Here is a 56,030-nt window from a genome sequence, read left to right as displayed (position 1 = left end):
CGACCGCCTCGCTGGAGCTGGGCATCGACGTCGGCGCCGTGGACCTGGTCTGCCAGATCGGCTCGCCCCGCGCGATCGCCACCTGTCTTCAGCGGGTCGGCCGGTCCGGCCACCGGGTCGGGGCCCTGCCCAAGGGGCGGCTCTTCGCGACGACGCGCGACGAACTGATCGAATGCGCCGCGCTCGTGCGCGCGATCCGCGGCGGGGCGCTGGATCGGATCGCGGTCCCGCCCGCGCCGCTCGACATCCTGGCGCAGCAGGTCGTGGCCGAGGTGGCGGCCCGCGAGTGGGGCGAGGACGAGCTGTTCGCCCTCTGCCGGCGCGCCTGGCCCTACCGGAACTTGTCGCGGCACGACTTCGACGCGGTGGTCCGGATGCAGGCGGAGGGGATCGCCGGCGGCCGGCGGCGGGCCCGGGCCTTTCTCCACCACGACCGAGTCAACCGCCGGCTCCGGGCGCGACGCGGCGCGCGGCTGGCCGCGATCACCTCGGGCGGCGCGATCCCCGACACGGCCGACTACGCGGTCATCGCCGAGCCGGAGGGGACCGTCGTCGGCTCGGTGGACGAGGACTTCGCGGTCGAGAGCCTGGCCGGCGACATCATCCTGCTCGGGAACGCCTCCTGGCGCATCCGCGGCGTGGAGACGGGGAAGATGCGGGTGGAGGACGCCCACGGCGCGCCGCCGACGATCCCCTTCTGGCGCGGGGAGGCGCCCTCGCGCACGGCCGAGCTGTCCGCCGAGGTGGCCGCCCTCCGCGAGCGGGTGGACACCTTGATCCGGGCTTCCTCCGCCCTCCCCACCCCTCACCCCGCACCCCTCACGTGGCTGCAGACCGACTGCGGCCTCGACCGGCGCGGGGCCGAGCAGGCGGTGGCCTACGTGGCGGCCGGCCGCGCGGTCCTGGGGGCGGTGCCGACCGGCCGGACCGTGATCGCGGAGCGGTTCTTCGACGAAGGCGGGGGGATGCAGCTCGTCATCCACGCGCCCTTCGGCGGCCGGATCAACCGGGCCTGGGGGCTCGCGCTCCGCAAGCGCTTCTGCACGACCTTCGACTTCGAGCTCCAGGCCGCGGCGACCGACGAGGGGATCGTGCTCTCGCTCGGCGAGCGGCACAGCTTCCCGCTCGCGACGATCTTCGAGTTTCTCCGGAGCGACGGCCTGGAGGCGGTGCTGGTCCAGGCCGTGCTCGCCGCGCCCATGTTCGCCACGCGCTGGCGCTGGAACGCGACGCGCGCGCTGGCCCTGCTGCGGTTCGCCGACGGCCGTCGGGTGCCGCCGCCGATCCAGCGCATGCGGGCCGAGGACCTGCTGGCTGCGGTGTTTCCCGCCGCGACCGCCTGCCGGGACAATCACCGGGGCGACCACGCCTACCGGGAATTGCCGGACCATCCGCTCGTCGCGGAGACGATCCGGGACTGTCTGACCGAGGCCATGGACATCGAGGGGCTGAAGGCGGTGCTGGCGGGGATCGAGCGGGGGGAGATTCGCTGCCTTGCCGTGGACACGCCGGCCCCCTCGGTCTTCAGCCACGAAATCCTGAACGCCAACCCCTATGCCTTCCTGGACGACGCGCCGCTGGAGGAGCGGCGGGCGCGGGCGGTGGAGATGCGGCGGAGCCTGCCGCCGGAGCTGGCGGGCGGGCTCGGCGCGCTGGACCCGGCCGCCATCGCCGAAGTGGCCGAGGAGGCCTGGCCGGTCGTGCGCGACCCGGACGAGCTGCACGATGCGCTCCTGACGCTCGTCTGGCTGCCGGCCGCGAGCGCGAGCGGCTGGGCCGAGCACCTGCCGCCCCTCATCGAGGCCGGCCGGGCGGCGGCCGTGACCGTTGCGCCGGCCGGCGCCCCACCCTTGACGCCCCAAGGGTTCACGGGCTGGGTGGCGACTGAACGCCTCGCCCTTGTCCGGGCCGTCTTCTCGGAGGCCGCGATCGGTGCGCCGGAGCAGGCCGGCTCCGAGCCCCAGCCCGATCGAGAGGAGGCGGTCACCGCCATTGTCCGCGGTTGGATGGAGAGCACCGGGCCGACGACCGCGACGGAGCTGGCGGACCGGTTGGGTGTGCCGGCCCCGGCCGTCCGGTCGGCCCTGCTGAGGTTGGAGGCCGAAGGCCAGGTCCTCCGCGGCCGGTTCCGCCCGGCGGAGAATGGGCAGGCTGGGCGTGGGGGTGGCGCGCTCCGCGGGGCCCCCTCCCACTCGGATGACGAATGGTGCGATCGGCGGCTGCTGGCGAGAATCCATCGCCTCACGGTCGGCCGGCTGCGGCGCGAGGTGGAGCCGGTCCCGGCGGCGGACTTCATGCGGTTTCTCCTCCAGTGGCAGCACGTCGCGCCGGGAGCCAGGCTGCACGGCGAGGAGGGCCTGCTGGAGATCATCCGGCAGCTCGCCGGGTTCGAGGCGGCCGCCTCGGCCTGGGAGCCAGCCCTGCTGCGGGTGCGGATGGCCAGGTACGACCCGGCGCTCCTGGACCGGCTCTGCCTCGGCGGCGCGGTCGCCTGGGGCCGGCTGTCGCCGCACCAGGGGCTTGCGGCCCGCAGGGCCGCCGGTCCCGGGACGATGGACGAGCCGCCGGCGAAGAGGCCACGCGTCGTGCCGACGCGGCTCGCGCCGCTGAGCCTCTACCCGCGGGAGGACGGGGCCTGGCTGTTGGCCCTGGCGGACGGGGAGAGGCCCGGGGCTCCACGCGGCGGACCAGAGCCGGCGCGCGGGCTGAGCCCGGCCGCGCAGGACCTCCACCGGTGCCTCTCGTCGCGCGGGGCGAGCTTCTTCGCCGACCTCGTCGCCGGCACCGGCCGGCTGCCGGCCGAGGTGGAGGACGGGCTGTGGGAATTGGTCGCGGCGGGGCTGGTGACGGCGGACGGCTTCGACAGCCTGCGCGCGTTGCTCGACCCGCGCCGGCGTCGCGCCGAGGGACGGGAGGGGGCCAGGCGTGCGCGACACGGCGCCGGCCGCTGGTCGCTCCTCCGGACGTCGCTCGCGCCGCCCCCGTCCCCCCTCACGTCGTCGGAGCGGGCCGCCCGGCAGTTGTTGCGGCGGTACGGCGTGGTCTTCCGGGACCTGCTCACGCGCGAGGGGCTCTGCCCGCCCTGGCGGGACCTGCTGGCGGTCTATCGGCGGCTGGAGCTGCGGGGGGAGGTGCGGGGCGGGCGGTTCGTCGACGGGTTCACCGGCGAGCAGTTCGCGCTGCCGGAGGCGGTGGAATCCCTCCGCGCCCTGCGCAAGGCGGCGGCCCGCGGCGCGCGCGGGCCGGCCCACGAGATCAGACTCTCCGGCGCCGATCCCTTGAACTTGGTCGGCATCCTGCTGCCGGGCGCCCGCGTGCCGGGCACGCCGGCCTACGAAATCATATTGAACGACGGGCTTCCGGTGCGGGTGGGGCTCGCCCGTCCGGCCCGCGCGCGCGAAGGCGGACCGGCGAGCCAGGGGGCCGCCGAGGCCGCCGGCTAGCTCACGACGGCTGCGGCCTCGCCAGCTCGGGCCGGCGGGCCAGCTCCCGCGCGAGCGCGGCCAGCATCTCGTCGGGCGTGGTCCCGGCGGTCGCGTAGATCTCGCCGTACTTCTCCCGCGTCAGCCGACCGAACTCGGCCCGGCGCTCGCTCGGGACGCCGAGCAGTGCGCCGAACGACGCGAGGTACTCGCCCCGGCCCTGCGCCATGTCCTGCTTCAGGTTCTCGAAGTTGATCGCGATGAAGGCGGTGATCCGGGCGTCTTCTCGGACCAGACCGTCCTCCGTGAACCAGCTCCGGCCGCTGGTGCTGGAGAGGATGTCGGTCGTCGGGTCGGTGGTTGCCTTGATGGTGCCCTTGGTGGTGCAGGCCGGCAGCAGGGCCAGCGCGAGCAGCGGCGGGAGGAGCGTGCGACGGAAGCGCGATGCGGTCATGGTCATCCCTCCAGATGAACGATGATGCGGCGCTCGGACCGGCAGGCGCACGCTAGCAGCCCGCCGTCCGTCTGTCAAGAACGGCGGGGCGGGTCCGGCCCCGGTTGCGGCACCGGCAGCCCTTCGAGCGCCATGATCCGCAGCGCGTTGGTCGTCGGGCAGGGGCCGGGCCGCAGCCGATAATCGAACGCGAGCGAGCCGTTCTCGACGAACTCCTGGAAGTGCGCGTTGGCGGCGCCGGGCACGTCCCGCTCGATCTCGGTCAATTCGAGGTCGTGGGTCGTGACCAGGCCGAACCCGTTGCGGGCGGCGAGGGCGCGCAGGAACGCGCCGCTGCCGATCAGCCGCTCGCGGTTGTTCGTGCCCTTGAAGATCTCGTCGATGAGGAAGAGGACGGGCGCGGCGTCGCGCGCGCCGGCCTCGTCCAGGATCCGCCGGAGCCGCTTCACCTCGGCGTAGAAGTACGAGAGCCCCGCCTCCAGCGAGTCGTCCACGCGGATGCAGCAGAACGGCCGCGCCCAGGTCCATTCGAAAGCCTCGGCGCAGACCGGCCCGCCCGCCTGCGCCAGACAGACGTTCAGGCCGACCGTGCGGAGGAAGGTGCTCTTGCCGGACATGTTCGAGCCGGTCACGAGCAGCAGGCGGCCGGCGCCCCGCAGCTCCAGGTCGTTGGCGACCCGGCGAGCCTGCGGGATGAGCGGATGGCCGAGGGCGCGGGCCGTCAGCACAGGGGGCCGTCCCTCGCCCGCGTCCGGCAGTCTCGCGGGCCAGCGCGAGTCCGGGTTGAGCCAGGCCAGCGTCCCCAGCGAGGCGGCCGCTTCCAGCTCGGCCAGCCGGTCCAGCCAGCCGGGGGCCTCGCCGGCGATCTGCGCGCGGAGGCGGGCCAGCCGGTGGGCGAACCAGAGGTCCCAGGGCAGGAGGGCGTTGAGGCCCAGGTGGATGAGCGGATGGGCGCGGATGCTGAGCGCGTGGCAGAGGCGGGCGAGCCGCGCCAGCCGGCGAGAGGGGCGGTGCACGCCGCCGATCAGCGGCAGGCAGAGGCGGCCCAGCGCCGGGCTGGCCGTGTACGACCGGCGCTCCAGGCAACGAAAGACCGCGACCAGCCGGCGCAGCTCCAGGTGCAGGGTCTGGGCCCGGTCGAACGCATGCGTCGTGCCGCCGGGGCTGAGCATCGCGATGGTGGCGTACAGTCCGAAGGAGATCATCCAGTAGGCGGGAAGGAGCGCGAGCAGCGAGCCCAGGCCCAGCGCGACGGTGCAGGCGGCCAGCAGGGACTGAAGGACGAGCAGGGGGCGGAGGTCGGGCTCCCGCTCCTCCGGCCGCAGGAGCGCCAGGAGGCGGCCGCCGTTGATGGAGCCGGTCTGCCCGGCCCGGGGCTGCGCGGCCAGCACGAGACGGTCCCGGAGGAGCGGGCGCCCGGCCAGCTCGCGCGCGAGCCCCTGCCGCTCCCGCCAGGTCTCTTGGTCGAGCCGGGTGACGGACTGGTCCAGGAGCCGGGCGGCGAGGCGCTCCCGGCCCAGGGTGGTGAACGTCGTGTCGAGCAGGCGCAGGAGCGAGGCGCGGCCGGTCAGGTCGAGGTCGGCGGCGTAGGGGTGGCCGGGCGGGGAGGGGACCGACTCGGCGGGCAGCGCGTCCCAGTCCAGCCGGAGCCGCGCCAGGTGGGCGCGCTTGAGGTCGCGCCAGCGCCGCATCCGGTGCAGCCGCGCTTCGACCCTGCTATGATACCGCGCCACGGCGAGGAAGATGAGCGCGGCGGCGGCGAGCGTCGCGTCGCCGGCCTGGTACCAGGCGAGCTTGTAGAGCGAGACCGCGGCGAGCGCGCCCGTCAGGACGATCGCCAGCCTCCAGCGGCTGAGGCGGAGGCTGGCCCGGGTGCCCGCGTTGATCAGGCAGTCGGTTCTCGCCAGGAGGCGGACGAGCGCCCGCTCGCGCGGCCGCGCGGGGGCCGCCGCACGGGGAAAGGCGGGTTCCCGGGACATGGGGGGACCTTACCCGGTCGCGTGCAGACTCGTCAATCGGAGGCTCGAGGAGAGGCGCGGTGCGCGAGGGCTGGGTGGAAATCCGGATCGCGGCGTCGGTGGACCCGGCGGAGCTGCTCAGCCTGCTGGGGGACCCGGAGGCGACGGGGGCCTGGCAAGAGAACGGGCTGATCCGGGTCTACTGGCCGGCGGAGCGCTGGCATCCCTCCCGACTCGACGACCTGCGGGCCGCCCTGAGACGGCTCGGTCAGGACCCGACCCGTACCGCGATCCGCGCGGAGCCCCTCGCCGATCGCGACTGGAACGCGGCCTGGGCCGAGTCGGTCGAGCCGATCCGCGTCGGCCGGCGCGTCGTCGTCCGGCCGAGCTGGAAGGCGGCGCCGCTGCAGCCCGGCGACATCGAGCTGGTGCTCGACCCCAAGCAGGCCTTCGGGAGCGGCCACCACGCGACGACCCGGCTCCTGATCGAGCGGTTGGAGGAGACGGTGCGCGGCGGCGAGCGCGTGCTGGACGCCGGGACGGGGAGCGGCATCCTGGCGATGGCCGCGCTCCGGCTGGGCGCGGCGTCGGCGGTCGGCCTGGACCACGATCCCGTGGCCGTCGAGTGCGCGCGCGACTACGCGGCGGCCAACGGCTTCGGCCAGGAGCTGGAGCTGCGCGTCCAGCCGCTCGACGACACGCTGCCGGCCGCCCGGTTCGACCTCATCCTCGCCAACCTCGACCGGCGGACCCTCCTGGAGACGGCCTCCCTGCTGCGCCGCGCCGCCGTCCCCGGCGCCCGGCTGCTGCTCTCCGGCCTGCTCGCCGAGGACGAGGCCGAGGTCGCCGGGGCCCTGGCGCTTACCGGCCTGGCCCTCCGCGACCGCCGCGAGCAGGAGGGGTGGCTCGCCCTGTCGGGGGAGGCGGCGCCGGCCCGGCTCCATCGGATCAACGTCTCCAACGGCGGCGTCCCCAAGCGGCCGGTGCCGGAGGCCCGGATCACGACGTCCGGCGTCGAGGGGGATCGCCAGCGCAGCCGCCGGTTCCATGGCGGGCCGGACCGCGCGGTCTGCCTCTACTCGCTGGAGCTGATCGAGGCGCTCAAGGGCGAGGGCCACGCGATCGAGCCCGGCTCCACGGGGGAGAATCTCACGCTCGCCGGGGTCGGGTGGGGGGGACTGGCTCCGGGCGCCCGGCTGCGCATCGGGGAGCGTGTCCGGCTGGAGATCACGGACTACACGACGCCCTGCCGGCTTAACGGACAATGGTTCTGTAAGGGCGACTTCTTGCGCATCTCGCACGAGCGCTATCCGGGCTGGAGCCGCCTCTACGCGCGGGTGCTGGCCGGCGGGCCCATCCGGCCGGGCGACCCCGTGAGCGTGGAGGAGGCGTGAAACGTGAAAGGTGAACGGTCGGACGTGGAAGGTGGCGCGAAGAGGGTGGCGCGAAGATAGTTGCGCGAAGATAGTTGATTGACCGGCCCGCCTGATTCATGGCGGGTCGTCGCGACATCGCGCCGTCGCCTGCAAGACGGGCGCGCGGGGGCGCGAGGGAGGGTGAGAGGGAGGCGTGCTCCCTGCAGCACCGTGACCGACCGAGCGGCGAGCCAGCCGGCACGCCGCGTGCCGGCTCGGCGCAGCGGCGGGTCCGCCTGTCCCTGCGGACACGCAGACGGGCGACGGCAGCGGGCACGTTCATGAATCAGGTGGGCTCGTGAGGGACGGACGCATGGACCGTGTGCCGGAACCGGAGCTGATGGACGATCCCGAGCAGGCCCTGGCCTACGCGAGGGCCGACTTCGAGGAGGAAAACCAGGGCTTCGTCGACCTCTTCCGGGAGTACTTCCCCGACTTCATCGAGGGGCATGTGCTCGACCTGGGCTGCGGGCCGGCGGACATCCCGATCCGTCTCGTGCGGGTCCTGCCCGGCTGTTCCGTCACCGCCGTGGACGCCTCCCCGGCCATGATCCGACTCGCGGAGGAGGCGGTGCGCGTGGCGGAGCTGGACGGCCGCATCACGCTGCGCTGCGAGCGGGTGCAGCAGGTGGCCCTCGATCGGCCGGCCGGCGCCGTGATCTCCAACAGCCTGCTCCACCACCTGCCGAATCCCCTGCAGTTCTGGCAGGCGATCCGCCGGCTGGCCGAGCCCGGCGCCTGCGTCCTCGTCATGGACCTGCTGCGCCCCGAGTCGCCCGAGGCCGCGCAGGCCATCGTGGACCGCTACGCCGCGGGCGAGCCGGCGATCCTGCGCCGCGACTTCTACAATTCGCTGCTGGCGGCCTTCACCGAGGACGAGGTGGCCGGTCAACTGGCGACGATGAACCTGACGCGCCTCCTGATCGACGTGCCGGATGACCGGCACTGGGTCGTGGGCGGGCGCATCCTGTGAGGGACCGACTGCCGTCCTGCGCGGCGGGGCCCGGTCCGAGCCGCCCCCCGATCCGCTGACCTACGGAGGGTTCACGCGCCCGCCGGCGACGGGGAACAGCGACCTTGGCTTCCGCTGCGCCACGGATTCAGCCGGATGACGAGCATCGCGCTTCTTTCCACTCAACGCCGGACACGCGACCCTTCCCCCGCTACGGCCGCAGCCACACCGCCGCCACAACGAGGACCGTGAGCGCCGCCAGCACGGTGAGGTAGACGGTGACGCTGCGGTCGCTCCGCCAGGCGGTCTGCCACTCCTCCGGGTAGAGGGACTTGCCCAGTACGTAGAGGTCCGGCTCGTAGAGCCCCAGCACCCGCTCGATCTCGATGAGCGCCTGCTTGGCCTGGCGGTGCCGCTCGCGCTGCTGGAGGATGAGATAGGCGAAGACGGAGGAGAACAGCGCGACCCCCGTGATCGCGAAGAGGGCGACGGTGAGGTCGGACTTGACCCGCGCCGGCGAGGTGGGGACGGCCAGCATGGTCACGAGCAGCAGCACGAGGAAGGCGCTCGCGAAGGCCGTGAGCCGCATCATCTGCTCCCGCCGGCGGAAGACCTCCTCTTTGTACCAGGGATAGAGGACCTTCAGGATCTCCAGTTGCGCTTCGCGCAGACCGTCGCTCGGCGACATGGCGCCCTCCCTCACCGCGGCCGGCCCAGATGCCCGGCCAGCCAGTCCACGATCAGGGTCGTCATGGCCGTGAAGTCCTCCCGCCGCGTGAAGCCGTGATCGGCGCCCGGCAGCACCGCCAGCCGCTTCTCGGTCTGGAGCGCGTCCATCAGGCGTCGGGCTTGATCGAGGGAGACGTACTCGTCCCGGTCGCCCTGGACGATCAGGGTCGGGGCCGTGATCGCCTTGGCCGGCCCGTAGGCGACGTGCCGCCGGCAGTCTTCGTAGAAGGCGTAGCGCAGCGGGACGCGGCCGGGGTTGCCGGTGACGTCCGGGATCGTCCCGGTGGCCTTCCACTCCGCCATGCCCGCCGCGCCGAACTCCCGCTCCAACATCTCCGGAAAGTCCGGCACCGGGCACTTGAGCGCCAGCGCATCGAGCCGGCGCCCCTCCTCCGCCCAGCGGGCGGCGGCGTGCGTCGCGACGAGGCCCCCGAAGCTGGAGCCGACCAGCCCGAGCCGCGAGAACCCGCGCGCGGCGATCAGGTCGAGGGCCGCGAGCGCCTGGGCCAGCGCCCGCGCGACCGTGATCTCCGCGAAGGGCCCCTGGCTCTCGCCTTGGCCGAGGAAATCGAACCGAAAGGTCGCGAGGCCGCGCTCGTTCAGCAGCCTGGTCAGGGCCCGGTTGGTCGAGCTGTTCTTGTTGGACAGGAAGCCGTGGCAGAGCAGGACGATCCGGTCGGTGGCGGCCTCCGGCAAGGCCAGGACGCCGGCGACGCGGCGGCCGTCCGGATCGGTGAAGGGAAGGGCCTGTTCCATGGCCGCCATTCTAGCAGAACGTCGGCTACGACGGAGGCCGGCGGCCGACCACGAGGACCACTTTGCCCGCCAGGAGACCCAGGCCGAGCAGGAGCAGGCCGCCGCTCGCCCAGCTCGCCGCCGTGACCTCGGGGGCGGCGAGGGGGAGCTGCCAGACGAGCGCGGCGGTGAGGGCCAGGCCCACCGTGCCGAGGTTCAAGGCCCAGAGCTGGAGGGGGCGCCAGCGCTCGACGATCGCGGTCAGCTCGGCCAGGTAGGCCCCCCGCTTCTTGTTGCTCGCGACGCGCGCGACCGCGAACATGATCGGCAGCAGGTGCGAGAGGGCGCCGGCCACGGTCTGGAACACGAAGCCGACGAGCGCCAGGTGGGTGTAGGCCATCAGGTGCAGGGCCCCGAAGGGCACGGCCGGCGGGTCCCAGAGCGCGTTCACGCTGACCAGGATGCCGGCGGCCACCCCCAGGACGAGCTGGACGGTCGCGAGCAGGAAGTGATCGGACGCGACGCGGCGGGGCCGGCCCGCGCCGATCCAGGTCAGGAGGATGTTGGCCGCGTACAGGACGACGCCGGCGAGCAGCGCCGCGCCCGCTGCGATCTGGACCCAGACCCGGCCGAGGAGGAACCCGGCGATCAGGAGCAGGATGCCGGCCGGCAGGAGAAAGAAGGTGCAGCGGGCCAGGCGCGGGCTGTGGAGCGGCGCGCCGAGGACGGTCGGAAACAGGTTGTGCATCGTGCCGATGATCGTCAGGGTGACGAAGCCCAGCAGGTTGAGGTGGATGTGCGCCAGCCTCGCCTGCCCGTAGGTGGTCGCGGCGAACAGCCGCAGGGCCATGCCCTCGCCGTAGGCCAACCCGCCGAACAGGAGCAGGAGCGCGACGCCGTAGAACCAGAGGTTCAGCGGCGGCGAGTTCACGCTCGCGCGGGCCTGGCGCAGCGCGTCGCCGGCGACCGCGAGGAAGGCGAGGGCGACGAAGCCGCCCGCGAGGGCGACGATCTCCAACCGGCCGAGCGCGAAGCCCGCAACCAGCCCGACCGCGCCGCCGTTGATCGCGGCGTAGAGCAGGGGATGGGAGGCCGGCCGGTCGCGTCCCGTGAGCAGCAGCGGCGGGATGAAGGCCAGCAGCGCGCCGAGGATCATCTGGGCGATGCCGCCGACGAGGGCGGCGTGGACGTGGACGAGGCGCAGGACCGCCGGCAGGGGCGTCCCGACCAGCGGGGCGAGGAAGAGCCCCAGCCCCAGCAGCGCGGAGAGCGCCAGCCAGCCGAAGCCGGTGAGCAGGAAGAGGGGCGGGCGGAACTGCGCGCGCATCGGTCCGGGTCCCTCACTCCGCGAGAAAGTAGAAGTGGTGGGTGGGGCCCGTGCCGTGGCCGATGGCCAGGTGGTGGCGGATCGCCTCGGTGACGTAGGTCTTGGCGGCCTGCACCGCCTCGGGCAGGGCCTTCCCCTTGGCGAGCTGGGCCGCGATGGCCGAGGCGTAGGTGCAGCCCGTGCCGTGGGTATGGGGCGTGTCGATGAACTCGCCCTTGAAGACGGTGAAGAACCGGCCGTCGTAGAGCAGGTCGGTCGCCCGCTCCGCGAGGAGGTGGCCGCCCTTGATGAGGACGTGGCGGCAGCCCAGCTTGTGGATGGCCTTGGCCGCCCGGCGCGCGTCCGCCAGGGTGCCGATCCGCAGGCCCGAGAGCCGCTCGGCCTCCGGCACGTTCGGGGTGACGACGAGCGCCGGCGGGATGAGGTCCGCCTGCAGGCGCGCGATCGCGTCCTCCCGCAGCAACGCCTGGCCGCTCTTCGCGAGCATCACGGGGTCCACGACGAGGCGATCCACCTTGCGCTCGCGGAGTCGCCGGGCGACCGCTTCCACGATGGCCGCGGAGGACAGCATGCCGGTCTTGACCGCGGCCACGTCGAAGTCGTCGAAGACCGCGTCGAGCTGCGCCTCGATGATGTCCACGGGCAGCTCGTGGACGGCGGTCACGCCCCTGGTGTTCTGGGCCGTGATCGCGGTGATGACCGAGAGGCCGAAGACGCCGTTGGCGGCCATGGCCTTGAGGTCGGCCTGGATGCCCGCGCCGCCGCCGGAATCGGAGCCCGCGATGGTGAGCGCTTGCCTGATCGTCATGATGGGTACGGGAGCGCAGTTATACCACCAGCCGCGGCCCATGTCACGACCGGCCGGACCGGTCGCGACGGTTCCGGTTGCCCCGCCCGGCGCCTTTGTGTATAAGTGCCGCTCAGTCAAGGAGGCTCTCTCATGGTGGATCGCCCGGGCCGGCTCGCGGGCGCCTGCGCCCTGCTCCTCGTCCTGACGGGGTGCTCCGGTCCGCTCTTCGCCCCGCGCCCGCCGCTGATCAACGAGCAGGGATGGTTCCTGCGCCTGGAAACTTACGGCGACCCCCAGCGCGCCGCGCAGGTCCAGTTCGACCATCCCGCCGACCTGGCCGAGGCGGACCTGGCCGCCATCCTGAGCCGGCTGCTCATGCAGGACAGGGTCGCCTCGCTGTCGCGGAAGCCGGCGCCCGAGTTGGTGTTCACCCCGGCCGAGACCGCGCAGCTCGCGCCCTACCTCTCGCGGGCCTTCAAGGCCGCGGGCCCGACGGAATGGATCGGCTTCGCCCTGACCAACTACGACGGGCCCGCGCCGCGGACGACCTCCGGCGCCTTCTTCATCAAGGACCGGCGCCTGCACGTGTTGATCGCCAACTGGCTGGAGCCGATCGCGTCGGGACGGGACGGGATCGGGACGGTCCGGGCCAATCCCCTGCGGCCGGTGAAGAAACGGGACCAGGTTCTGGCCTTCGACGGCCACGGCTATGTCGTGTCCGTCGCCCAGAGCTGGATGAGCGAGGACGGCGCGCCGGCCGCCGCCGAGATGGTGCTGGACCATCGGGCCTTCCTGTCGGCGCTCCGGGCGCAGGAGCAGGCCAAGCGGGCGGCCGCGGCGCCGGCCCAGACGCCGGCGGCCGACCGGGAGGCGCCGAGCCTGCCGCAGCAGCTCTCGACCCTGCAGGCGGAGAACGAGCGGCTCAAGAAGCAGCTCGAGGCGCAGGCTGCGGAGCTGGAGCGGCTCAAGGCCCAGCTCGCCGGGCCGAAAGCCAAGCCACCGGCCAAGAAGCCGGCCCGGTAACGGCGATGAGCGCGGCCGCGCGCGAAGGAGGCTCGGTGATCGGACGGGTCCTGGCGGGCGGCCTGGCGATCGGGCTCCTGGGCTGCGCGGAGGCCGCGCTCTCCACCCGTCCGGTGCAGCAGGACGGCGTCCTGACCGTCCGGCTGGACTCCTACCGCGATCCCACCAAAAACCCGGACGAGACCTTCGACCATCCGATGGACTGGGCCGAGCCCGACCTGCGGGCGATCCTGGGCCGGCTGCTCCTAGAGCAACAGGTCGGCATCCTCCAGAAGGCGCCGCCGCCCGTGCCGGTCTTCACCCAGGAGGAGATCGCCCGGCTGACTCCCGCGCTGCGGAAGGCCTTTCAAAGCGCCCGCCCGTCGGAGTGGATCGCCTTCGTGCTCCGGGGGAGCGACGGGGCGACGCCGACCATGACTTCGGGCGGCTTCTTCGTCCGCGAGACACAACTGCACGTCCTGCTCGCCAACCACCGCGATCCCGTCGCGCAGGGGGACGACGCCAAGGACATCGAAGCCAATCCGCTGCGGCCCCTCAAGCGGCGGGGCCGGGCGCTCACCTTCGACGGGCGGCCCTACATGGTGTCGGAGCAGGAGAACTGGATGGGCGGCCACGGCAGCCCGCCGTCGAGCGAGCTGGTGGTGGACTACCGGGGCTTCCTCGCGTCGCTCCGGCCGGTCGAGGTGCCGGTGCCCGCGCCGCCGCCCCCGACGGAGGGCGGGGAGGCCGGCGCGGCGGAGGAGCTGCGCGGCCAGGTTTCGAAGCTCAAGGACGACGTGGACCGGCTCAAGCGCCAGCTCGACGCCCAGGCGGAGGAGTTGGCGCGGCTCCGCGAGCAGGCGAAGGGGAGGCAGCCGGCGCCGAAAAAGCCGGCGCCGTAGGGTGGGGCTACAGGCGGTCGGCGGAAGCCTTGCGCCCGCGCCAGCGCTGGTAGGCGCGCCAGAGGAAGGGCTGGAGGAATCGGGGAATCGGATAGCCCCGTCCCTTCGCGTAGCCGTCGTCCTGGTCCAGAATCCTGAAGGCGGGGGGCCGTTGAGGTTTCGTGGGCGGCATGTCAGAGTCCGACCCCGCGCGAGGTCGGGATGCGCGGGAAGAATCGGGACAGCCGGAGGAGCGGGCGGGGGGCGCCATGCCCCGCCGCCTTGTCCAGCACCAGGTCGAATTCATCCTCATCGGTGGGGCCGCGGCCACAGCGCATGGATCGGCCAGGCTGACGCAGGACCTGGACATCGTCTACCGCCGCACTCCCGAGCACATCGCCCACCTGGCCTCCGCCCTCGCGTCTCATCATTCCCACCGAGGCGGCGCTCCGCCGGGCCCGCCCTTCCGTTTGGATGTCGAAACGATTGAACGGGAAGCGATCAGCGTCACCAGCGCGCGGCGCGCGAGCCGGAAGGAGGATGATCCATGACAGGCCGATTGACCGCCGCCCAGCAGGCCATGAGCGATCTCTTGGACCGTCATGTCAAGGCCGAGCTGGACGGCGACCTCGACACGACGATGGCGACCATGTCGAACAGCCCCCATCTGCACAATGTCCCGACCATGATGGGCGGGGTCGGCGCCCAAGGGGTTCGTGAGTTCTACCGGGATTACCTCGTCGGAAAATTCTTTCCCCCCGACGTCAAGATGGTGAACGTCTCGCGCACCATCGGGACCGATCAGATCGTGGACGAAATCGTCATCAGCTTTACCCACACCAAGACGATCGACTGGATGCTTCCCGGCGTGCCCCCCACGGGCAAGCGAGTCGAAGCTGCCTTCGCGGTCATCGTCGGGATCAAGGACGGCAAGATCACCCACGAGCACATCTACTGGGACCAGGCGAGCGTCCTCGTCCAGATCGGGCTCCTCAACCCCGCCCGACTGCCCGTGATCGGCGCCGAAGGCGCCCGCCGGGTGCTCAACCCGAAGCTGCCCCCGCGGGGGCTGTGATCGGCGGCGAGGGCGTGCGTCTGTACCGCCCCCGATGTTTTGGAGACGGTTCATGCCGTATTCAGCCCGACCTGCGGGCCGCGTCGGCGGTGATCGTCCCCTCGTGGGACCGCGGTCCCAAGGTGCGCTGAGCCCGGCTCGGGGCCAAGGGGCCCGCCTGCCCGCAGCCCAGCGTCAACCTGCTTGCGCGAGGAGAAGCGGCCGCGCTCCGCCTTCGACTTCGCCATGGACACCTCCATCACGTGGGGGCGGTATGCCCCACATCGGTGTCCAAGGAAATCGTGGGGCGGGGGAGCTCTCGGCGCTCTGGGGCTTCGAGCGGAGAGCGCCTCCCGGCCTTGGCCGCCACGACCGACCTATACCGGCCACCGCTCCTCCGTCCAGGCCATTTCCCAGAACATCCACTCGTAGCGCGAGCTGATCACGAAGGCTTCCTCCATCCGCCGGCGCTCCGCCGCCCCCGCCGCCTTGGCCCACTCGTCCACCCGCGCCCGCATCCACCGCTGCACCGCCGCGAACTCGGGCGATCCGTACAGCAGCAGCCAGTCCCGGTAGCGATGCCCCGGCTCAGGCGGGCCCTTCCGCAACAGATGCTTCCCGACCACGCAGTAGATCCACGCGCAGGGCAGCGCCACGACCGCGATCTCCGCCGCCGTGCCGCTCGCCGCCACCGCCAGCATGTGGCGCGTGTAGGCGTGGGTCGTCGGCGCCATCGGCACCGCCTGCATCTCGGCCGGCGTCATCCGCCAACGCGCCCCGTACCGCTCGTGCAGGCTCCGCTCCACCGTGATCGTTTCCTCGGCCAGCTTGATGAACCGGAGCGCCGACTCCGACTCCGGCGCCCGCTGCGCCGCCGCCGAGAACACCCGCGCCAGCTCGCCCAGGAAGCGCGCGTCCTGCAGGATGTAGTAGCGGAACTTGCGCTCGGGCAGGGTGCCGCGCCCCAGCGCGACCACGAAGGGATGCCGGAGCTGCGCGTCCCAGATCGGCATGGCCTTCTTCCGAAGCGCGTCGCAGAACGACATGGGGGCTCAGGACGCGGCCAGCCGGTTCAGGCCGTCCAGCGCGGCCGTCCGGTAGCACTCCGCCAGGGTGGGGTAGTTGAAGACGTTGTGGACGAAGAAGTCCGCCTGGCCGCCGTAGGTCAGCACGGCCTGGCCGATGTGGATCAGCTCCGTGGCCCCCTCGCCGATGATGTGGACCCCCAGCAGCGCCCGCGTCTCCCGGTGGAAGACGAGCTTGAGCAGGCCGTCCAGGTCGCCGACGATCTGCCCGCGCGCGATTTCCCGGTAGCGGGCCCGGCCGACCTCGTAGGGGGTGCCGGCTTCGGTCAGCTCCTCCTCGTTCTTGCCCACCGTGGAGATCTCGGGGATCGTGTAGATGCCGTAGGGCATGATCTTGGGGAGGGCGGGCTGGGGCACGTGGAAGGCGTGGCAGGCAGCCAGGCGGCCCTGCTCCATGGAGGTCGAGGCCAGGGCGGGAAAGCCGATGACGTCGCCAACCGCGTAGATGTGCGGGACCAGCGTCTGGTAGTGCTCGTTGACCGTGATCTGGCCCTGGGGGTCGGCGGAGAGCCCGGCGGCCTCCAGGTTCAGGGTGTCCGTGTTGGCGATGCGGCCCATCGCGTAGAGCAGCATGTCGGAGACGACCTTCTTGCCGCTCTTGAACGAGACGACCGCGCGCCCGCGCGCGTCGGTCTCGACGCCGGCGATCTCCTCCCCCAGCCGCGTGACCATCCCGTTCTCCCGCATGTGGTGGACCAGCGCCTGGGCGATCTCCTGGTCCACGAACCGCAGCAGCTCCTTGCGCCGGTCCACGAGCGTGACCTGGATGCCGAAGGCGGCGAACATCGAGGCGTACTCGCAGCCGATGACGCCGCCGCCCATCACCGTGATGCTCTTGGGGATGGCCTCGGTGGAGAGGATCGCGTCGGAGTCGCAGATCGTGCGCTCGTCGAAGGGGATGTCGGCGGCGCGGCGCGGGCGCGAGCCGGTGGCGATGACGATGTGCTCGCCCCGCAGCAGCGTGACCTGTCCGTGGCGCGGGGTGACGCGGACCGTGTGCCGGTCCACGAAGGCGCCGGCGCCGTGCACGACGTCCACCTCGTTGCGATCGAGCTGGTGGGAGACGATCTCCACCTCCTGCGCGATGACCCGGTCCTTGCGCCGCATCAGCTCGCGGAACGTGACGGCCTTCCGCAGGGAGCAGGAGACGTCGGTGAAGGCGCGCTGCTTGAAGCCGTGCAGGTGGTAGATGACGTCCTTGAGCGTCTTGGAGGGCAGCGTGCCGGTGTTGACGGAGGCCCCGCCGACGGCCCGCTCCTTCTCGACGAGCGCGACGCGCTTGCCCAGCTTCGCGGCCTGGATCGCCGCCTTCTGGCCGGCGGGTCCGCTGCCGATCACGAGCAGGTCGTACGGCATCATGGGCTCCCGCCTCCGTCAGGACGAGGCCGGCGGCTGCGGGTCCTGGTCCAGCAGCCCCTCCGGCAGGTAGGCGCGCGGCAGCCGGTTGATCCCCGCCAGGGCGGCGACCTTGTAGCATTCCGCCAGCGTCGGGTAGTTGAAGACCGTGTCCACGAAGTAGTCGATCTTCCCATGGTAGGCGAGGACGGCCTGGCCGATGTGGATCAGCTCCGTGGCCCCGTCGCCGATGGCGTGCACCGCGAGCAGCTCGCGCGTCTTGAGGTGGAAGAGCAGCTTGAGCATGCCGGACTCGTCGCCGATGAGCTGTCCCCGCGCGATCTCCCGGTAGCGCGCGATGCCGACCTCGTAGGGGATGCCCGCCTTGGTCAGGTCGTCCTCGCTCGGCCCGACCATGGAGATCTCCGGGATCGAATAGATGCCGAAGGGCAGCAGCCGGGTCTCGGTCCGGCAGGGGATGCCGAAGGCGTGGCAGGCCGCGTGGCGGCCCTGCTGCATGGAGGTCGAGGCCAGGGCGGGAAAGCCGACGACGTCGCCGGCGGCGTAGACGTGCGGGACCGCCGTTTGGAAGTTCTCGTTCACGGCGAGCCGACCGCGCTCGTCGGGCCGGAGGCCGATCGCCTCCAGGTTCAGGTCGGCGGTCGCGCCGACCCGGCCCACCGAATACAGCAGGGTGGCGGCGGAGACGACCTTCCCGCTCTTGAGCCGGACCGTCGCCCGCCCCTCGCCCGATTTTTCGACGGCCACGACCTCCTCGTTGAAGCGCAGGGTCACGCCGATGCTCCGCATGTGGTACTGGAGCGCCTCGATGATCTCGGTGTCCACGAACTCCAGGAGGCGGGGGCGCCGCTCGATCAGGACGACCTGGACGCCCATGGTCGCGAGGATCGAGGCGTACTCGCAGCCGATCACGCCGCCGCCGACGATCGTGAGCGACGTGGGCAGGACCTTGAGCGCCAGGAGGCCGTCCGTGTCGATGACGGAGGTCCCGTCGAAGGGGATGTGCCCGGGGCGGGCCGGTTCCGTGCCGACCGCGATGACGATGAAGTCCGCCGTGTGCTCGACCGTGCCGCGGGCCTGCACGACCGCGAGCCGATGGGGGCCCTCGAAGCGCGCGGCGCCGAAGATCATGTCCACCCGGTTGCGGGACATCTGGTTCTGGATGATCTCGATCTCGCGCTTGACGACGTGGTTGCAGCGGAAGGCCAGGTCCTCCATCGTGACGTCCTGCTTGACGCGGTAGGACTGGCCATAGAGGCTGCGCTGGTGGAAGCCGGAGAGGTAGAGGACGGCCTCGCGGAGGGACTTGCTGGGGATGGTGCCGGTGTTGATGCAGACGCCGCCGACCACCTCCTTGCGCTCGATGATCCCGACCTTCTTGCCGAGCTTGGCGGCCTGGATGGCCGCCTTTTGGCCGGCGGGTCCGGTTCCGATCACGAGCAGGTCGTAGTGGGCCATGATGGCTGCGTGATCAGTCGCCGGTCGTCAGCGGTCCGTGTCGGGGCTCCGTGAACCGATGCCCGTGACCCGACAGGGCCTCCGCTACAGCAGCGCCTTGGCGGCCCGGAAGGCCGACTCCATGTCCGGCATCTGCGCGAGCTCGGGGGTGATCTGCAGGTACCGGATGACGTTGTCCTTGTCCACCACCATCACGGTGCGGGCGAGGATGTGCGGGCCCTCGACGAGCAGCCCGTGGGCCTTCCCGAAGTCGCCGCCCCGGTAGTCGGACAGGAAAGTGATGTTCGCGATGCCCGCCTCCTTGGCGAAGCGCTTCTGCGCGAAGGGAGTGTCCACGCTCACCGTGACGAGTTCGACGTCCCGGTCCAGGCCGCCGTTCTTTTCGCTCAGGTAGTGGGTCTGCTGCTCGCAGACCTTGGTGTCTAAGGAGGGCACGATGCTGATGATCCGGACCTTGCCCTTGCCCTCGGCGATGTTGACCAGCGAGAGATCGGTCGCGGCGACCCGGACGTCGCGCAGCCGGTCGCCGACCTTCACGCCCGTCCCGGCGAGCGCGAGGGGCTTGCCCTGGAACAGGACGGTCTGCCCGTCCCCCGCGGCCGCGCTGCCCTTGGCCACCGCCAGACCGTCGTCGTAGGCGAAGGCGGCCTTGCCGTCGGCGCCGGGTCCGGCGCAACCGGCGGCTGCCAGGAGCAGGAGCAGGGGGAAAACCGGCTTCGTGGTACGGAGCATCGTGTCCGGCATGCTGGCCTCCGCGATGAAGAGTCGACTATACGGGCCGAGAATACCGGCGGGGGGCGGGGCTGTCAAGGATGCAGAAATGAAGCGAGGAGCGGGTTGACGAGGTCCGGCCGTTCCCACTGGGGCAGGTGGCCGGCCTGCGGGATGACCTCGAGGCGGGAGCCGGCGATCAGGGCCTGGAGGTCCCGGCCCACCTGGGGCGGGAAGAGCCGGTCCTCCGCGCCCCAGATGATGAGGGTCGGGTGCCGGACCTCGCCCAGGCGCTTCGCGAAGCCCTCCTCCCACAGGGCGAGGTTGCGGGTCATCTTGAGCGTCGGCGCGAGGAAGCCCCAGTCCCGCCGGGTGCGGTAAGACCGCTCGACGACGAGCGGCGTGATGAGCGAGGGGTCGTAGACGATCTCCTCCAGGATGTGTCGGGTCGTCCCTCGGCCCGCGAACCAGTTGCCGAGCTGCGCCAGCCAGATCGGGACGCGGGAGTCCACGGCCCGCCGGAAGAGCGGGCTCGTCAGCCGCTCGCGGACGCGGTCGGGGAAGCCGGCGATGAGCACGAGGCGGTCCACCCGCTCCGGATGGGAGAGGGCCATGGCGACGGCCAGCCCGGCGCCCATCGAGTTGCCGACGAGCGAGGCGCGCGGGATCGCGAGCGCGTCCAGGAAGCCGCGGAAGGAGTCGATGACCTCCTGCGGCGTGTAGTCGAGGTCCGGCTTGTCCGAGAAGCCGGAGCCGAGCAGGTCGAGCGTGATCACGCGGCGGCCGGCGGCGAGCGCGTCCTGCTGGTGCTCCCAGTGCCACATGGCCCCGCCCAGGCCGTGGAGCAGGATGACCGGCGGGCCCTCGCCGCGGTCGAGATAGGCCAGGCGGTGGCCGCCGACCACGACGGTCTTGACGGGCAGGGGCTCGATCCGGTCGAACCGGGACGGCGGGTCGGGGGAGGCGGCGCAGCCGGCGAGGAGGCACATGAGGAGGAGCGCGGGCCGGAGCGGGGACGCGGACGGCCGCCGCACGGTCACTCCAGACGGATCAGGGTCTCGTCGGTCTTGACGTCGTCGCCCGCGGCCACCAGCACCTCGACGACGCGGCCGGCGATCGGGGCGGGGACGCGGCTTTCCATCTTCATGGCCTCGATGATCAGCACCGGGTCGCCCTGCTTCACCTGATCGCCCCGGGCGACGAGCACCTTGACGACGCGGCCCGGCATCGGCGGTGCCACGTCGCCCGGCTTCGTGGGCCTGGGCCGTTTGGGCGCGGCCTTCTTGCCGCTGTCCGCCGGCTCGGGGACGCCGGCCAGCACTTCCTCGATCGGCTCCAGGTAGACTTCCTGGAGCTTGTTGTTGACGCGGATGTAGTAGGGCTTGCGGCCGTCGGTCTTGCGCCCCGAGCCCTCCACCTGCACGTGGTAGGACTCGCCGTGCACGGTGACGTTGAACTCGACCGGGGCGAGGTGCAGCTCGTGGGCCACGGCCGGGCCGCTCTCCGGCGGCGGCTCCAGGGCCTCCGGCTTGAGCTGGCCGCTCGCCCGCTCCTCGAAGTATTGCCGGGCCGCGGCGGGAAACAGGACGAGCGACAGGGCGTCCTCGACGCTCGCCTTGCCGCCCAGCTCCGCCTGGGCCTTGGCGAGCTCGGGGTCGAGGCGGTCGGCGGGCCGGCCGGTGATCGGCTGCTCGTCGCCGATCGCCCGCGCCAGGACCTCGGGGTTCAGCGGGCCCGGCGGGCGGCCGTAGAGGCCCAAAAAGTAGTTCTTCGTCTCGTTGGTGATGACCTTGTAGCGCTCGCCGGTGAGCACGTTCAGCGTCGCCTGCGTGCCGACGATCTGGCTGCTGGGCGTCACGAGCGGGGGGTACCCCATGTCCTTGCGCACCTGGGGCACCTCCTCCAGGACCTGCTTCATCCGGTCCAGCGCCTTCTGCTCGGCGAGCTGGGCCGCGAGGTTCGAGAGCATGCCGCCCGGAATCTGCGAGGCGAGGATCTCCGCGTCGATGCCCGTGTAGTCGCTCTCGAACTGATGGTACTTCTTCCGGACCTTCCGGAAATGCTCGGCGATCGGGGCGAGCGGCTCCAGCGTCAGGCCCGTGTCGTAGGGGGTGCCGCGCAGCGCGGCCACCATGGTCTCGGTCGGCGGATGGGAGGTCCCGCCGGCCAGCGGCGAGATCGCGGTGTCCAGGTGGTCGAGCCCGGCGCGGATCGCCATCAGCGCCGACATGGAGGCCATCCCGGAAGTGTAGTGGGAATGGAGCTGGATCGGCACCCGCACCGCCTCCTTCAGCCGGCGGACGAGCTGGTAGGCGTCGAAGGGGGCGAGCAGGCCCGCCATGTCCTTGATGCAGATCGTGTCGGCGCCGAGGTCCTCGAGCTGCCGGGCCAGGTCCACGAAGCGGTCCAGGCTGTGCACGGGGCTGACCGTGTAGCAGAGGGCCGCCTGGACGTGCTTGCCCTGGGCCCGCACCTCGCGGATGGCCCGCTCCATGTTCCGTACGTCGTTCAGCGCGTCGAAGATGCGGAAGACGTCGATGCCGTTGGCGGCGGAGCGCTCGATGAAGCGTTCCAGCACGTCGTCCGCGTAGTGGCGGTAGCCGACGATGTTCTGGCCGCGCAGGAGCATCTGGAGCTTCGTGTTGGGCATGGCCGCCCGCAGCGCGCGCAGCCGCTCCCAGGGGTCCTCCTTGAGGTAGCGCAGGCAGGTGTCGTAGGTGGCGCCGCCCCAGACCTCCAGCGACCAGTAGCCCACCGCGTCGAGCTTCGCGGCGATGGGCAGCATGTCCTCCGTGCGCATGCGGGTGGCGAGCAGCGACTGGTGCCCGTCGCGCAGGGCGACGTCGGTGATCATCAGCCGCTTGGCCGGCGCGTCCTCCACCCACTCCAGCGGATGGGCGGGCTTGACGGGCCGCTTGCGGGCGGGGGCCGCGGCCCTCGCTTTCGGCTTGGGCGCCGTCTTCTTCGCGCGGGTCTTCAGCGTCTTTCTCGCCATGCGCGGTCCCTACAGACCCTCGTAGCAGGCGATGGCCGCGGACAGGGCCAGCACCAGGTCCTCCGGGTCGATGGTGGACTCGTAGTCGAACAGGTCCGGATGGCTCTCCAAGTAGGCAGTGTCGAACCGCCCCGCGCGGAAGTCCGGGTCCTCCATGATGCGCTTCATGAAGGGGATCGTCGTCGGGACGCCCCGCAGCACGTATTCCTCCAGCGAGCGGTGCATCCGGCTGACCGTCTCCTCCCACGTGCGGCCCCGCACGGTGAGCTTCGCCAGCAGCGCGTCGTAGTAGGGCGGCACGGTGTAGTCCTTGTACACGGCGCCGTCGATCCGCACGCCGATGCCCCCCGGCGAGAGGTAGGCCGTGACCGTGCCCGTGGCGGGCCGGAAGTCGTTCCGGGGGTCCTCCGCGTTGATCCGGCACTGGATGGCGTACCCCTGCAGCGTCACGTCCTCCTGGCTGATGCCCAGGGGTTCGCCGGCCGCGATCGCGATCTGGGAGCGGACGATGTCCACGGCGGTGATCTGCTCCGTGACCGTGTGCTCGACCTGGATGCGAGGGTTCATCTCGATGAAGTAGTAGCGTCCCGCCTGGTCCAGGAGGAACTCGGCCGTGCCCGCGTTGTCGTAGTGCACGGCGCGCGCCAGGGCGACGGCGGCCTCGCCCATCTCCGCGCGCAGGCGCGGCGTCAGGATGAGGGAGGGCGCGATCTCGATGAGCTTCTGGTGCCGTCGCTGGATCGAGCAGTCGCGCTCCCCCAGGTGGATGATGTGCCCGTGCCGGTCGGCCAGGAGCTGGAACTCGATGTGATGCGGCCGCTCGATGTACTTCTCGATGAAGACGCTGCCGTCGCCGAAGGCGGACTGCGCCTCGCGCGCGGCCGTCTCCATGCCGACCGCCAGCTCCGCCTCGGAGCGGACGACCCGGAGGCCTCGGCCGCCGCCGCCCGCGCTGGCCTTGATGATGACGGGAAAACCGACCTCCCGGCAGAAGGCGCGGGCTTCGTCCACGTCCGTCACCGCGCCCGCCGTGCCCGGCACGATGGGCACGCCGACCTGTTTGGCCAGCTCGCGCGCCTGGATCTTGTCGCCCAGCAGCCGGATGGCCCGGGGCGAGGGCCCGATGAAGGTGATCCCCGAGTCGTGGCAGAGCTGGGCGAAGGCGTCGTTCTCCGAGAGGAAGCCGTAGCCGGGATGGATGGCGTCGGCCTCGATCCGCTTGGCCAGGCCGACGATCTGCTCCATGTCCAGGAAACCCTTCACCGGGCCCGGACCGACGAGGTAGGCCTCGTCCGCCTTCTTGACGTAGATGCCCGTGGAATCCTGCTCGGCGTAGATGGCGGCCGTGGCCACGTTCAACTCGCGGCAGGCGCGGATGACGCGCATGGCGATCTCGCCGCGGTTGGCGACCAGGATCTTCTTGAACATGGCCGGACGTGCCTGGGTTCGGTCCCGAGATGGCGGTCGTGGCGCCGGCGGGCGGCCGGAAGGCGGTAAGGTAGCACAGGCTCCGCGGAGTTGTCGAGCCTGCCGGAGGGGGACTCGGGAGCGGGAGGCGGCGGGGGCCGGGGGCGGAACCGCGCCCCGGCCCCCGCCCCGGCCGCTCCGCCTACTTGCTCTTGATCAGGACGCCTTTGGACTGGGCGCTGCCGCTGCCGGAGACGACCACGACGAAGCTCATGCCGCTCCGGCCCTCGGGGACGACCGCCTCGATCGTGCTGTCGTTGACGTACGTGAAGTCCACCTTCGCGCCGGCGGCGGAGCTGAAGGTGACGCTGTGGAGGCACTCCTTGGTTCCGAAGTTCTCGCCCTTGATCACGACCCTGTCGCCGGGCTTCACCTCGTCGGGCTCCACCTTCAGGATGCGGGGCCGCTTGCTGCGGTCGCAGACGGGGTCCTTCTGGACCTTGGATTCGTCGAAGCCCTTGATGGACTCCGTGTCGAACAGGCTGAACCCCGACCCCTCCACGTTGCTGCCGGCGTCGGGAGCGGCGGACGTCCCCGTCGGTGGGGCGGGGGCGGGCGGCTCGCCGGGCTGGGCCGGCTCGGCGGCCCTCACGGGGCCGGCCAGGACGAGGCTCAAGACGATCGTCGCGACGATGAACGCGTAAGAATGCGGACCCATAACGCCTCCTTCGGACCGGTGAGTACGGATGGTGCGATTATTTCTGGCCGTCCACCACGGGAGTATAAAGTTCGTCCACGAGCCGCTGGCCCTCGGGCGAGAGGGCGAACTGGATGAAGGCGTCGGCGACGGGGCTCGGCGTCTGGGCCGTCACGAGCAGGAGGGGGCGGCGGAGCTTGTACCGCCCGTCGCGGACGGTGGGTTCCTCGGGCTCGACCTTGTCCACGGGGAGGAGCCGCACGGCCACCCCGGAGCTGACCGCCTCGCGGGCCGCGCCGAGGGAGATGTAGGTGACCGCGGAGAGGGGCGGGAGCGTGCCGGCGACCGTCTTGATCGCCTTGTCGTCCGGCCCGATGACCTTGGCCGAGTCGGGAATCTTGCCGGCGATGCCCAGGTACTGCTCGAAGGCGTCGCGGAGGTTGCGGTTCTTGGGGCGGTCGATCAGGAGGATGCGCGTCTCGGGGCCTCCGAGGTCCGCCCAGGTCCGCACCTTGCCGGTGAAGATGTCGGACACCTGTTCCTTCGTGACCTCCTTCGTGTGGTTCGACAGGTTGACCATGACCGCGATGCCGTCCCAGCCGATCTGGACGGCCTTCAGGCCCGGTTCCTCGCGGCCGGTCACCGCGATGTCCGCCTGGCCCGCCTTCACCATCTCCACGGGCTTCAGGTGCTCCTGCCATTGGATGTCCACGTAGGCGCGGGGATTGGCCTTCTCGAAGGCCCGGGCCAGCCGCTCGATCGTCGGCATCTCCGGGCCGTTGCCGGCGATGAGCAGGTTCCCGGAGGCCTCGCCGGCGCGGGCGCCGGGCGCGCCGAATGCGGTGAGGAGCAGCAGGGTCACACCGATGAGTCTGCCGTACAAGGCGATCCTCCTGGGTCGTGGGTCCGTCGCTCGCGGAGCGGGCCGTCGTCGCCCGTCGCCTCAGACCTGCCCGGGCGTCGGTCCGCTGCCGTCGCCGATGACGACGTTGGGCTTGATGTCCGCCCGCTTGCCGACGATGGGAGGCAGCTTGCGGAGCTTGTCCATGCGCTCGTTGAGCATGCCGTAGGCCTTCATCTCCTTGAAGCCGGGCTTGTGGTCCCCGACGATCTTGGAGGCGAACATGGACATCAGCCGCGTGGCCTTCCGCGCCCGGCAGTGGGGGCAGACGGTGTCCTCGGGCCGGAAGCTGAGGGGCTGCATCACCTCGAACCGGGCCTCGCAGCCTTCGCAGCGGTACTCGTACATCGGCATGGCCGGTCTCCTTGGCGGGAAATCCTCCGTGCGGGCGAACCCGCTCCTTGGGGGGATTATAGCCGAAGCGGCCGGTCCGATGCGACTGCCCGGCGGCGCGGGGCGCGTGGGCCCGCGCCGCCCTTGACCCCGCCGCACGGCATCGGGTAAGGTAGCCCCCCTTGGCCGGAGCGCGGAGGGCCGCGCCGGCCTCGGGCGGCAGTCGGAACGGAACGGGGCTAAGGAGGAGTCGTATGCCGGTGTTGGTCCGTAAGTACAAGCTGTCCAGCGGGCTCATGCAGGAAGAGCGGATCGACGATCCGGACCGGATCGAGCGGTACCTGCGCATTTTCGAGAAGGACGACGTCAAGAAACTGGAGTCCGGTCAGCGGGTGTTCATCGAAAAGGACGAATGGCAGCTCCTCCCGTAACGCCCCGGTCAGCCCGATCCCGTTCGATCGTCGCCGCCTCGTCGTTTCCCTAATTATGGTGTACTGGGTTCACATCGCACGCTCGATCGACCGCGCCATGCTGCACCGCGAGCGCTGCTCGGAGGTGCCGTCGAACGTCGTCCGGACGGACTTCTGGGAAGGCGGGTGGTTCGACTATCCCGACAAGGAGCGCGCGCTGGCGGCGATGGAACAGTCGGGCGCCACCTTCCAGAAGAAATGCCCGCTCTGCAAGCCGTGACGGGGCCGGCCGCCGCAGCGGGCGGCGTCGTCGCGCCGGGGAGGGGGCCGACCGATGGCGCAGAAGTTCGGTAACGCCCGGTGGGTGAAGTCCGGCTACCTCGACAACCGCGTGCCGGGCAGCGTGGTCGGACGGATCAGTTTCGCGGTCCTGGGCGAGGTGGACGTCTACCTGCGCGGAGATTGCAAGGGCGAGTTGGCGGGCAAGGCCTTCCGCTTCGAGAACAGCGCCTTCGAGGACGAGGACGTGGCCGGGCAGGTGCTGGGCGACTTCGAGATTCCGCAGGTCGGCGAGGTCAGCCTGATCTCCTTCGATCCTCATCCGATGCTCGCGCCGCATCCCTACATCGAGTGGTTCTCCATCCGGAAGAACCATTACCGCATCGAGCTCAAGCCGGTCGATGCCCGGATCCTGGGCGACGAGGAGGCCGCCGCGCTGGACGAGGAGAGCCGGCGGATCCGCGCCGCGCTGGCATCCTGCTTCCGGTCCACGCGGGATCGGGCCGAGTCGGACTGGGCGTGAGCGCGGGACCGCCGCTGGCGAACGGTTTCTCCATCCTGCTAGAATGCCGCCACCCATGAACGATCGGTTTCTCAAGGCCTGTCGCCGGGAGCCCGTGGACTGCACGCCGGTGTGGTTCATGCGGCAGGCCGGCCGCTATATGAAGGAATACCGGGCGGTCCGGGCCGCGCACTCCATCCTGGAGGTCTGCCGCACGCCGGAGCTCGCCGCCGAGGTCACGCTCCAGCCCGTCGACCGTTTTCCCCTCGACGCGGCGATCATCTTCGCCGACATCCTGCTCCCGCTGGACCCGATGGGCGTTCGTTTTTCCTTCGAGGAGGGGGAGGGGCCGGTCATCCAGAATCCCGTGCGCGACCGCGCGGCCGTGGAGCGGCTGCGCGTCCCGGACCCGGAGGAGCTCGGCTTCGTCGGCCAGGCCGTCCGGCTCGCCCGCAAGGCGCTGGCCGGGCGCGTGCCGCTGATCGGGTTCGCCGGCGCGCCCTTCACGCTGGCGAGCTACATGATCGAGGGCGGCGGCTCCCGTCATTACCTGCGGACGAAGCAGCTCATGTACGGCGAGCCGGAAACCTGGCATCGGCTGATGGATAAGCTGGCCCGGACGGTGACCGGCTACCTTCGCATGCAAATCCGCGCCGGCGCCCAGGCCGTCCAGCTCTTCGACAGTTGGGTCGGGTGCCTCTCGCCGGGCGACTACGCCGAGTACGTCCAGCCGCACGTCCGGCTGATCTTCGAGGGGCTCGCGGGCGAAGGCGTGCCGCTCATCCACTTCGGCACCGGCACCGGGGCGTTGCTGCCCCTGATGCGGGAGGCGGGCGGGGACGTGATCGGGGTGGACTGGCGCATGCATCTGGACGAGGCCTGGGCCGCGGTCGGCCGCGACGTCGCGGTGCAGGGCAACCTCGACCCGGTGGCCCTGTTCGCGCCGCCGGCCGAGATCGAGCGTCGGGTGGCGGACATCCTCCGGCGCGCCGGCGGCCGGCCCGGGCACATCTTCAACCTCGGTCACGGCATCCTGCCGAACACGCCGGTGGACCACGTCGCGGCGACGATCGACTTCGTCCACACGCTCAGTCAGCGCGGAAGGGCGTGAAACGTGAGGCGTGAGGCGTGAGACGTCGGACGTGAGACGGAGCCGGTCCTGTCCGTTTCGCGTCTTGCCGGTCACGTGTCACGCGGTGGAATCATGCCGGGACCCCAACGACCGATCGCGATTCTCCTGATGGCGCTGGGCGGGCCGGAGCGGCTGGAGGACGTCGAGCCCTACCTCGCCGAGGTGCGCGGCGGGCGGCCCATGCCCCCGGAGTTCGTGGAGGAGATCCGCGAGCGGTACCGGCTGACCGGCGGCAAGTCGCCCGTGCTGGGCATCACGCGCGAGGTCGCCCGCAAGCTGGAGCAGAAGCTCAACGGCCCCGGCGGCGAGCGCTACCGCGTCTACGTGGGGCTGCGGCACTGGCGGCCCTCCATCAAGACGGCCTACGCGGAGCTGCTGGACGATTTCCCCGAGCGGGTGATCGCGCTCTGCATGGCCCCGCACTATTCGGAGCTGAGCGTCGGCGCCTACCTCAAGAAGCTCCAGGAGGCGCGGGCGGAGCTGCGCGACGAGACGCCCCTGTCCCTCGTCAAGACCTGGGCCCGCCATCCCGGCCTGGCGGACGCCTTCGCCGACGCGATCGCGACGGGGCTCGAGCGGTTCCCCGCCGAGGCGCGGGGCTGTGCGACCATCCTCTTTACCGCCCACAGCCTGCCCGCGCGCGTCCTCGAAACCGGCGACCCTTACCCGGAGGAAGTGCGCGCGACGGTCGAGGCGGTCCGCGGGCGGCTCGGGCCGGCGACGACGCGCTTCGCCTACCAGAGCCAGGCGAAGACGTCGGAGCCCTGGCTGGGGCCGACCGTGGAGTCCGTGCTCGAGGAGCTGAGCCGCGAAGGACGCGCGGAGGTGCTCGTCGCGCCGATCGGGTTCCTCTCCGACCACGTCGAGATCCTCTACGACGTGGACATCCACTTCAAGGAAGTCGCCCGGTCGCTCGGCCTCAGCCTGGAGCGCACCCCCATGCTGAACGCGAGCCCCCGCCTCGTGGACACCCTCGCCTCCGTCCTGGAAGCGCACCTGGCTTCCCCGGTCGGGTAGGCCGGTCCGTGGCCCGTTCTCCCGCCCAGGTCGTCGTCGTCGGCGGAGGCATCGCGGGGCTGTCCACCGCCTTTTTCCTGGCGGAGCGGGCCGCCGCGACGGGCCTCCCGCTCGCCTGCACCCTGCTCGAATCCTCGTCGGCGTGGGGCGGGAAGATCGTCACGGAACGGGTCGGCGACTTTCTCATCGAAGGCGGCCCGGACTCCTTCCTGTCGCAGAAACCCTGGGCGCTGGAGCTCATCGCGAAACTCGGCCTGGCCGATCGCGTCATCAACACCGACGAGCGCCACAAGCAGACGTTCGTCTATTCCCGCGGCCGGCTGCGGGTGCTGCCCGAGGGGCTCGTGCTGATCGTGCCGACGCGGCTCGGCCCCTTCGTACGGAGCGGGTTGATTTCCTGGCCGGGCCTGGCGCGGATGGGGCTCGACCTCGTGCTCCCGGCGCGACGGGACGAGGCCGACGAATCCCTCGCCTCGTTCTTCCGTCGGCGGCTCGGGCGCGAGGCCTTCGAGCGGGTGGTGGAGCCGCTCATGGCGGGCATCTACGCCGGCGACGCGGAGCAGATCAGCCTGAAGGCGACCTTCCCGCGCTTCCTGGAGCTGGAGCGCCGGTACGGCAGCCTGATCCGCGGGATGCTGGCCGCCCGGGCCGCGGCGCCGCCCCCCACGCCCGGCGCGCCGGCCCGCACGATGTTCCTCTCCCTGCGCGGGGGGATGGGCGAGCTCGTCTGCGCCCTGGCGGAGCGGGTCAAGGCCATGGGCGTCGAGATGAAGACCGGCTGTCGCGTCGTGGGGCTGCACGGGCGGCCGGGCGCGGGCGGCCGGACCGCCTACGAGCTGCGGCCGGCCGAGGGACCGCCCCTCCGGGCCGACGCCGTCGTGCTCGCCACGCCCGCCTTCGCGTCCGCCGACCTGCTCGACTCGCTGGAGCCCCGGGCCGCGGCCCTGCTCAGGCAGATTCCCTATGCCTCGACGGCGACCGTGTCGCTCGCCTACGAGACCGCGTCGGTCCGGAACACGGTGCGGGGCTTCGGGTTCGTCGTGCCGCGCGTGGAGCGTCGGAGCCTGATCGCGGCCACCTGGTCGTCCTTGAAGTGGCCGCATCGCGCGCCGGAGGGCCGGACCCTCGTCCGGTGCTACCTCGGCGGCCTGGGTCGCGAGGAGGCGCTGCGCGGGGACGGCGCGGACCTGATCGGCCTCGCGCGCGAGGAGCTGCGGCGGCTCGTCGGCCTCGCCGCGGAGCCGGCCTGCGCGCGGGCCTACAAGTGGGACCGGGCCCTGCCGCAGTACACGCTCGGGCACCTGGAGCGGCTGGCGCGGCTGGAGCGGGCCCTGGCCGACCATCCGGCCCTGCGGTTGACGGGCGCCGCCTACCGCGGCGTCGGTGTGCCCGACTGTATCAGGGACGCGGCGGACACCGCGGCCGCCGTCCTGGCGGGAGCGGCGAAGCCTTGACCCCGCTCCGCTCCTCTCGATATATATGGGCGGCCCCCCGGCGGGCCTGCAGGGAGGATAGAAGGGGTTGATGGTCTGGGGCATTGCAGCGCTCGCGCTGATCGTCGCGGTCATCGCGCTGCGGCGGTCGGCCCGGCTGGTGGAGACCGTGGACCAGTTGAAGCGGGACCAGTACGACGCCGAGACGAGGCTCAGGCGGCTGTCGGTCGAGATGAAGGAGATGGTCGAGCCGCTCCGGCTCCACTTGGCGACCGTGGCGGAGGGCGGCCGCCCGCCGCGCGACATGATCCTGGACGGGCGGCTGTACCGGGACCTCTCGGCCGAGGAGGTCAGGCGGGCGATGGAGCAGGCCGACGGCCGGAACGACGCGGTCCTCCTGCTGGACGTGCGGACGCCGAGGGAGCATGCCGCGCGACGGATTCCCGGGGCCAGGCTGCTGCCCTTCGAGGAGCTGGAATCGCGGTACGAGCGGGAGGTGCCCAAGACGGTGGAACGGATCATCGTCTACTGCGAGGGCGGGGAGCGCAGCCGCTCCGCCTGCGAATTCCTGGGCCGGCGCGGCTATGCGAATCTGTTCAACCTGAAGGGCGGGCTCGGGGACTGGCGCGGTCCGACCGAGGGCGAAGGGGCTCCGACGCCGTTGATCCCGATCGAGTCCTTGCGGAAACCCGCCCCCTCCCGGTGAGCGGACAGCCCCATGGCCAAGCCCTTTTCCGTGCTGAACGTGACCGGTCCCTATCGCGAGCCGAAGGAGCCAGCCTTCTCCTATGATTACATCGTCCAGCGGCCGACCTGGCCGACGCCGAACGCCGTCCGGGTCAAGGTGAGCATCCAGGACGAGCTGGACTACCTCAAGACGAAGATCCTGGGCGTAAGCGGCGGCTCTCCCGGACAGCAGCTCCGCGTGACCCAGATCTTGGTCCGCCGCATCGCGGACCGCAAGCTCGACATCGCCAACGAAGCGGGGATGTTCGACGAGCGCAACGACGTGATCATCAAGCCCTTCGTCGGCCCCTTGAGCCTCCACTTCGCCCCCCTCGACGCCTGGATGCAGGCGTCCAAAGACGCCCTCCGCGAAGAGATCAAAAAGACGGTCGGGATCTGAGCCCGACGGCCCGCCAACCGCACGCCCAACCACCCGATTCTCGCTTCTTTCCCGACCCCCAGGTTCTGTGGACAGCCCTGTGGACAAGTCTTGAATTGCGGGCTGATCCCCAGGTCTCAGGCCCAGCCGACCAACTTGCCTATCTTTTAGGCATTGTGGGCCGGCTCGCTCTACCCCCAAGATCCTGTGGTCATAAGGACTTCACTTAGGTGACGCTCGTCCCCTGGGAATATACTGTTCATAAAGAAAGCGTCAATGCGGGCCGGCCGCCGTTCCAGGAGCCGCGAGCGGGCCCCAGGCAGAGGCGTCCAGCCCCTTCTTTGCGGGGGTGACTTCCGTCCTGACCTCCTGGTTGTCGAGCGGGCCGGCGGGGGGCGTGGTTCCCCGCCGCCTCCGGCCGGCGGTGAGGGAACGGGGGGTCAGAAGACGCGCTTGTAGCCCGTCGAGTGGACGCCCGATTCGTCCGCGAAGCCGATGGACGCCAGCTCGGGGTGCCCGGCGTCGCGCAAGTCAAGCTGGTAGTAGCCGCGGACCTGCTCCATCGCCTCCTCGAAGGGAATGGCGTCGGGGTAGAGGGCGCCGGGGGCGTGGGCGCCGCGGGCGAGGACCTTGATGGCCTCCGGCGTCGCGTACTTGGCCGAGGAGAAGATGTACACGCGGGCGATCGCGTGGTCGCCGAGCTGGTGGCCCGGCGTGGTGGGCGGCAGGAGCGAGCCGAGCTTGTTGTCCCGCCGCGCCTCCTTAAGGCGGGTGAGCAGGCCCGCGATCTGGCTGGCGGTCGCCTGCTCCGGCACGATGAGGCCGACCGCGTTCGCCTCCGGCACCGCCGCGCCCACCCGGAACATGACCGGCGCCTCGTCCGCCGTGACGGCGTCGCGGGCCGGGTCCGGGAGTCCCTGCTGCTGGCGCTGGGACTTGGAGCTGGGCACGATGGCCCAGATGAAGATCCACAGGCCGGCGATCACGCCGAAGACGACCAGCGCCGGATGCACGCCGGCGCGCTTGCCCTCCTGGTAGGGATGCTGCTCCTGCCGCTCCGCGCTCACGCCGCCTCCTACGACACCGGCCCGGCGCCGGCCGCTTCGCGCCGCTTGGCCGCTTCCCACAGTTCATCCATCTCCGGATGTCCGAGCTCCTCGACCTTCCGGCCGGCCTTGGCCGCCGCCGCCTCGATGAAGAGGAACCGCTCGACGAACCGGTTCGTCGCCTTGCGGAGCGCCTCCTCCGGGTTCACGCGGAGGAAGCGGGCGAGGTTGACCAGCGAAAACAGAATGTCGCCGAGCTCCGCCTCGACGCGGTCGCCGGGAGCCCGGCGCCCGCCAGTGTCCCCTTGGGCGTCGCGGGCCAGGGCGTCGCGCAGCTCCAGGACCTCCTCCTCGACCTTGGCCAGCACCTCCTCGCCCTTGGTCCAGTCGAACCCCACGCGCGAGGCGCGCGCCTGCACCTGGTAGGCCCGCAGCAGCGCCGGGAGCGTCTTCGGCACGCCGTCCAGCGCGGACGCCGCGCGACCGTCCCGGCGGCGCTCGTCGCGCTTGATCTCTTCCCAGCGGGCGACCACCTCCTCGGCGCCGGCCGGGCCGCCCTCGCCGCGGGGGCCGAAGACGTGGGGGTGCCGGCCGACCAGCTTCTCGCCGAGCCGGTCGGCCACGTCCTCGATCGTGAAGGCGCCGCGCTCCGCGGCGATCTGCGCGTGAAAGAGGACCTGCAGCAGGACGTCGCCCAGCTCTTCCTTCAGGCCGGCCTCGTCGCCGCGGTCGAGGGCTTCCAGCGCCTCGTAGGCTTCCTCCAGCAGGTAGGGCTTGAGCGAGTCGTGGGTCTGCTTGCGGTCCCAGGGGCAGCCGTCCGGCGCCCGGAGCCGGGCCATGAGCTCGACCACCCGCTGGAGTCGGTCCGACACGCGCGATCCTCCCGTGAAGGCGGCCCACTATACCCCGATTCCACGGGCCGACTCAATCGTCTCGCGGTTGCGCGGCCCCAACGAATATGATAGGTTACGCGCGGTCTCACAGGCAGGAGCGCGCGGCTCATGGGCGCAGAAGAACCGAAGGGCTTTGAAATCCGTGACCGCCGCGGGCGTGGATCCGAAGGGGAGACCGCGGGCGACATCGGCGGCCCCGCGACGACGCGCGCCGCCGGGTCCGCCCCCCAGCAGGCCTCCGAGACCGCCCCGCCCGTGACCTTTTCCTCCCTGGTCTTTTCGCTCGGCACCTCCGCGCTGATGTTCATGGGCGAGCAGCTCGACCCCGCGCAGCCGCGCCCGCCGGTCAACCTCGCCCAGGCGAAGGAGATCATCGAGATCCTCTCCATGCTGGAAGAGAAGACGAAGGGCAACCTGACCTCCGAGGAACGGGGGGTGCTGGAGGACATGCTGTACGCGTTGCGGATGAAGTACGTGAGCCTGGCGTCGGGCAAGCCGCAGGCCGGTCCCTCTTGAGCCGTCCCCGATCACCGGTGCTCTTCCGCCCGCGTCCCGATCCGCCGTCCGCCGCGTCCCTCCCTTCCACAGACCGGATGAGCGCCGTCACCGGACAGTCGGCCGACAACGTTCGGGCCCGTGGCGCGTCCGCGGCGCGCCGCGCGCGGCTCGCGGCCGCGCTTGCGGCCGTGGTCCTGGCGGGCTGGCCCGTCGGGGCGACGTCCGAGCCGATCGAGGCGCCGGACCGGCTGTACAGCGCGCGCTTCGTGCTGCTGTTCCCGCGCGAGGCGGATCGAGCGGCGATCCGCCGCCTGGCCGACCGGCTGGAGCAGGCCTCGCGCTCGGTCGAGCGGCGGCTGCTCTCCGCGGCGGGCGGCCGGCTGACCGTCCACGTCCATCCGGATGACCTCTTCCCCGCCAGGACGGGAAGCCCCGGCTGGGCGGGCGGGCTGTTCGACGGGAGCATCCACCTACCGATGGGCGCGGCGGTCGCGGCGACGGACCGTTCGCTCAAGCACGAGGTGGCACACGCCGTGGTGCATCGGCTGAGCGGCGGCCATGCGCCGGCCTGGCTCGACGAGGGCCTGGCGCTCTGCCTGGAGGGCGGCGGCACCGGGGTCTGGAGCGAAGTCCTGGCGCGCCATGGGGGGGCCATCGCACCGCTCGCGAGCCTGCACGGGAGCTTCCTCGGCCTGGCGCCCGGCCCGGCGCGGGTAGCCTACGCCGAGAGCTATGCCGCGACGCTCGCGCTGATCCGCCGCCACGGCTTGAGCGGCGTGCGGCGGCTGTTGGCGGCGCTGGCCGGCGAGCCGGACGTGAGCCGTGCCTTCGAACGGGCGCTGGGCGAGCGCTACGAGGACTTCGACGCCGCGTGGCGCGCCGAGGGGCCGGGGGGACTGTGATGCCCGATCGTCCTCCATCGGCCGAGCCCGCCGCTCCCGCGCGGCCTCCCGTCGCGAAGCGGCCCGCGCCGGCGGCCAACGGCGGCCGGGAGCCGGCGCCGCCCGTCATGGACGCGGTGAGCGAGCCGGAGCGCCGGCGGCTCCACCTGCGGCCGGTCTGGATCGTCCTGCTCCTGCTCGTGCCCTGCCTCGCGCTGACGCTGTACTACTCGCAGCACGCGCCGCCCGCCGGAGCCGGGGCTGACTCCTTCCTGCCGAGCCCCAGCTACGCGCTGGTCCTGCTCCTCATCAACCTGGACATGATCGGGCTGGTCGTGCTGACGCTCCTGCTGTCGCGCAGCCTGATCAAGGCCTACTTCGAGCGGCGGCACCGGCTGATCGGGGCCGGCTTCCGGACGAAGCTGGTGGCGGCCTTCATCGGCTTCTCGCTGATCCCGACCGTGCTGCTGGCCTTCGTCGCCAGCGGGCTCGTCAACAAGGCGGTGGACGTCTGGTTCAACGAGCAGGTCGAGCAGGTGCTCCAGGACTCGCACGAGGTGGCCCGGATGCACCACGAGGGCCTGGTGGAGCTGGCCGTCAACAGCGCCCGCGCGATCAGCCGCGAGATCTTCCGCGAGGACCTGCTGATTCCCGAGCAGCGCGAGCTGCTGACCGCCGCCATGGCCCGCAAGCGGACGGAGCACGGACTGGCGGGCGTCGAGGTCTTTTCGTTCAAGCTGGAGACGCTCGCGCGCGCGGTGGACCCGGAGGTGCCGAGCCAGGTGCTCGACCTGCCGAGCGGCCAGCTCGTGCTCCAGGTGCTCAAGAGCCGCCAGGAGCTGACCTCCGTGCAGGAGGCGCGGAACGGCCGCCTCATCCGGGTGGGGGTGCCGATTGCGTCCAACGTGGTCGGCGGCGCGGTGGACGGGGTCGTCGTCGTGGACGCCTACGTGCCGGAGTCGCTGCTGGCCAAGATGGAGGGCATCGCGCGGCAGTACACGGAGTACCGCGAAGTGAAGGCGATGAAGAACCCGATCAAGGCCGGCGCGTACCTGTTCGTGGCCGTCATCACGGTCCTGATCCTGTTCAGCGCCACCTGGTTCGGCTTCTACGTCGCGCGCGGCATCACCGTGCCCATCCAGCGCCTCGCCGAAGCGACGGAAGCGATCGCCCAGGGCGACCTGAACGTGAAGATCGACGTGAAGGCCACGGACGAGATCGGCGTGCTGGTGGATTCCTTCAATCGGATGACGACGGACCTGCGGACCAGCAACTCCAAGCTGGAGGCCGCCAACATCGAGCTGCGTCAGTCCAACCTGGAGCTGGACGCGCGGCGCGCCTACACCGAGGCCGTGGTGGACACGATCGCCTCCGGCCTGCTGTCCGTGGACCGCGGCGGCGTCATCACCACGTTCAACCCCTCGGCGGAGCGGATCCTGGGCGTCTGGGGCGACCGGGTGCGCGGCCGTCCGGTGCACGAGGTCTTCAAGGAGTTCGGGCTCGACCTCTTCCAGACCGCCTACGACCGGGTCTCGGCCGAGGGACTGGAGACCCTCTCGTTGGAGGGGGTGATGGACGTCCAGGGCAAGTATCTGACGATCGGGCTCAGCGTCTCGCGGATGCGTAACGAGGCCGGCCGCGACCTGGGCTTCGTGCTCGTCTTCGAGGATCTGACCGAGCTCATCAAGGCCCAGAAGGTGGCGGCCTGGCAGGAGGTGGCGCAGCGCATCGCGCACGAGATCAAGAACCCGCTGACCCCGATCCAGCTCTCGGCGCAGCGGCTGCGGAAGAAGTTCTTCGAGAAGTCGCCGGACTTCGAGGGCATCTTCGACGAGGCCACCGAGGTCATCATCAACGAGGTGAACAGCCTCAAGCGCATGGTGGACGAGTTCTCCAAGTTCGCCCGGATGCCCGCGCCGCAGCTCACCCGCCAGTCGCTGCACGACGTTATCCGCGAGGTGGTCGCGCTCTACGGTGGCGCGCACCGGGATGTCGAGATCATCTGCAACCTGGACGAGGCCCTGCCGCCGCTGAACATCGACCGGGAGCAGATGAAGCGGGTGTTCGTCAACCTGTTCGACAACGCGGTGCAGGCGATGAACCAGAAGGGCCGCGTCTGGGTGACCAGCCAGTACGACACCAAGCGGCGCCGGGCGGTCGTCAGCGTGGCCGACGAGGGCATCGGCATCAACCCCGAGGACGAGGAAAAGCTGTTCATGCCGTACTTCTCGCGCAAGCGGACGGGAACGGGGCTCGGCCTCGCCATCGTCCAGCGGATCGTGACGGACCACGAGGGCCAGATCCGGGCGGCCAACAACCAGCCCAAAGGCGCGGTGTTCACGCTCGAGTTGCCAGCGTGAGGTCCTGACGACGCGCGGGCGACGGGCGACGACGAACGAGGAGCGGAATGGCTGAGACGATTCTGATCGTGGACGACGAGCCGGGGATCCTCAATTCGCTGGGGAAGATCCTGGAGGACGAGGGCTACGAGGTGACGACGTGCAAGAGCGGCGCCGAGGCGCTGAAGCTGGTGTCGGGCGAGCCGCCGGACCTGGTCCTGCTCGACATCTGGATGCCGGAAATGGACGGCTTGGAGACGCTCAAGCGCCTGCGGGAACTCGCGCCCCGCGTCCAGGTCGTCATGATGTCCGGCCACGGCTCCATCGAGACGGCGGTGAAGGCCGTCAAGCTGGGCGCCTACGACTACATCGAAAAGCCGCTCTCGTTGGAAAACGTCACGCTGCGCGTCCGGCACGCGCTCGACCAGCACCGCCTGCAGGAAGAAAACCTCAGCCTGCGGACCAAGGTCGAGCGCCAGTTCGAGCTCGTGGGGACCTCGCCGGCGATGCAGCAGCTCCGGCAGATCATCGCGACGGCGGGCCCGACCAGCGGCCGCGTGCTGATCTCGGGCGAGAACGGCACGGGCAAGGAACTGGTGGCGCGGGCGATCCACATGCAGAGCCCGCGGCGCGACAAGCCCTTCGTGGCCGTGAACTGCGCGGCCATCCAGGACACGCTGATCGAGAGCGAGCTGTTCGGCCACGAGCGGGGTGCCTTCAGCGGCGCCACGGCGATGAAGCGCGGGCAGTTCGAGCTGGCGGACGGCGGGACGCTGTTCCTCGACGAGATCGGCGACATGAGCCTCAACACCCAGGCCAAGGTGCTGCGGGCACTCCAGGAGCAGCAGTTCACGCGCGTGGGCGGGACGAAGGTCATCAAGGTGGACGTGCGCGTAATCGCGGCCTCGAACAAGGACCTGCCGAAGGAGATCGAGAAGGGCAATTTCCGCGACGACCTGTTCTACCGCCTGAACGTGCTGCCGATCACGGTGCCGCCGCTGCGCGAGCGCCGCGAGGACATCCCGCTGCTGGTCCGGCACTTTCTCCGGGTGAACGCGGAGGAGCAGGGGTTGAAGGTGAAGGACATCGCGCCCGAGGCGCTAGAGGCGCTGCGGGCCTACGACTGGCCGGGCAACATCCGGGAGCTGCGGAACCTCGTCGAGCGGCTCATGATCATGGCGCCGGGGCAGGTGATCGCCGCGACGCACGTGGGGCTGTTCCTGCAGGCCAGGCCCCCCGCCGCGTCGGTGAGCCCCCTGACGGCGAAGAGCTTCGAGTCCCTCCGCGACGCGCGCAACGCCTTCGAGCGCGAGTACATCTCCCGCAAGCTCCGCGAGCACGGCTGGAACGTCTCCCGGACGGCCGACGACCTCAAGATCGAACGGAGTCACCTGCACCGGAAGATCAAGCTGCTGAGCATCGAGCTGCGGCCGGAAGGGTGAGCCGGGCCGGCCGGTCGTCGCTCAAGGCCGGAGCCGTGCGGATCTGCTGTAAGCCTCGCCTCCGTGGGGCAACCGGGCGGCGCCACCGGCTATCCTACCCACTCCACGGTGAGCCCTCGCGCTCGGCGGCTTGTCGCTGTCGGTCGTCGGCGGTGACGAATGCCGGTCGGATGCCGGTCGATCCCCGAAACGTCACGGCCGAGGCGAGATGGATTGCATCCAGGGGCTTGACTCCGCAACGCTCGACGAGACCTTCGGCCTCGTTGAGCACGGTGGCGACCAGCTCGACCAGTTCCCAGTGGGCATGGTCCTGTCTGATCCTGGCAAGGATGGCGACACAGCGCTCGTCGGTGAGGTCTCCTTCAGCATGACGGCGACGAACCGCGGAAACCAGCTCGACCGGAGTGATTGCCGAGAAGAGGAAACGGTAACGACGGAACAGGGCTCTGGCCCGCCCCGTGCCGTTCTCCCGCACGTATCGTTTGGCGAGCACGCTGGTGTCGCAATAGGCCCAGGGACCAGGCATCAGGAAGCGTCCCGCTCCTGACGGAGCGTCGCGGACAGTGGGGCTCCTTTCAGCGGCCGAGGGGTCCACGACGGAAGGGGGCTGGTTTTGCTGGCAGGGCGGAGCAGGCCGGCTGCTTCCATGCGCCGGACAGCGGCCTGGCTCGACTCGGCGTGCTCAAGCGGTTTGATCACGGCGATCGGCTTCCCACGCTCGGTCAAGACAACGTCATGACCTGCCTTGACCGCCTTGATGGCCTTGGAGAAATGTTGGTTGGCTTCGCGTAATCCCGGGCGCAACTTCATGCCCTCCCCGGTCTTATGTGGTGACGTGCCTGCACTAGGCGGTCCCGCTGCCGGTGTCAAGGGTGCGACCCCTCCTCCGCATTGCCCCGTCTTTTCCCGCCGCCTCCGGGTATAATGGCGTCCCCGGGTTGGCCGCAACAGGAGTGACGACCCCATGACCCAGGAGCCGGCGACGGTCACGATCGAGAAGCTCGTCCAGGGCGGGCGGGGATTGGCCCGCCGGGATGGGCGGGTGGTGCTGGTGCGCGGGGCGATCCCGGGCGAGCGGGTGGCGCTCGTCGCGGAGGCCCGGCACAAGGGCGTGCAGGAGGCGAGGGTGGGGGAGGTGCTGGAGGCGTCGCCCGACCGCGTCCCCGCGCCCTGTCCCGTGTACGAGCGCTGCGGGGGCTGTCAGTTGCAGCACCTGGCCTACGAGGCGCAGCTCGTCCAGAAGGGGGCCATCCTCAAGGAAACGCTGGCGCGCGTGGGCAAGCTCACGGTGGAGGACCTCCCGCCGGTGGTGCCGTCGCCCGCGCCGTACGGCTATCGCAGCACGGTTCGGTTCATGGTGTTCGCCGCGGGGGACGGCAAGGACGGCCGCCGGGCGCTGACGCTGGGGTTTCACCGCGAGGGTTCGCAGGACCCGGTGCCCGCCGCCGGCTGTCTGCTGGCCTCGGAGACGATCCGAGCCGCCGCGGCCGCGATCGACGCGCGGCTGGCCGCGGGCGCTCGCCCGTCCCTGCACCTGGAATCCGTGGAGATCCGCGCTTCGACGGCCTTCGCGTCGCTGCTGCTCGTGTGGCACACGGGCCCGGCGCGGCCCGATGAGGCGAAGCGGGTCTTCGACCTCTTTGAGGACCTGCCGCGGCTCTCGGGCCAGGTGCTGCTGGCCCAGAACCACAAGCGCTGGGTCCAGGGACAGGATTGGATCGAGGACCGGATGGGCGATCTCATCTTCCGGATCGGCGACCGCTCTTTCATGCAGGCCAACTGGCCGCTGGCGTCGGTTGTGTCGCGGACGATCGTCGAGTGGGCCGCGCCGCCGGAGGGAGCACGGGTGCTGGAGCTGTACGCCGGCGTCGGGATGCTGGGGCTGCCGCTCGCCCGCGCCGGCGCGCTGGTCACGGAGGTGGAGGCGAACGAGGCCGCCCTGGCCGACGGCCGCCACGCCGCCAAGGCGAACCACGTCGGCCGCTGTCGCTTCCGGCCCTTGACGGTCGAGGCGCTGTTGGCCGAGGTGAAGCCCGGCGACTACGATCTGGTCCTCATGGACCCGCCCAGGACCGGCTTGAGCCCGGAATCCGTCCGCGAGCTGGTCCGGGTCGGCCCGCCGCGGCTCCTGTATCTCTCCTGCGATCCGGCCACGCTCGCCCGCGACCTCGCGCGCTTCACGGCCGGCGGCTACCGGCTCGCTCGACTCCAGGCCTTCGACATGTTCCCCCAGACGGCGCACCTGGAGACCCTCGTCGAACTCGCTCGTTGACCCCCTCGCGCGCCTCTTGTATGATCGCGCCGTCCTTGTCCGGAACGACGTATCGCGCGCCCCCACATCCGTTGAGAGCATGACCACCTATCGCCAGGCCGGCGTGGACATCGACGCCGGGAACGAGTTCGTCCGGCGCATCACGCCGCTCGTGCGGGCGACGTTCCGGCCGGAGGTGCTGACCGACCTGGGTGGCTTCGGCGGGCTGTTCCGCTTCCAGGCCGACCGCTACAAGGAGCCCGTGCTGGTCTCGGGGACCGACGGGGTCGGCACGAAGCTCAAGGTCGCCTTCCTCATGGACCGGCACGACACGGTGGGGATCGACCTCGTGGCCATGTGCGTGAACGACATCGCCGTCAGCGGGGCCGAGCCGCTGTTCTTCCTGGACTACCTCGCAACCGGGAAGCTGGCCGTGCCGAGGGCGGAGGCCATCGTCACGGGCATCGTCGAGGGCTGCCGCCAGGCCGGCTGCGCGCTGCTGGGCGGGGAGACGGCCGAGATGCCGTCCTTCTACCCCGAGGGCGAGTACGACCTCGCGGGCTTCGCCGTCGGGGTGGTGGACCGGGCCGCCCTCATCGACGGCTCGCGGATCGCGCCGGGCGACGCGCTCGTCGGACTGGCCTCGACGGGGCTGCACAGCAACGGCTACTCGCTCGCGCGTCGGGTGCTGTTCCAGGAGGGCGGCTTCTCGGTCGAGAGCCGCCTCTCGGACCTGGATCGCTCGCTGGGCGAGGTGCTGCTGACGCCCACCCGGATCTACGCGAAGCAGGTCCTGGCGCTGGCCGCTCAGTTCCCGATCAAGGGCGTCGCCCACATCACCGGCGGCGGGCTGACCGACAACCTGCCGCGGATCTTCCCCCAGGGCTGCGGCGCGCGGCTCGCCCGCGGCACCTGGCCGGTGCCGCCCATCTTCCGCGTGATCCAGAAGGTCGGCCGCGTGGATGAGGAGGAGATGCACCGGGTCTTCAACATGGGCGTCGGGTTGGTGCTCGTCGTGCCGGCCGACCAGGCGGACGGGGTGATCGCCCGCGCCGAGGAACTGGGGGACCGGGCGTTCCGCATCGGCGAGATCACGGCCGCCGAGCCGGCCGGCCCGCGGGTGGTCTATGTCGGCGGCTGAGCCCCGTCGGCCCCTGCGCCTCGGCGTCCTGGCCTCGGGGCGGGGCTCGAACCTGCAGGCGATCATCGACGCGGTCGAGGCGGGCGCGCTCCGCGCGGAGATCGCCCTCGTCCTCTCCAACAAGTCGGACGCGGTCGCCCTGGAGCGCGCGCGTCGGCACAAGGTCGAGGCCGTCTTCCTCGACCCCCGGCCCTTCAAGGAACGTCCCGATGCGCGGGAGGCCTACGACCGGGCCATCCTGGAAGTGCTCCGGGCCCGCGACGTGGAGCTGGTCGTCCTCGCCGGCTACATGAAGATCGTCACCTCGGTGCTGATCGGCGCCTACGAGAACCGGATGATGAACATCCACCCCTCCCTCCTGCCCTCGTTCCCCGGCCTGGACGTGCAGAAGAAGGCGCTGGAATGGGGCGTGAAACTCGCCGGCTGCACCGTGCACTTCGTCACGGAGGGAGTGGACGAGGGGCCGATCATCATCCAGGCGGCGGTGCCCGTCCGCGACGACGATACGACGGAGACGCTCTCGGCCCGCATTCTCGCCGAGGAGCACAAGATCTACCCGCGCGCGATCCGGCTCTACGCGGAGGGACGGCTGCGGGTGGAGGGGCGGCGGGTCCGGGTGCTCGGAGAAGAGCCCGCGCCGGGCGCGGTGCTGAGCAATCCGTGAACGGCGGCCTCCGCCGGTGCGCTTGGGGTAAAACTTCCGGTGGAGACGGCCCGGGCGCTCGTGTATAATACGTCTGCTCCGTAAGCGACCGGGACGCCGGACTTCCTCCCCGTCTCCTCCGCGGCCGTGATGCGTGGGGCACTTCCGCCCCGGCGATTCCCGCGGGAACCATTATCCGGCGCCCGCTCATTTGAGGGTATCGGTGGGCTTCGGCCGACGGCGGCGCGGAGCGTCGTCGGTGGTTCGCAGGGGTAGCGAGCGCCGGTCGATGGAACGCCGCTGCCCCGAGGACGAGCTAAGAAGAAGAGTGGGGGGCTAGCTCAGTTGGGAGAGCACGACGTTCGCAACGTCGGGGTCGCGGGTTCGACTCCCGTGCCCTCCACCAAATACCTCTTCTGAGGTTTTGAACCTGCGACCGGGGGTTCCGAAGGGGGTGAGCCCCCTTCGTGGGGATCGTACAAGGGGGCTGGCCCCCTTTGTAGGAGCCGGAGAGGCAAGTTTCAGGGCCGATCCGGTGACGGAGGGGGCAAATCCCCTGCCCTTTGCAGCGGGTTCGAACCTTCTTCGCGTTACAAGGCCCCTGATCGTCGCACTTCCAACGCTTGACACCTCGGCTTCCGGGTCGCGCAGAAACTCTCCGGACTCTGAACCCACTCCAGCGGGCGCCGCCCATGCTTCAGCCCCGCCCATCTTCAAAGCCCAAGTGTCGGCGCGCGCAGGCAGGCGGAAACCGAAGGTTGAGCCCCGAGCACGCCGACACTGGCGGTTGAGAGACTGAAAACACTCCCGGTGGATTTGCTCCCTTCACGCGATGTCCCGTCAGCTTCGGAAAGACGGGACTTAGAGTGACTGGCCTCACAACTCAAGCCCGACAGGCGCATCCTGCAGGACCTTGGCACGGACCGAGGAGCGCACGGATTCGACCGGAATCAGTGTCATGCGATCAGCTTGCTCCAAGGCGCTCTGTAGATCAGCGCGCCGCGGGATAGGATGTGAACCATCGCGAGCCGATTTGACGAAGCCTTCGAAGCCGTTGCGGAGGTTGTAGAGGAAAGCCTGGCTCACACGGGTATTGCCGAAAATCTGGAAGGATCGGCTCCTGTAGTGTGCGTTGAGCATGAACATCAGGCGTTGGAGATCAACATAATCTTTCACGGAGCCCTCGTTCATCTGGAGGTAGGGATACAGCTTGCCGTTGATCTTATGAAGGTCGTGGTCGGTCCCACCCATGATCTTGAGCAGGTATTCTCGGTCTCGGGTGTATAGGGCGGTTGTTGGCACCGGCGTAAAAAGCATTGGAACAATCGAACCCAAAATTTCCGAGACGAAGAGGACGGTCTTCACAACGGTGTCGATTCGCTCTCCAGGCAGGCCATACAGCACAAAGGCATTGACCTCAAGGTTCCGGAGTCTGAATCCAGCCTTCTCACAGAGTTGGACTGCCTTCACAAAATGCTCAAGCCGGACGTGCCGGCGGTTCATCATCTCTAGGTAGGTGTCGTCGATGTTTTCCACCGGCAGATAGAGCTTATCGAAACCTGCTTCCTTCATGAGGGGAAGGAGTCGTTCGTCCTGACTGAGGAACTTTGTGTCCAGCCCTTCTGGTGCGTGGAGGTAATATTTAGTTTTTTCTTTCGCCAGTGCTTCGAGGACCTTCATGAGGTAGTCACGGAACCCGAAAAGGAGGAAATCTGCATAGAACGCGAACTCTCGGATTCCATACCGGTCTCGCTTGTGGTGGATCTCCGCCACGATGTCTTCAGGCGGGCGAAACCGCACGCGCTGCTGGCCCGCGTTGATCGTTTTCTGCGCGCAATAGGAACAGTCGAAGGGGCACCCGCGGCTCGGCGTGATGATGGCGTATTGAGGAGGAGTTTTGTAGAGCGAAAGATCAGTCCACAGGTCATTGGCTTCCTCCACTTCTCCTGCTACCACGATGTCGGGACGAACGTGCAGGGCGCAATGGCTGGGGCAGAGTGTGGGGTAGATCCCGCCCACAATGATGCGGCTCTTCTTTCCAAAGTAACGTCGGCATCGCTTGACGAGGTCTCGGGATGATTCCCACCAATAGGTCATCGTGGACGAAATAAATACATCATGGGGAGGGTGCTTCATGAGCCCTCGCATCTTCAGCCACCGCTCAAACTCCCCCCATGTCTTGCCAAAGTGAAACTTATAGAGCTCCAGGCAATCGCCGTCCTTTGCGATTCTAATGGGCTGGATGCGCTTGTCTGGCTCATCGAGAATGCTGTAATCCTCATCGGTGTTGATCCTGCGGAAGCCAACCTTTCTCTCCTCACCTGCCTCCATGAAGTCAAAGAGCCACAGCTTCTTGTAGCCCAGCTTCTGAACCCATGATGCGATGCGAAGGAGACCGTATGGTTGTGACCACTCCGCCCAGTATTGCGTGTCGTACACTGGCGGGTTGATGAGCAGGGCGGTTCGCCGTCCGAAGTGACCGGAAATGCTATCCCGACCGAAATGCCGGTCTAAAAGGGCAGGATTGTCCCTGATAGCTGTGTTCTTCATTTTCTGCCTCCCGTTCCGGTGGCACTTCCTGAGCAGTTAGGCGAAGGCCGGGAATATGGCAATCGATCAAAGTGCGCGTCTGACGTATTCATAGATTCCTTGCCACGATTTCACTCGGATAAGGTTAGGCGGTAATGACTCGGGGTTAGATTGGTTGTATGGGTGATCAATCAAAAAGACAACTTCACAGATGTTCGCCAGCTTCTTCGCCTTAATGAGGTCATCCTCCACAAAGATGCGAATCTTTCTCTCCCGGGAGATCAGAAACCGATTTCTGGTAAGCAGGAGAGGATCTGTCGTGTTGGTATTCCCCCTCTCAATGATGAGCCGGTCATAATCGAGCCCGTGGTGGTTCAGCCATTTCTTCGTCACTGATCGGATGAGCCTGCCACGGATCAGGCCAGGAATGCCCCGTTCCTCCAACCAGGAATCCAGCCTCGCCACGAAGTTCCAACGGCTAGGCCGGGCCCATAACGAGAGTTTGGCCCAGGCGGACCAATATTCACTCTCTCGGCTCGGAGGAAAGGTGCTGGGCTGTGGCCAGCCGCGGTGTGTGAAAACCCATACACGGTATCCGAGCAGGTTGCGCAACTTTCGCACTAGCTGACCTACCTGCTCTTCTATTGGGGGCATGTCATTCCAGTAACCAGGCCAATTGAACACAGCATGCTCGTCTGCTTCTGTCACGCGTCCACCAGGGATCTCGTGCACAGGAATTTGAGTGATCAACTCGGGGTCTATATCCTTGCCCACCTGACTCTTAAGCACCTGGGCGAATTGTCTTCGGTGATCATTAAGAACCCCGTCAACGTCAATCCCCACAATGTGTCCTCGGAGATACTCCCTCTCACGATGCTGTCCTATGAAGGCGTAAAGGAAAATGTGCAGCCACAGACAAGCCCCGACCCAGAACCAGAACCAGGAATCCGTGGGCCAACCGCTGGCTCGCCAATAGAAGTACAGTCCAGCCCCCAGATAACTGGTGCCTACTGTCGCGAAGGTCAGGACAACCCAGATGAAGTAAGTGGGCTCGATGTACCGAGGGAAGGTCGCGGTTCTTGGCAAGGTTCGAAGTTGGAGCTCGTTCTCGAAGGTAAGCTGGGAGTTGTTATAAAAGTACTTTCGTATGCCGTTCACGGTGCGTGCATAGAGAAGCGCATCGCACCGAAGGTTGATGACATACCCTAAAACGAACAGACCAATCAGCGCTATTAGACTGAGAAAGAGGGCTGGTATATGAGGCTCAGCAGTAAGAAATTCGAGAATGCCGCTAGCCTTCAACTCCTTGGAATTCAGGAAAATAACGGCGGCGGCGACAGGAACCGACACGATCACGATATAGTGCCTGATGAAGTTGGAAAGAGAATCGACCGTGTTGAAGTGGGCCTGCGCGATGTTGGTGTACTCAGCGAGGAGAAACTCTTCAAAAGGGGTCTTCCCCATCGCAGTGGAAGGCTGGGACGGGCTAGCCTCTGTTTCCATGCTTGCCTCTATTCTTCAAGGTCTTTCAGCGAGGCTTGCACCTCGTGGAGTTCGGCATCAGACATGCCCCAAAGCTTGGCCGCGAGTTTGTCGATTTCGGTCTCGACTTGGGCTAGGTCCTCGTGGTCGCTTTCTGAGGCAGCCAGGCTGTGGGCCTTGCGGGATGCTTTGGACAGCCCGAGATGTGTCGAGTCCTTTCGATCAAACTTGGGGACCCCGATGTACTTCATGATGTGCGGTGATGGATGAAGAGCGATGTAGCCTCTAACAATGAAATTGGCTGGCGATGAATTAAGTAAGGCGCATATGAAATGCGCTTCATCAGCATCACCACAGGCGATGGCAACCAACGTGTGATCTGGAACGTGAACTTTCTTTCCGTTCTTAGTTAGCTCTGAGACTGCCGCTTGTATGTCAATCGAGACCTCTCGCCACATCACCTTGAAAGGGGCCAAGGTATAGGGCCCAATGTTGTACATGGAATAGAAGGGATCGGCCGCGGTATCGAAGTATTTCAAGAACCCACTACGCTTTCGCAGCTCGTCCTCCCAGGATTTCAGATACTCGTAGGTCTTCGGCCACTTGGTCATCATCTCCTGCTCGTCCCAGCCTTTTCTGGTCCGCGGGTTCTGGGCCATGATGATGTGAAGGGACGGCGTTGCCTTCCAGCGCTCTACGTCCTGGCCGCGAAGGAGCGGGTAGAGGAGATCCGGTTCAAGGGCAACCTGGACAGAATCAACTTTCTTCTTGCCGACTTCGCCGCAGTTGTTGACTAGGACAACACCGTCTGGCCGCTTTTCGAGGACTTCGACCCAATATATGCCGTTGGCCCAGGTACATGATCCTGCGTGTGCTTGGCCGTCATAAGCCGATTTCCCAATGGCGCGCTTGATGGCCCGGAGCGCTTTCGGCCTTCCCGAAATCCAGGGGGAATAGGGATTGCTGTCATCGATCGGCTCGGCGGTCCACTGCGACATGCGAATGTACTTGTCCAGAATCTCATCCAGAGAAGCGTCTTCAGGGAGGCCACGAGCTTCTGGCTTCTTGCGCCAGTAGCCCACATTGACCGGATACTTGGTGTGCTTGCCCTTGTCGCAGACCAGTATCGCGGTACGGTTCGCGGCCCCCTCAAACGGCTTGAGCGCGCTCATATCATCAACCCAGAACACGCCAAAGGCCTTCCCCTTTTCCCCGAGGCGGAATCGCCTGAACCCTTCTGCCCCGCCTTCGGTCTTGAAGATTGTCTGGGTGATGACAAATCCCAGGCGCCCGCCGTCCTTGAGGTATTTGTCGACCGAGACATAGGTCATGAGCACCGAAATGTCCTTTTTGCCCCCGCCCATCCGGGCCCGCCAGCCTTTCAAGGTGAAGAGGCCATAGTGGTCCCAGAGGACCTTGCTTTCATCGCGATAGAATTTGGGTAGCGACTCCCAGTTGACCCAGGGCGGATTGCCTATGACAAAGTCCACGTTCCTCGTGAAGACCGGCGCAAAGGCGTTCTTGATGATCCGTGCCCAGATTCCATTGACTCCCCGGCGCTCCAACTCATGAAGGTGGGCGAAGAGCTGTTGTAGAGTTTGAATGTCCCGGTCGTCGCGGTGCTTATCCAGTGGAAACGCTTCGAGGGCCCGCTCGGTGAAGACCGCTTGCGCCTGCTCGATAGGCTTGTCCCGCGCGATTTCGACGCACTGCTCAAGGAGGCTTGCGAGGGTGTCGACGTATTGGGCAGTGATAAGAGTCTTGGGCAATTCAAATTCGCCCACAGCCGTGTTGAAGCGGAATTTTCCGTGGGAATGAAGATCAGACCCCTCGCCGGGCGTCATGATCGAGTCGGCGAGGTAGATCGGGATGTTGATCTCGCCTGACCGATGCTGGAGTAGATCACCAAGGGCGAGCAGATAGTTCGTTCTGGCAGAGATGACGGCCAAAGGGTTGAGGTCAAAACCCGTGACATTCTGAAGGATCAGGTTCAGGAGCTCTGGTTCACGGAGGTGGCCGATGTGTTCCTCGACGTACCGTCTGATGAACCGAATGACCAAGACCAAGAACGTGCCCGAGCCGCAGGCGGGATCGAGGTAGCGCTTCCGCGGATCGCACTGGGGATAGTCGCCTTGTCGGCGCTTGCCCACCACTTGGCCGATGAGCCGCTCGGCGAGCCAGTCCGGGGTATAGTACTCACCCAAGTTATGCCGCAACTCACGCGGCATGAGGTCCTGGTAGAGCTTCTTCAGCAGGTCTCTGGTCAGTTCCGGGTCTACATCAAGGGTCACCAGGGAATAGTCTGCGAGCTGGGCGACGACGCTTCTGATCGCCTCGCAGAGCGGCTCGTCCCATATTTCCAGGTACCACTGGAAAAAGTCTCCCTCCAGGAAATTGTTGATCCCCAGTTCCTTGAAGATGCCGCCCCGCTCCATCTGGTGGAGGTACTTGAGGAGTGCCCCACTCTCGTAAGAGGCCACGGCTTTGAGACCGGTCCCTAGTTTCGGAGCGGTGTAATACACAGCCACTTGGACCGCTAGCAGCTTGATGAACGTCGCATAGTAGGTGTGGATGCAGAAAAAGAGGCGAAAGGGGTCTGGCGCGGAATCCTTCACCCCGAAGATCTTGGCGAATTTATGCACGTCCAATTTTGAAGCCACATCATAGTCGCAGACCTCGCTGAACATCCGGCCCCACTGTTCGTAGAGCTTGTGGACCTTCGGGTTAGCTGCTTTTTGGAGCACTGCATAGAAGGTGGCAACGCACTGGCGACTAATGGTAGTGGCTGGGCCAAAGTCACGGACGAGATTGTCTGGGATCAAAGCCAGCTCCGTCCGCATGGCGGACAAGGTGCGGAGAAAACGTTCGACAGACACCCGGTCGACCGGAACAGGATCATCAACGTGCCAGGTCTTTTCGCGCTGGCGGACAAAGATGAAGTGTCCCCCGTCTAGGACGACACCGGCCAGGCGCTCGGGTTTGTGGCGCTCGACGCGTACCAGGTCCTGAAGGTACGTCCGGACTTGACCGATGGCATGGTCATTGGCACGAGCGCGGTTGTCTTTCTTGAGGGAGAAAGGAGGTTCGTATTCGATGACAAGACGGTTATAGACAGCATCCGCGCGTCCATTGATGAGGGTGTACTCCTCCCGGAGATTCAGTTGAAGCCCAGCCTTATCGGCGAAGGCCTCGATGTGCTTCGTCACGGCGTTTTGAAACTCGCGCTCGTTATGAGCGCCAGTGGCGGCGTCGCCGATCTTCTGGGCAAGGAGCGAGGCGTCGGACCTGATTTGACTGTCAAGGGCGTCTGGACTCAGCGGCATGGTCTACTTCACCCCGGGCTGCTTGTAAGCAGGCAACGGAAACTCAATCTTGATTGGCTGACGATAGATCGCATGACTCAGAAGTAGCTCCCCCTTGGCCAAGCGGGTAAGGCTGCTTTTCAGCTCATCGGGAAGAAAGCGATAGTCCGGCATGCTGATCTCGGCCGAACCGGAACGGCCCAGTACCTTGGTGGCAGTGTTTCCAGTGACGCGCGAGTGGACACCGCTCATGAATTGCTGGGCTGAGATCAGAATGACGCCGAGCGAACGTCCGCGTTCGGAGATTTCGAGCACCTGGTCAATAATGGGGGATGACTGGCGTCCGGACGGCGCGTATTTGTTCAGTTCATCAACGAAGACAAGGATTTTCTCGGGGCCTTCGACAAGGTTCCCTTGTTCGTCTTCGGAGCCCTCGGATTTGACCTTGTAGAGCGTCCTGATGATGTCGCCGAAGACGAGCGTTTGCTCCTCATCGTGGAGCTTGGCGATGTCCACAACGTAGGTGTGCCCTCCTTTGATCTTCATTAACTCTTCAGACAGGGCCTTTTGACGGGCGGAGAGAGCCCCCCGAACGAAAAGCCCGGACGATCGGGTCACGATGAACCGACGCATGTGGCGGAGGAAGACTCCCACGGAGGAAACCTTGATGTCGCCAAGCGGCTGCGCGACGCCATCTTTGACCAGCGGCTCGCCAGAGAGGAGCTGGTCGAATGAGGACACGTTTTTGAACTTCCCTTTGGTGTCGCCCAGCCCTTTCTGAACTTCGCCAATGATTGATTCCAGGGTGCTGTATGTGTCGGGTACATTAGCGAAGAGCAGCTCAAGCTTGGCGGCGGCGTGGGCCAGGTCATAGGCGTAGATCTGAGCTTTGGGTATATCCCCCGTCTTGACGTGGGCGTTGGGCTCTGCCGTATGTCCCTTCGGAAGGAAGAAGTGTGTCTTCTTGGGATCGAAGTGAACAGGCTTGAGGCCTACTGCCTCCCACGTTTCCTGGAACTCGGCCTCTTTTTCTTTATCCTTCAGCGGGCTTCTGGGCTGATCTATGTACAAGAGGTCGTCACCCTTCACGTTCAGGATTACGACAGCTAGCTCGTCCGGGTCCTGCGACTTTTGCAGGATCGATTGGATGACGAACATCGCATAAGAGGTCTTCGTTGCCAGCCCGCTGATCCCGGAGATGTTCACGTGGGCGGACTCCGGTCCAAGGACGTAGTGCCTGTCCAGGTAAGCCACGGCTGACTGTCCGCTGGTCAACTTGATAAGCCCAGCAGGTATGGCGCGGGCAGGCTGCTCTTTGAGGAGCACATCCATGCCGAGGGCCTTCTGGATGCCTTCAGAGGTTGCAAAGCGGACGGTACGTTCGTTCGGAACAGGCATGTAGATTTCATCGGTATTGCTGAGGACATTGACATGGGCGATCGAGGTGCCCATCCGAGGGGTGTTGGGAACCTCTTCGACCTGGCCGAAGTTATTGGAGATGAAATTTGAGAGGTGGGATGGGGCGTCAGTGATGTGGTCGATTGTGGTGATCAGTCCATAGGTCACACTGGATTTGCCGGGGAGGGGATGGACTTGTTCGACCTCCACAATGTCAAATGGGTTTGCGATGACATCCGGTGCCAGCCAGAAGTGAAACTTCTCCGAAGTGCTGGGGGTGCGTTCGGTCGCGGAACATCGGCCGACGATCTGCTGGGCGGCTGCCTGGGGCGAATTTGCCTTGTTGTTGGGATCGGGCGGAGTTGATTCTGGCTTGGTTGTCGCCATTGGGCTCTCCTATGACGAGGCTGGTGCCATGGGACGTGGCCATCTGATTGCCCCCAAAAGCACCTCTTGCGTGTAGAACCGAGACTTGATTGTCTGTTCTGCGCAGAAGATCGGGTACAGATGGCAGTGCCATCGTTTGTCCTGCCCGTAGGGGGTGACGCTTCGTTCGGCGACGAGGGCTGAAGAAAGCCGATTGACCAGGTCGGCAGATGCCGGCGAGCCCGTTGGGCATGGAAGCTCGATCTTCAGGACGCCCATGAGCGGGTAGTCCAAATGGACTTGCTCCCACAGTCGCACGTACCAGAACGCAACCTTCCCTCCATGCGCCTGAAACGCGCGTGTGCGGTGCGCGTACGGCAATCCCGCGATGAGTCGTGTCACGTCTACGTTGCGGGTCTTGTGGCCAGGGATGTGAAACTGAGGTTTCTTGTCGAACGATTTCGCTGCCCCGATCAAGTGGTCCACCTCGATGAAGTCGTCGAGTTTGACCGCGCCATCCAGAATCACCCAGGCATCATCATTGCGATACCCATCGGTGGATTTAATAATCTCCACTTCCAGTCGGTGCATTCGATTCCGCGCAATACCCCCTGCGCGGGTTCGAAGATCTATGTCTCCCTTTGACGTGTGAATGGTTTTCTCGGTCGTGTCGATGACCAGGAACGTTTCATCTGGTGTGTTCAACTTGGCAAGTTCATTGAAGATGTCGTCCGACATGCCGTCGCCGCCTTTGGGAATCAGGAGAAGCACGCGGCTCCGGTGACCCTGCTGGGCGAGGCGCCCATCGTTGAGACGATGAATACAGGCCGAACCGATCTGGGCAAGCTCAACAGGGAAGGTTCGGTCTCTCTCGATGGCGGTCGCGATGTAATATGTCCGCAGGCTGCCATCGATGAAGAACCTGAAGAGATGGTCTTTATTACGGTGAATTGGAGGGGTAGGGACATACAAGGACTGGCCAGAGGGATCAGGATCTTCGGCGAAGGCATTGATCTCGGTCAGGTCCTTGTTCACGAGGCTATCTTCCAGCTCCTCTATGTCGGGACGCTGTAGATCCTCTACGGCTCCGCCGGTAGCGGGGAGAACCCGTAGGTTCTCTTGGAGGACGCGCAATGCACTTGAGATCTTTGCGAGATCGAACATGTCAATTGCCTTACAGCAGATGAAGGAGCACCTGCTTTCGGCGGCCAGCCAGAAGCGAAAGGTCTACCTCCGCCGAGGGTTATGAACGCCGGGACGACTACGTGATTTCTTCGGAGCGGGCCGCTGAGATTTGGCCCACTCGTCGATTTCTTCGCGGTTGAACCGCCACTGGTGGCCTATCTTCGAGACAGGGATTGTTCCCTGCTGGGCGAACCTATACACAAGATCGGTGCTGAGTTTGAGATATTTGGCCACTTCCTTAACGGTGAGCCAGTTGTCGGTCATAGAGCGCCTTGCCTAGCCTGCGTAATCGTGCGGAAGGAATCGGAAGAGATCGTAGATTGCCAGAGAAGAGAAGTCAACAACGAATAGCCCGCGAAGGAGGCGCGTTGGGAATGTCGTTGCCCTTTTCTGTCAGGGTGGCGGGGGAGCCCACCAGGCTTGGGACGCTGGCTCTGCCTCCCGCGCGCAGCAAAAGGCAGAGCGGGGAGCGCCGACCACTCTGCTGGTGGGAGGGGCGGGTCTGGGGCGAGACGCAGGATGGGAAGTGTCTGAGGGAAGCGAAGGCCGGGAGAGAAGTCTTGGGGAGGGGCGGGCTTACCACAGGCGCAAGTGGAAGACCCGAAGCGGCTACTTGATGAGGGTTATTCGCCTTTCCAGGGCGTGCCGGGAAGTCGCGCCACGAAGTCTCGGCGCACCAGGGTGAGCGCCTCGACTGGATCATAGGTGACCCCAGGTGCAAGCATCGGCTTCACGTCGTCCAGAAATGCCTTGTCTTGGGCCTTTGCCGCCAGATTTTGTTCAAACTCCGCTCGAGTGATTTTGAGGCCCTGTTGGCCGAGGTAGGCCTGAAAGGCGCTCACCACTCGCCCCGGGTCGATCTCAACCCGACGGCGGGCGTCCCAGAGGTCAAAGAGATCCCGGCCATGGCGCCGTTGGTACAGCGCACGAAACTTGGTTGCGAGCAACTCATCAACCTCGAAGGTCAGGATATCGGCTTCACCGCTGAACCAGCGGGAACTCACCGAAAGTGGACTGGTGGCATGTCCATAGACGGAGAAGTGTTCGCGGGTCTGGATCTCGATCTTGAGCCGCAACCGCCGGACCGGCGGAATCTCGGAGTCGAACCGATAGAGCAAGGTGACGTTCGTTTCGCCTTGGTCCCGCCCGGGCTCGCCGAGCCATGCCAGCCGGTTCCGGATTCTGTCGAGAAGACCGCCAATAGGACCAGGGCGGACCTGCACCAGATCGATATCCTCTGAGTAACGGCTTGGAGGCGAGAGCACGAGCTTGTGCAGGGCCGTGCCGCCACGGAACGCCAGGGCCTCCGCCAAATGAGAATCCGAGTAGACGTCGATCAACGCACGGGAGAGGACCAAATCTTGCTCGACCATGCCATCGTCGGCCCATGGAGCCACTTGCCGCCATGCCACAATGTCGGCCTGTGGAACCATGAACTATTGTTTCCGCAGCTCCAGCTCTTCGTTCACAGCCACTCGCCACCGGCGGTCGCGTGGGGCGCCTGCAGTGGGCAGGTCTGGCCGCAGCGGGGTCACGCGCGGGGCTTCCGCATCGATCCATGCGTGCAAGGGCGCTGTGAGCTCAGCATGCCCGATGTGCTCAAGCAGATAGCCTAAGCGCTGAGCGTAGACCGGTTCGCCATCCGCTTCCGCTGTCTTGGCGAGCGCCGCGGGATCAAGGCGCTCCGCCAATTCGTTCAGAACGGTCGCCACGTTTGAGAGAAAACCGGCATGCTCGGCGTACCGGACAAGGTCAAGGGCGGTGGCTTCAGGGCTGGAGACTCTGATGTCTCCGGTCGCGGTCTTGATCCCTACGGTTGGTGTCTTGGAGACACGCGCTTTCTTCACGAAGCGGATGCGTACCTTGCCGATCTCGACGAGGCGCAGCGGCCGATCAGTGACCACTTGTAACTCGTGAGGTGCCTGGTGAGCCGCCCCATGCAATGCAGCGGCAGAGAGCAAGCCGACGTAGTAGGGACGGTCGAGGTAGGTCATCAACTCCCGAATGAACCATGAGGGAGGGATGGACCCCGCCGCTTTGTACTCCGGTGGAACGACGACATAGAACCCTCGCCGTGGTGAAGCTACGCGGCCGGACCTGACCAGACGCCACAGAGCATTTTTCAACGCGATATCCGAAAGGCGAAGCGCCCGGTGCGCCTCCTCTTTGGTGAACACGTAACGCCCTGAGGATTGAAGGGCTTCAATGAACGCGCGTGCGTTGGCCGGCAGCGGTGCCGGTTTCGAAAGGTCGCGTTTTCTGCGACTTTTTGTAACTGATCTGGATTTGCCTCTGCGCATCGGGTGCATAAGGTAGCATTTTTTGCGACTTTTTGAAACTGCGAGCGTCGCAGGGCCGGATTCTGGGGGCCGGGGGGGAGTCCCCTTGTGGGTGAGGGAAGCGCTGCCTTCGCCGAAGGCGAGACGCAGAGCGGGGAGCCCCGACCACTTTGGCGGGAGGGGCGGGGCTGAGGCGCAGTGCAGAGGGATGCCTGAGCGGAGCGAAGGTCACGACAGCAGAGCAGCTCTGCCGCCGAAGCTGGCCCGAAGGGCCAGGCAGGGGGCGTCGGTGCCCGTTGTGAGCAACGGAGGGCAACAACCTGAAGGCCACAAAGCCGAGGCGAGGGAAGGTCGCATGGTGGCGAAGGAACGTAGCCACGATGCAACCTTAAGTGGATTCAAGGTGAGGGAGTCTGCCGAAGCAGAGCGAAGGCAGCCTCCCGAACTTGATCTAGCGGGCATAGCTCGCCATTATGAATCCACTTTCCACCACTGAGGGAAGGCTGGCTCACCAAGGGCGCACGCGGAAGACCCGAAGGGGCTGAAGCCATCCGACTGAGACAGCCAGGGCGGGTGGGGCATAGAATCGGCTTCCGGCTACTGACAAGCAGCCGGTGCGGGCGGGGCGGAAGGCACCGTGAGGCCGGAACGAGGTGGCGCGCCCCCCTCAACATGAAGAATCCTTCAGAACCGCCCGCAGGCCCTGCCGTGCAGGCAGGGCCCAGCCGATGCCAGAGAAGGCCGAGCGGCCCAGCGAGGCGTGTCAATCATCAGCCGAAGTTGACCCTTTTATTCTGATGTGAAATTGCCCCCTC

General features: G+C 68.0%; 50 protein-coding genes and 1 tRNA gene (1 of these 51 running past the window's edge). 22 read left to right on the top strand and 29 right to left on the bottom strand.

Features of this window, described 5'->3' with window-relative positions:
- Window positions 1–3,443: the 3' portion of a DEAD/DEAH box helicase gene (locus tag AC1U7O_RS16360; RefSeq protein ID WP_479895963.1), read on the top strand. Its footprint begins 997 nt before the window's first position; the window shows 3,443 of its 4,440 coding nt (coding positions 998–4,440); the start codon falls outside the window, past its left edge; it ends in the stop codon at window positions 3,441–3,443.
- 1 nt (window position 3,444) lies between these two features.
- Here AC1U7O_RS16360 and AC1U7O_RS16355 read toward each other — a convergent pair whose 3' ends face one another.
- Window positions 3,445–3,876 carry a DUF3015 family protein gene (locus AC1U7O_RS16355; protein ID WP_479895962.1) on the bottom strand — a complete coding sequence of 144 codons (432 nt, stop codon included), beginning with the start codon at window positions 3,874–3,876 and terminating at the stop codon, window positions 3,445–3,447.
- A 74-nt stretch (window positions 3,877–3,950) separates the two neighbouring features.
- Window positions 3,951–5,855, bottom strand: a complete 1,905-nt coding sequence (locus AC1U7O_RS16350; RefSeq protein WP_479895961.1) for a MutS family DNA mismatch repair protein — start codon at window positions 5,853–5,855, stop codon at window positions 3,951–3,953.
- A 59-nt stretch (window positions 5,856–5,914) separates the two neighbouring features.
- Here AC1U7O_RS16350 and AC1U7O_RS16345 point away from each other — a divergent pair, with 59 nt between their 5' ends.
- Window positions 5,915–7,228 (top strand): 50S ribosomal protein L11 methyltransferase, encoded by a 1,314-nt coding sequence (locus AC1U7O_RS16345; RefSeq protein WP_479895960.1) that lies wholly within the window; start codon window positions 5,915–5,917, stop codon window positions 7,226–7,228.
- A 334-nt stretch (window positions 7,229–7,562) separates the two neighbouring features.
- The gene (locus AC1U7O_RS16340) at window positions 7,563–8,222 is read left to right on the top strand and encodes a class I SAM-dependent methyltransferase (protein WP_479895959.1); all 660 of its coding nucleotides are present in this window, start codon (window positions 7,563–7,565) and stop codon (window positions 8,220–8,222) included.
- Window positions 8,223–8,412: 190 nt separating this feature from the next.
- Here the strand turns inward: AC1U7O_RS16340 and AC1U7O_RS16335 are convergent, their stop codons facing one another.
- From AC1U7O_RS16335 to thiD, 4 genes are read right to left on the bottom strand one after another with little or no spacing between them, the layout of a single operon-like run.
- The gene (locus tag AC1U7O_RS16335; protein WP_479895958.1) at window positions 8,413–8,889 is read right to left on the bottom strand and encodes a hypothetical protein; all 477 of its coding nucleotides are present in this window, start codon (window positions 8,887–8,889) and stop codon (window positions 8,413–8,415) included.
- Window positions 8,890–8,900: 11 nt separating this feature from the next.
- A complete protein-coding gene (locus tag AC1U7O_RS16330) occupies window positions 8,901–9,686 on the bottom strand; it encodes an alpha/beta hydrolase family protein (protein ID WP_479895957.1) in 786 nt (261 codons plus the stop codon).
- Window positions 9,687–9,711: 25 nt separating this feature from the next.
- A complete protein-coding gene (locus AC1U7O_RS16325) occupies window positions 9,712–10,992 on the bottom strand; it encodes a hypothetical protein (RefSeq protein WP_479895956.1) in 1,281 nt (426 codons plus the stop codon).
- A gap of 13 nt (window positions 10,993–11,005) precedes the next feature.
- Window positions 11,006–11,800 (bottom strand): bifunctional hydroxymethylpyrimidine kinase/phosphomethylpyrimidine kinase, encoded by a 795-nt coding sequence (gene thiD, locus AC1U7O_RS16320; protein WP_479895954.1) that lies wholly within the window; start codon window positions 11,798–11,800, stop codon window positions 11,006–11,008.
- Between the two features lie 132 nt (window positions 11,801–11,932).
- Here thiD and AC1U7O_RS16315 point away from each other — a divergent pair, with 132 nt between their 5' ends.
- Complete coding sequence (locus AC1U7O_RS16315) at window positions 11,933–12,805, top strand: bZIP transcription factor (RefSeq protein WP_479895953.1); 873 nt, start codon at window positions 11,933–11,935, stop codon at window positions 12,803–12,805.
- Window positions 12,806–12,840: 35 nt separating this feature from the next.
- On the top strand, window positions 12,841–13,686 hold the full coding sequence (locus AC1U7O_RS16310) for a hypothetical protein (protein WP_479895952.1): 846 nt from the start codon (window positions 12,841–12,843) through the stop codon (window positions 13,684–13,686).
- A gap of 7 nt (window positions 13,687–13,693) precedes the next feature.
- Here AC1U7O_RS16310 and AC1U7O_RS16305 read toward each other — a convergent pair whose 3' ends face one another.
- Complete coding sequence (locus AC1U7O_RS16305) at window positions 13,694–13,858, bottom strand: hypothetical protein (protein WP_479895951.1); 165 nt, start codon at window positions 13,856–13,858, stop codon at window positions 13,694–13,696.
- 354 nt (window positions 13,859–14,212) lie between these two features.
- On the opposite strand from AC1U7O_RS16305, the gene AC1U7O_RS16300 reads away from it, so the two are divergent.
- Window positions 14,213–14,740 carry an ester cyclase gene (locus tag AC1U7O_RS16300; RefSeq protein WP_479895950.1) on the top strand — a complete coding sequence of 176 codons (528 nt, stop codon included), beginning with the start codon at window positions 14,213–14,215 and terminating at the stop codon, window positions 14,738–14,740.
- A 356-nt stretch (window positions 14,741–15,096) separates the two neighbouring features.
- Here AC1U7O_RS16300 and tenA read toward each other — a convergent pair whose 3' ends face one another.
- The 10 genes from tenA to AC1U7O_RS16250 form a co-directional block, all read right to left on the bottom strand.
- Window positions 15,097–15,765: a thiaminase II gene (tenA, locus tag AC1U7O_RS16295; RefSeq protein WP_479895948.1), complete on the bottom strand. Its 669-nt coding sequence runs from the start codon at window positions 15,763–15,765 to the stop codon at window positions 15,097–15,099.
- Between the two features lie 6 nt (window positions 15,766–15,771).
- The gene (sthA, locus tag AC1U7O_RS16290; protein ID WP_479895946.1) at window positions 15,772–17,163 is read right to left on the bottom strand and encodes a Si-specific NAD(P)(+) transhydrogenase; all 1,392 of its coding nucleotides are present in this window, start codon (window positions 17,161–17,163) and stop codon (window positions 15,772–15,774) included.
- A gap of 15 nt (window positions 17,164–17,178) precedes the next feature.
- Entirely contained in the window at window positions 17,179–18,618 is a 1,440-nt protein-coding gene (sthA, locus tag AC1U7O_RS16285; RefSeq protein WP_479895945.1) for a Si-specific NAD(P)(+) transhydrogenase, read from the bottom strand.
- 84 nt (window positions 18,619–18,702) lie between these two features.
- Window positions 18,703–19,362: a thiol peroxidase gene (gene tpx, locus AC1U7O_RS16280; protein ID WP_479895943.1), complete on the bottom strand. Its 660-nt coding sequence runs from the start codon at window positions 19,360–19,362 to the stop codon at window positions 18,703–18,705.
- Window positions 19,363–19,424: 62 nt separating this feature from the next.
- Window positions 19,425–20,363: an alpha/beta fold hydrolase gene (locus AC1U7O_RS16275; protein ID WP_479895941.1), complete on the bottom strand. Its 939-nt coding sequence runs from the start codon at window positions 20,361–20,363 to the stop codon at window positions 19,425–19,427.
- Window positions 20,364–20,365: 2 nt separating this feature from the next.
- On the bottom strand, window positions 20,366–22,183 hold the full coding sequence (gene oadA / locus AC1U7O_RS16270; protein ID WP_479896067.1) for a sodium-extruding oxaloacetate decarboxylase subunit alpha: 1,818 nt from the start codon (window positions 22,181–22,183) through the stop codon (window positions 20,366–20,368).
- A gap of 150 nt (window positions 22,184–22,333) precedes the next feature.
- Window positions 22,334–23,752, bottom strand: a complete 1,419-nt coding sequence (gene accC / locus AC1U7O_RS16265) for an acetyl-CoA carboxylase biotin carboxylase subunit (protein ID WP_479895939.1) — start codon at window positions 23,750–23,752, stop codon at window positions 22,334–22,336.
- Between the two features lie 181 nt (window positions 23,753–23,933).
- Window positions 23,934–24,449, bottom strand: a complete 516-nt coding sequence (locus AC1U7O_RS16260) for an IPT/TIG domain-containing protein (protein WP_479895937.1) — start codon at window positions 24,447–24,449, stop codon at window positions 23,934–23,936.
- Window positions 24,450–24,486: 37 nt separating this feature from the next.
- Window positions 24,487–25,311, bottom strand: coding sequence for a substrate-binding domain-containing protein (locus AC1U7O_RS16255; RefSeq protein WP_479895936.1), 825 nt, complete (start codon window positions 25,309–25,311; stop codon window positions 24,487–24,489).
- A 60-nt stretch (window positions 25,312–25,371) separates the two neighbouring features.
- Window positions 25,372–25,683 carry an FmdB family zinc ribbon protein gene (locus AC1U7O_RS16250; RefSeq protein ID WP_479895934.1) on the bottom strand — a complete coding sequence of 104 codons (312 nt, stop codon included), beginning with the start codon at window positions 25,681–25,683 and terminating at the stop codon, window positions 25,372–25,374.
- Between the two features lie 233 nt (window positions 25,684–25,916).
- On the opposite strand from AC1U7O_RS16250, the gene AC1U7O_RS16245 reads away from it, so the two are divergent.
- The 8 genes from AC1U7O_RS16245 (at window position 25,917) to AC1U7O_RS16210 (ending at window position 31,561) form a co-directional block, all read left to right on the top strand.
- On the top strand, window positions 25,917–26,093 hold the full coding sequence (locus AC1U7O_RS16245) for a hypothetical protein (protein WP_479895933.1): 177 nt from the start codon (window positions 25,917–25,919) through the stop codon (window positions 26,091–26,093).
- A 55-nt stretch (window positions 26,094–26,148) separates the two neighbouring features.
- Window positions 26,149–26,352 carry a hypothetical protein gene (locus AC1U7O_RS16240; RefSeq protein ID WP_479895932.1) on the top strand — a complete coding sequence of 68 codons (204 nt, stop codon included), beginning with the start codon at window positions 26,149–26,151 and terminating at the stop codon, window positions 26,350–26,352.
- A 54-nt stretch (window positions 26,353–26,406) separates the two neighbouring features.
- Window positions 26,407–26,874 carry a hypothetical protein gene (locus AC1U7O_RS16235; protein WP_479895931.1) on the top strand — a complete coding sequence of 156 codons (468 nt, stop codon included), beginning with the start codon at window positions 26,407–26,409 and terminating at the stop codon, window positions 26,872–26,874.
- Between the two features lie 55 nt (window positions 26,875–26,929).
- Window positions 26,930–27,964: a uroporphyrinogen decarboxylase gene (hemE, locus tag AC1U7O_RS16230; protein WP_479895930.1), complete on the top strand. Its 1,035-nt coding sequence runs from the start codon at window positions 26,930–26,932 to the stop codon at window positions 27,962–27,964.
- Between the two features lie 93 nt (window positions 27,965–28,057).
- On the top strand, window positions 28,058–29,002 hold the full coding sequence (gene hemH / locus AC1U7O_RS16225; protein ID WP_479895929.1) for a ferrochelatase: 945 nt from the start codon (window positions 28,058–28,060) through the stop codon (window positions 29,000–29,002).
- Window positions 29,003–29,010: 8 nt separating this feature from the next.
- Window positions 29,011–30,456 (top strand): protoporphyrinogen oxidase, encoded by a 1,446-nt coding sequence (hemG, locus tag AC1U7O_RS16220; RefSeq protein ID WP_479895928.1) that lies wholly within the window; start codon window positions 29,011–29,013, stop codon window positions 30,454–30,456.
- A gap of 70 nt (window positions 30,457–30,526) precedes the next feature.
- Window positions 30,527–31,141 (top strand): rhodanese-like domain-containing protein, encoded by a 615-nt coding sequence (locus AC1U7O_RS16215; RefSeq protein WP_479895926.1) that lies wholly within the window; start codon window positions 30,527–30,529, stop codon window positions 31,139–31,141.
- A gap of 12 nt (window positions 31,142–31,153) precedes the next feature.
- A complete protein-coding gene (locus AC1U7O_RS16210) occupies window positions 31,154–31,561 on the top strand; it encodes a hypothetical protein (protein WP_479895925.1) in 408 nt (135 codons plus the stop codon).
- Window positions 31,562–31,980: 419 nt separating this feature from the next.
- Here AC1U7O_RS16210 and AC1U7O_RS16205 read toward each other — a convergent pair whose 3' ends face one another.
- Together AC1U7O_RS16205 and mazG are read right to left on the bottom strand one after the other, a co-directional pair.
- Complete coding sequence (locus AC1U7O_RS16205; protein WP_479895924.1) at window positions 31,981–32,607, bottom strand: hypothetical protein; 627 nt, start codon at window positions 32,605–32,607, stop codon at window positions 31,981–31,983.
- Window positions 32,608–32,615: 8 nt separating this feature from the next.
- Complete coding sequence (gene mazG / locus AC1U7O_RS16200) at window positions 32,616–33,458, bottom strand: nucleoside triphosphate pyrophosphohydrolase (protein ID WP_479895923.1); 843 nt, start codon at window positions 33,456–33,458, stop codon at window positions 32,616–32,618.
- A gap of 129 nt (window positions 33,459–33,587) precedes the next feature.
- On the opposite strand from mazG, the gene AC1U7O_RS16195 reads away from it, so the two are divergent.
- From AC1U7O_RS16195 to AC1U7O_RS16180, 4 genes are all read left to right on the top strand, one after another.
- Window positions 33,588–33,995 (top strand): DUF1844 domain-containing protein, encoded by a 408-nt coding sequence (locus AC1U7O_RS16195; RefSeq protein WP_479895922.1) that lies wholly within the window; start codon window positions 33,588–33,590, stop codon window positions 33,993–33,995.
- 77 nt (window positions 33,996–34,072) lie between these two features.
- On the top strand, window positions 34,073–34,879 hold the full coding sequence (locus AC1U7O_RS16190; protein ID WP_479895921.1) for a peptidase MA family metallohydrolase: 807 nt from the start codon (window positions 34,073–34,075) through the stop codon (window positions 34,877–34,879).
- Window positions 34,879–37,218 carry a sensor histidine kinase gene (locus AC1U7O_RS16185; protein ID WP_479895920.1) on the top strand — a complete coding sequence of 780 codons (2,340 nt, stop codon included), beginning with the start codon at window positions 34,879–34,881 and terminating at the stop codon, window positions 37,216–37,218. The genes AC1U7O_RS16190 and AC1U7O_RS16185 overlap by 1 nt, the downstream gene beginning before the upstream one ends.
- A 47-nt stretch (window positions 37,219–37,265) precedes the next feature.
- A complete protein-coding gene (locus AC1U7O_RS16180; protein WP_479895919.1) occupies window positions 37,266–38,639 on the top strand; it encodes a sigma-54-dependent transcriptional regulator in 1,374 nt (457 codons plus the stop codon).
- A gap of 94 nt (window positions 38,640–38,733) precedes the next feature.
- On the opposite strand, the gene AC1U7O_RS16175 is transcribed toward AC1U7O_RS16180, so the two are convergent.
- Together AC1U7O_RS16175 and AC1U7O_RS16170 are read right to left on the bottom strand one after the other, a co-directional pair.
- On the bottom strand, window positions 38,734–39,165 hold the full coding sequence (locus AC1U7O_RS16175; protein ID WP_479895918.1) for a type II toxin-antitoxin system VapC family toxin: 432 nt from the start codon (window positions 39,163–39,165) through the stop codon (window positions 38,734–38,736).
- Window positions 39,165–39,449, bottom strand: a complete 285-nt coding sequence (locus AC1U7O_RS16170; protein WP_479895917.1) for a type II toxin-antitoxin system Phd/YefM family antitoxin — start codon at window positions 39,447–39,449, stop codon at window positions 39,165–39,167. The genes AC1U7O_RS16175 and AC1U7O_RS16170 overlap by 1 nt, the downstream gene beginning before the upstream one ends.
- Window positions 39,450–39,603: 154 nt before the next feature.
- Between AC1U7O_RS16170 and rlmD the strand changes: the two genes are divergently transcribed.
- From rlmD to AC1U7O_RS16150, 4 genes are all read left to right on the top strand, one after another.
- Window positions 39,604–40,911 carry a 23S rRNA (uracil(1939)-C(5))-methyltransferase RlmD gene (gene rlmD / locus AC1U7O_RS16165; protein WP_479895916.1) on the top strand — a complete coding sequence of 436 codons (1,308 nt, stop codon included), beginning with the start codon at window positions 39,604–39,606 and terminating at the stop codon, window positions 40,909–40,911.
- Window positions 40,912–40,990: 79 nt separating this feature from the next.
- Complete coding sequence (gene purM, locus AC1U7O_RS16160; protein WP_479895915.1) at window positions 40,991–42,031, top strand: phosphoribosylformylglycinamidine cyclo-ligase; 1,041 nt, start codon at window positions 40,991–40,993, stop codon at window positions 42,029–42,031.
- Window positions 42,018–42,695, top strand: a complete 678-nt coding sequence (gene purN, locus AC1U7O_RS16155; RefSeq protein ID WP_479895914.1) for a phosphoribosylglycinamide formyltransferase — start codon at window positions 42,018–42,020, stop codon at window positions 42,693–42,695. Before purM ends, purN begins: the two co-directional genes overlap by 14 nt.
- A gap of 309 nt (window positions 42,696–43,004) precedes the next feature.
- Window positions 43,005–43,080, top strand: a tRNA-Ala gene (locus AC1U7O_RS16150).
- A gap of 470 nt (window positions 43,081–43,550) precedes the next feature.
- Here the strand turns inward: AC1U7O_RS16150 and AC1U7O_RS16145 are convergent.
- The 8 genes from AC1U7O_RS16145 to AC1U7O_RS16110 form a co-directional block, all read right to left on the bottom strand.
- Window positions 43,551–45,224 (bottom strand): B12-binding domain-containing radical SAM protein, encoded by a 1,674-nt coding sequence (locus tag AC1U7O_RS16145; RefSeq protein ID WP_479895913.1) that lies wholly within the window; start codon window positions 45,222–45,224, stop codon window positions 43,551–43,553.
- A gap of 66 nt (window positions 45,225–45,290) precedes the next feature.
- The gene (locus AC1U7O_RS16140) at window positions 45,291–46,706 is read right to left on the bottom strand and encodes a hypothetical protein (protein ID WP_479895912.1); all 1,416 of its coding nucleotides are present in this window, start codon (window positions 46,704–46,706) and stop codon (window positions 45,291–45,293) included.
- An 8-nt stretch (window positions 46,707–46,714) separates the two neighbouring features.
- Entirely contained in the window at window positions 46,715–50,008 is a 3,294-nt protein-coding gene (locus AC1U7O_RS16135) for an Eco57I restriction-modification methylase domain-containing protein (RefSeq protein ID WP_479895911.1), read from the bottom strand.
- Between the two features lie 3 nt (window positions 50,009–50,011).
- Entirely contained in the window at window positions 50,012–51,772 is a 1,761-nt protein-coding gene (locus AC1U7O_RS16130) for an ATP-binding protein (protein ID WP_479895909.1), read from the bottom strand.
- Between the two features lie 9 nt (window positions 51,773–51,781).
- Window positions 51,782–52,915: a hypothetical protein gene (locus tag AC1U7O_RS16125; protein ID WP_479895908.1), complete on the bottom strand. Its 1,134-nt coding sequence runs from the start codon at window positions 52,913–52,915 to the stop codon at window positions 51,782–51,784.
- Window positions 52,916–52,978: 63 nt separating this feature from the next.
- Complete coding sequence (locus AC1U7O_RS16120; RefSeq protein WP_479895907.1) at window positions 52,979–53,200, bottom strand: helix-turn-helix domain-containing protein; 222 nt, start codon at window positions 53,198–53,200, stop codon at window positions 52,979–52,981.
- Window positions 53,201–53,559: 359 nt separating this feature from the next.
- Window positions 53,560–54,369, bottom strand: coding sequence for a nucleotidyl transferase AbiEii/AbiGii toxin family protein (locus AC1U7O_RS16115; RefSeq protein WP_479895905.1), 810 nt, complete (start codon window positions 54,367–54,369; stop codon window positions 53,560–53,562).
- A gap of 3 nt (window positions 54,370–54,372) precedes the next feature.
- Window positions 54,373–55,236: a type IV toxin-antitoxin system AbiEi family antitoxin domain-containing protein gene (locus tag AC1U7O_RS16110; RefSeq protein ID WP_479896066.1), complete on the bottom strand. Its 864-nt coding sequence runs from the start codon at window positions 55,234–55,236 to the stop codon at window positions 54,373–54,375.
- Between the last annotated feature and the right edge of the window lie 794 nt (window positions 55,237–56,030).

The organism is Candidatus Nitrospira neuquenensis, assembly GCF_979578155.1.
The sequence above is the reverse complement of the archived record's forward strand: the minus strand, read 5'-3'. Positions and strand labels throughout refer to the sequence as shown.

Excerpts from the sequence above, each read along its gene's own strand:
- AC1U7O_RS16245 (WP_479895933.1), top strand. The coding sequence starts at position 25,917 with ATGCCGGTGTTGGTCCGTAAGTACAAGCTGTCCAGCGGGCTCATGCAG.
- AC1U7O_RS16300 (WP_479895950.1), top strand. The coding sequence starts at position 14,213 with ATGACAGGCCGATTGACCGCCGCCCAGCAGGCCATGAGCGATCTCTTG.
- AC1U7O_RS16175 (WP_479895918.1), bottom strand. The coding sequence starts at position 39,165 with ATGCCTGGTCCCTGGGCCTATTGCGACACCAGCGTGCTCGCCAAACGA.
- tpx (WP_479895943.1), bottom strand. The coding sequence starts at position 19,362 with ATGCCGGACACGATGCTCCGTACCACGAAGCCGGTTTTCCCCCTGCTC.
- AC1U7O_RS16135 (WP_479895911.1), bottom strand. The coding sequence starts at position 50,008 with ATGCCGCTGAGTCCAGACGCCCTTGACAGTCAAATCAGGTCCGACGCC.
- sthA (WP_479895946.1), bottom strand. The coding sequence starts at position 17,163 with ATGATGCCGTACGACCTGCTCGTGATCGGCAGCGGACCCGCCGGCCAG.
- AC1U7O_RS16140 (WP_479895912.1), bottom strand. The coding sequence starts at position 46,706 with ATGGAAACAGAGGCTAGCCCGTCCCAGCCTTCCACTGCGATGGGGAAG.
- AC1U7O_RS16355 (WP_479895962.1), bottom strand. The coding sequence starts at position 3,876 with ATGACCGCATCGCGCTTCCGTCGCACGCTCCTCCCGCCGCTGCTCGCG.
- AC1U7O_RS16350 (WP_479895961.1), bottom strand. The coding sequence starts at position 5,855 with ATGTCCCGGGAACCCGCCTTTCCCCGTGCGGCGGCCCCCGCGCGGCCG.
- AC1U7O_RS16330 (WP_479895957.1), bottom strand. The coding sequence starts at position 9,686 with ATGGAACAGGCCCTTCCCTTCACCGATCCGGACGGCCGCCGCGTCGCC.
- accC (WP_479895939.1), bottom strand. The coding sequence starts at position 23,752 with ATGTTCAAGAAGATCCTGGTCGCCAACCGCGGCGAGATCGCCATGCGC.
- rlmD (WP_479895916.1), top strand. The coding sequence starts at position 39,604 with ATGACCCAGGAGCCGGCGACGGTCACGATCGAGAAGCTCGTCCAGGGC.
- AC1U7O_RS16180 (WP_479895919.1), top strand. The coding sequence starts at position 37,266 with ATGGCTGAGACGATTCTGATCGTGGACGACGAGCCGGGGATCCTCAAT.
- AC1U7O_RS16110 (WP_479896066.1), bottom strand. The coding sequence starts at position 55,236 with ATGCGCAGAGGCAAATCCAGATCAGTTACAAAAAGTCGCAGAAAACGC.
- thiD (WP_479895954.1), bottom strand. The coding sequence starts at position 11,800 with ATGACGATCAGGCAAGCGCTCACCATCGCGGGCTCCGATTCCGGCGGC.
- AC1U7O_RS16195 (WP_479895922.1), top strand. The coding sequence starts at position 33,588 with ATGGGCGCAGAAGAACCGAAGGGCTTTGAAATCCGTGACCGCCGCGGG.
- AC1U7O_RS16335 (WP_479895958.1), bottom strand. The coding sequence starts at position 8,889 with ATGTCGCCGAGCGACGGTCTGCGCGAAGCGCAACTGGAGATCCTGAAG.
- AC1U7O_RS16340 (WP_479895959.1), top strand. The coding sequence starts at position 7,563 with ATGGACCGTGTGCCGGAACCGGAGCTGATGGACGATCCCGAGCAGGCC.
- AC1U7O_RS16120 (WP_479895907.1), bottom strand. The coding sequence starts at position 53,200 with ATGACCGACAACTGGCTCACCGTTAAGGAAGTGGCCAAATATCTCAAA.
- purN (WP_479895914.1), top strand. The coding sequence starts at position 42,018 with ATGTCGGCGGCTGAGCCCCGTCGGCCCCTGCGCCTCGGCGTCCTGGCC.
- AC1U7O_RS16125 (WP_479895908.1), bottom strand. The coding sequence starts at position 52,915 with ATGTTCGATCTCGCAAAGATCTCAAGTGCATTGCGCGTCCTCCAAGAG.
- hemE (WP_479895930.1), top strand. The coding sequence starts at position 26,930 with ATGAACGATCGGTTTCTCAAGGCCTGTCGCCGGGAGCCCGTGGACTGC.
- AC1U7O_RS16170 (WP_479895917.1), bottom strand. The coding sequence starts at position 39,449 with ATGAAGTTGCGCCCGGGATTACGCGAAGCCAACCAACATTTCTCCAAG.
- tenA (WP_479895948.1), bottom strand. The coding sequence starts at position 15,765 with ATGTCGTTCTGCGACGCGCTTCGGAAGAAGGCCATGCCGATCTGGGAC.
- sthA (WP_479895945.1), bottom strand. The coding sequence starts at position 18,618 with ATGGCCCACTACGACCTGCTCGTGATCGGAACCGGACCCGCCGGCCAA.
- AC1U7O_RS16240 (WP_479895932.1), top strand. The coding sequence starts at position 26,149 with ATGGTGTACTGGGTTCACATCGCACGCTCGATCGACCGCGCCATGCTG.
- AC1U7O_RS16185 (WP_479895920.1), top strand. The coding sequence starts at position 34,879 with ATGCCCGATCGTCCTCCATCGGCCGAGCCCGCCGCTCCCGCGCGGCCT.
- AC1U7O_RS16315 (WP_479895953.1), top strand. The coding sequence starts at position 11,933 with ATGGTGGATCGCCCGGGCCGGCTCGCGGGCGCCTGCGCCCTGCTCCTC.
- oadA (WP_479896067.1), bottom strand. The coding sequence starts at position 22,183 with ATGATCACCGACGTCGCCCTGCGCGACGGGCACCAGTCGCTGCTCGCC.
- AC1U7O_RS16235 (WP_479895931.1), top strand. The coding sequence starts at position 26,407 with ATGGCGCAGAAGTTCGGTAACGCCCGGTGGGTGAAGTCCGGCTACCTC.
- AC1U7O_RS16145 (WP_479895913.1), bottom strand. The coding sequence starts at position 45,224 with ATGAAGAACACAGCTATCAGGGACAATCCTGCCCTTTTAGACCGGCAT.
- AC1U7O_RS16260 (WP_479895937.1), bottom strand. The coding sequence starts at position 24,449 with ATGGGTCCGCATTCTTACGCGTTCATCGTCGCGACGATCGTCTTGAGC.
- purM (WP_479895915.1), top strand. The coding sequence starts at position 40,991 with ATGACCACCTATCGCCAGGCCGGCGTGGACATCGACGCCGGGAACGAG.
- AC1U7O_RS16250 (WP_479895934.1), bottom strand. The coding sequence starts at position 25,683 with ATGCCGATGTACGAGTACCGCTGCGAAGGCTGCGAGGCCCGGTTCGAG.
- AC1U7O_RS16190 (WP_479895921.1), top strand. The coding sequence starts at position 34,073 with ATGAGCGCCGTCACCGGACAGTCGGCCGACAACGTTCGGGCCCGTGGC.
- AC1U7O_RS16325 (WP_479895956.1), bottom strand. The coding sequence starts at position 10,992 with ATGCGCGCGCAGTTCCGCCCGCCCCTCTTCCTGCTCACCGGCTTCGGC.
- AC1U7O_RS16210 (WP_479895925.1), top strand. The coding sequence starts at position 31,154 with ATGGCCAAGCCCTTTTCCGTGCTGAACGTGACCGGTCCCTATCGCGAG.
- AC1U7O_RS16115 (WP_479895905.1), bottom strand. The coding sequence starts at position 54,369 with ATGGTTCCACAGGCCGACATTGTGGCATGGCGGCAAGTGGCTCCATGG.
- AC1U7O_RS16215 (WP_479895926.1), top strand. The coding sequence starts at position 30,527 with ATGGTCTGGGGCATTGCAGCGCTCGCGCTGATCGTCGCGGTCATCGCG.
- hemH (WP_479895929.1), top strand. The coding sequence starts at position 28,058 with ATGCCGGGACCCCAACGACCGATCGCGATTCTCCTGATGGCGCTGGGC.
- AC1U7O_RS16130 (WP_479895909.1), bottom strand. The coding sequence starts at position 51,772 with ATGGCGACAACCAAGCCAGAATCAACTCCGCCCGATCCCAACAACAAG.
- AC1U7O_RS16305 (WP_479895951.1), bottom strand. The coding sequence starts at position 13,858 with ATGCCGCCCACGAAACCTCAACGGCCCCCCGCCTTCAGGATTCTGGAC.